Source organism: Kitasatospora sp. NPDC034023 (assembly GCF_055575795.1).
Genome location: NZ_JBVIRY010000042.1, coordinates 1 through 55,400, shown reverse-complemented (window position 1 = coordinate 55,400; position 55,400 = coordinate 1). Strand labels below are relative to the sequence as shown.

At 72.3% G+C, this 55,400-nt stretch carries 57 protein-coding genes (1 of these 57 running past the window's edge); 37 read left to right on the top strand and 20 right to left on the bottom strand.

What is annotated here, in order from left to right; genetic code table 11:
* Positions 1 to 895, bottom strand: partial view of an inorganic phosphate transporter gene (locus ACZ52R_RS37320; RefSeq protein ID WP_465665082.1) — the 5' portion only. 101 nt of this gene lie to the left of the window's left edge; the window shows 895 of its 996 coding nt (coding positions 1–895); it begins with the start codon at positions 893 to 895; its stop codon lies off the left edge, out of view.
* Positions 896 to 900: 5 nt separating this feature from the next.
* Positions 901 to 1,521 (bottom strand): DUF47 domain-containing protein, encoded by a 621-nt coding sequence (locus ACZ52R_RS37315; RefSeq protein ID WP_360506902.1) that lies wholly within the window; start codon positions 1,519 to 1,521, stop codon positions 901 to 903.
* Positions 1,522 to 1,882: 361 nt separating this feature from the next.
* Here ACZ52R_RS37315 and ACZ52R_RS37310 point away from each other — a divergent pair, with 361 nt between their 5' ends.
* The gene (locus ACZ52R_RS37310) at positions 1,883 to 2,272 is read left to right on the top strand and encodes a metal-sensitive transcriptional regulator (protein WP_360506899.1); all 390 of its coding nucleotides are present in this window, start codon (positions 1,883 to 1,885) and stop codon (positions 2,270 to 2,272) included.
* A gap of 34 nt (positions 2,273 to 2,306) precedes the next feature.
* Here ACZ52R_RS37310 and ACZ52R_RS37305 read toward each other — a convergent pair whose 3' ends face one another.
* Positions 2,307 to 2,507 carry a hypothetical protein gene (locus ACZ52R_RS37305; RefSeq protein WP_360506897.1) on the bottom strand — a complete coding sequence of 67 codons (201 nt, stop codon included), beginning with the start codon at positions 2,505 to 2,507 and terminating at the stop codon, positions 2,307 to 2,309.
* Positions 2,508 to 2,716: 209 nt separating this feature from the next.
* On the bottom strand, positions 2,717 to 3,616 hold the full coding sequence (locus ACZ52R_RS37300) for an SCO4651 family lipoprotein (protein ID WP_360506895.1): 900 nt from the start codon (positions 3,614 to 3,616) through the stop codon (positions 2,717 to 2,719).
* A gap of 161 nt (positions 3,617 to 3,777) precedes the next feature.
* Here ACZ52R_RS37300 and ACZ52R_RS37295 point away from each other — a divergent pair, with 161 nt between their 5' ends.
* Entirely contained in the window at positions 3,778 to 3,966 is a 189-nt protein-coding gene (locus tag ACZ52R_RS37295) for a hypothetical protein (protein WP_360506892.1), read from the top strand.
* 92 nt (positions 3,967 to 4,058) lie between these two features.
* On the opposite strand, the gene ACZ52R_RS37290 is transcribed toward ACZ52R_RS37295, so the two are convergent.
* Positions 4,059 to 4,781 (bottom strand): phosphatase PAP2 family protein, encoded by a 723-nt coding sequence (locus ACZ52R_RS37290; protein WP_465625504.1) that lies wholly within the window; start codon positions 4,779 to 4,781, stop codon positions 4,059 to 4,061.
* A gap of 186 nt (positions 4,782 to 4,967) precedes the next feature.
* The gene (locus tag ACZ52R_RS37285) at positions 4,968 to 6,056 is read right to left on the bottom strand and encodes a C40 family peptidase (RefSeq protein ID WP_360506887.1); all 1,089 of its coding nucleotides are present in this window, start codon (positions 6,054 to 6,056) and stop codon (positions 4,968 to 4,970) included.
* A gap of 248 nt (positions 6,057 to 6,304) precedes the next feature.
* On the opposite strand from ACZ52R_RS37285, the gene ACZ52R_RS37280 reads away from it, so the two are divergent.
* The 6 genes from ACZ52R_RS37280 to ACZ52R_RS37255 all read left to right on the top strand — a co-directional run bounded on the left by ACZ52R_RS37280 (position 6,305) and on the right by ACZ52R_RS37255 (position 13,947).
* Complete coding sequence (locus tag ACZ52R_RS37280) at positions 6,305 to 6,655, top strand: hypothetical protein (protein ID WP_360506884.1); 351 nt, start codon at positions 6,305 to 6,307, stop codon at positions 6,653 to 6,655.
* 168 nt (positions 6,656 to 6,823) lie between these two features.
* Positions 6,824 to 7,639 carry a DUF8175 domain-containg protein gene (locus ACZ52R_RS37275; RefSeq protein WP_360506881.1) on the top strand — a complete coding sequence of 272 codons (816 nt, stop codon included), beginning with the start codon at positions 6,824 to 6,826 and terminating at the stop codon, positions 7,637 to 7,639.
* Between the two features lie 70 nt (positions 7,640 to 7,709).
* The gene (locus ACZ52R_RS37270) at positions 7,710 to 8,927 is read left to right on the top strand and encodes a hypothetical protein (RefSeq protein ID WP_465755008.1); all 1,218 of its coding nucleotides are present in this window, start codon (positions 7,710 to 7,712) and stop codon (positions 8,925 to 8,927) included.
* Positions 8,928 to 8,934: 7 nt separating this feature from the next.
* On the top strand, positions 8,935 to 10,509 hold the full coding sequence (locus tag ACZ52R_RS37265) for an SCO6880 family protein (RefSeq protein ID WP_360506876.1): 1,575 nt from the start codon (positions 8,935 to 8,937) through the stop codon (positions 10,507 to 10,509).
* Positions 10,510 to 10,613: 104 nt separating this feature from the next.
* Positions 10,614 to 11,963 carry an ATP-binding protein gene (locus tag ACZ52R_RS37260; RefSeq protein ID WP_360506873.1) on the top strand — a complete coding sequence of 450 codons (1,350 nt, stop codon included), beginning with the start codon at positions 10,614 to 10,616 and terminating at the stop codon, positions 11,961 to 11,963.
* A 184-nt stretch (positions 11,964 to 12,147) separates the two neighbouring features.
* A complete protein-coding gene (locus tag ACZ52R_RS37255; protein WP_465625512.1) occupies positions 12,148 to 13,947 on the top strand; it encodes a bifunctional metallophosphatase/5'-nucleotidase in 1,800 nt (599 codons plus the stop codon).
* A gap of 94 nt (positions 13,948 to 14,041) precedes the next feature.
* On the opposite strand, the gene ACZ52R_RS37250 is transcribed toward ACZ52R_RS37255, so the two are convergent.
* From ACZ52R_RS37250 to ACZ52R_RS37230, 5 genes are all read right to left on the bottom strand, one after another.
* Positions 14,042 to 15,526, bottom strand: a complete 1,485-nt coding sequence (locus ACZ52R_RS37250) for a HAMP domain-containing sensor histidine kinase (RefSeq protein WP_465625513.1) — start codon at positions 15,524 to 15,526, stop codon at positions 14,042 to 14,044.
* Positions 15,523 to 16,293 (bottom strand): response regulator transcription factor, encoded by a 771-nt coding sequence (locus ACZ52R_RS37245; RefSeq protein WP_360506865.1) that lies wholly within the window; start codon positions 16,291 to 16,293, stop codon positions 15,523 to 15,525. Before ACZ52R_RS37245 ends, ACZ52R_RS37250 begins: the two co-directional genes overlap by 4 nt.
* A gap of 68 nt (positions 16,294 to 16,361) precedes the next feature.
* Complete coding sequence (locus ACZ52R_RS37240; protein WP_465755007.1) at positions 16,362 to 17,498, bottom strand: S1C family serine protease; 1,137 nt, start codon at positions 17,496 to 17,498, stop codon at positions 16,362 to 16,364.
* A gap of 162 nt (positions 17,499 to 17,660) precedes the next feature.
* Positions 17,661 to 18,719, bottom strand: a complete 1,059-nt coding sequence (locus ACZ52R_RS37235; protein WP_360506859.1) for a LacI family DNA-binding transcriptional regulator — start codon at positions 18,717 to 18,719, stop codon at positions 17,661 to 17,663.
* A 125-nt stretch (positions 18,720 to 18,844) separates the two neighbouring features.
* Entirely contained in the window at positions 18,845 to 19,576 is a 732-nt protein-coding gene (locus tag ACZ52R_RS37230) for a response regulator transcription factor (protein ID WP_360506856.1), read from the bottom strand.
* A 683-nt stretch (positions 19,577 to 20,259) separates the two neighbouring features.
* Here ACZ52R_RS37230 and ACZ52R_RS37225 point away from each other — a divergent pair.
* From ACZ52R_RS37225 to ACZ52R_RS37195, 7 genes are all read left to right on the top strand, one after another.
* Complete coding sequence (locus ACZ52R_RS37225) at positions 20,260 to 20,553, top strand: MoaD/ThiS family protein (protein WP_360506853.1); 294 nt, start codon at positions 20,260 to 20,262, stop codon at positions 20,551 to 20,553.
* Positions 20,554 to 20,558: 5 nt separating this feature from the next.
* Complete coding sequence (locus ACZ52R_RS37220; protein ID WP_465625517.1) at positions 20,559 to 21,980, top strand: hypothetical protein; 1,422 nt, start codon at positions 20,559 to 20,561, stop codon at positions 21,978 to 21,980.
* A gap of 196 nt (positions 21,981 to 22,176) precedes the next feature.
* Positions 22,177 to 22,911 carry an LmeA family phospholipid-binding protein gene (locus ACZ52R_RS37215; protein WP_360506847.1) on the top strand — a complete coding sequence of 245 codons (735 nt, stop codon included), beginning with the start codon at positions 22,177 to 22,179 and terminating at the stop codon, positions 22,909 to 22,911.
* A 253-nt stretch (positions 22,912 to 23,164) separates the two neighbouring features.
* Positions 23,165 to 23,245, top strand: a complete 81-nt coding sequence (locus ACZ52R_RS37210) for an Ms5788A family Cys-rich leader peptide (protein ID WP_350517234.1) — start codon at positions 23,165 to 23,167, stop codon at positions 23,243 to 23,245.
* Between the two features lie 243 nt (positions 23,246 to 23,488).
* Positions 23,489 to 24,325, top strand: coding sequence for a sulfurtransferase (locus ACZ52R_RS37205; RefSeq protein ID WP_360506844.1), 837 nt, complete (start codon positions 23,489 to 23,491; stop codon positions 24,323 to 24,325).
* Between the two features lie 40 nt (positions 24,326 to 24,365).
* A complete protein-coding gene (locus ACZ52R_RS37200) occupies positions 24,366 to 24,656 on the top strand; it encodes a DUF1416 domain-containing protein (RefSeq protein WP_360506841.1) in 291 nt (96 codons plus the stop codon).
* A gap of 126 nt (positions 24,657 to 24,782) precedes the next feature.
* On the top strand, positions 24,783 to 25,055 hold the full coding sequence (locus ACZ52R_RS37195; protein ID WP_360506838.1) for a DUF3099 domain-containing protein: 273 nt from the start codon (positions 24,783 to 24,785) through the stop codon (positions 25,053 to 25,055).
* Positions 25,056 to 25,059: 4 nt separating this feature from the next.
* Here ACZ52R_RS37195 and ACZ52R_RS37190 read toward each other — a convergent pair whose 3' ends face one another.
* On the bottom strand, positions 25,060 to 25,422 hold the full coding sequence (locus tag ACZ52R_RS37190; protein WP_360506835.1) for a DsrE family protein: 363 nt from the start codon (positions 25,420 to 25,422) through the stop codon (positions 25,060 to 25,062).
* 349 nt (positions 25,423 to 25,771) lie between these two features.
* Between ACZ52R_RS37190 and ACZ52R_RS37185 the strand changes: the two genes are divergently transcribed.
* The 3 genes from ACZ52R_RS37185 to ygfZ all read left to right on the top strand — a co-directional run bounded on the left by ACZ52R_RS37185 (position 25,772) and on the right by ygfZ (position 27,954).
* On the top strand, positions 25,772 to 26,356 hold the full coding sequence (locus ACZ52R_RS37185; protein WP_360506832.1) for a heme-binding beta-barrel domain-containing protein: 585 nt from the start codon (positions 25,772 to 25,774) through the stop codon (positions 26,354 to 26,356).
* 133 nt (positions 26,357 to 26,489) lie between these two features.
* Positions 26,490 to 26,972: a Fur family transcriptional regulator gene (locus ACZ52R_RS37180; RefSeq protein ID WP_360506932.1), complete on the top strand. Its 483-nt coding sequence runs from the start codon at positions 26,490 to 26,492 to the stop codon at positions 26,970 to 26,972.
* Between the two features lie 19 nt (positions 26,973 to 26,991).
* Positions 26,992 to 27,954, top strand: coding sequence for a CAF17-like 4Fe-4S cluster assembly/insertion protein YgfZ (gene ygfZ, locus ACZ52R_RS37175; RefSeq protein WP_465625539.1), 963 nt, complete (start codon positions 26,992 to 26,994; stop codon positions 27,952 to 27,954).
* A gap of 39 nt (positions 27,955 to 27,993) precedes the next feature.
* On the opposite strand, the gene dtd is transcribed toward ygfZ, so the two are convergent.
* On the bottom strand, positions 27,994 to 28,434 hold the full coding sequence (gene dtd / locus ACZ52R_RS37170) for a D-aminoacyl-tRNA deacylase (RefSeq protein WP_360506830.1): 441 nt from the start codon (positions 28,432 to 28,434) through the stop codon (positions 27,994 to 27,996).
* A 660-nt stretch (positions 28,435 to 29,094) separates the two neighbouring features.
* On the opposite strand from dtd, the gene ACZ52R_RS37165 reads away from it, so the two are divergent.
* The 3 genes from ACZ52R_RS37165 (at position 29,095) to ACZ52R_RS37155 (ending at position 31,060) form a co-directional block, all read left to right on the top strand.
* Positions 29,095 to 29,715, top strand: coding sequence for an RsiG family protein (locus tag ACZ52R_RS37165; RefSeq protein WP_465755006.1), 621 nt, complete (start codon positions 29,095 to 29,097; stop codon positions 29,713 to 29,715).
* Positions 29,716 to 29,791: 76 nt separating this feature from the next.
* Positions 29,792 to 30,751, top strand: coding sequence for an asparaginase (locus ACZ52R_RS37160; RefSeq protein WP_465625521.1), 960 nt, complete (start codon positions 29,792 to 29,794; stop codon positions 30,749 to 30,751).
* 99 nt (positions 30,752 to 30,850) lie between these two features.
* Positions 30,851 to 31,060: a dodecin gene (locus ACZ52R_RS37155; RefSeq protein WP_360506821.1), complete on the top strand. Its 210-nt coding sequence runs from the start codon at positions 30,851 to 30,853 to the stop codon at positions 31,058 to 31,060.
* A 142-nt stretch (positions 31,061 to 31,202) separates the two neighbouring features.
* Here the strand turns inward: ACZ52R_RS37155 and ACZ52R_RS37150 are convergent, their stop codons facing one another.
* Positions 31,203 to 31,694, bottom strand: a complete 492-nt coding sequence (locus tag ACZ52R_RS37150) for an inorganic diphosphatase (RefSeq protein ID WP_188300447.1) — start codon at positions 31,692 to 31,694, stop codon at positions 31,203 to 31,205.
* 76 nt (positions 31,695 to 31,770) lie between these two features.
* Here ACZ52R_RS37150 and dacB point away from each other — a divergent pair, with 76 nt between their 5' ends.
* From dacB to folE, 6 genes are all read left to right on the top strand, one after another.
* On the top strand, positions 31,771 to 33,387 hold the full coding sequence (gene dacB, locus ACZ52R_RS37145) for a D-alanyl-D-alanine carboxypeptidase/D-alanyl-D-alanine endopeptidase (RefSeq protein ID WP_465625522.1): 1,617 nt from the start codon (positions 31,771 to 31,773) through the stop codon (positions 33,385 to 33,387).
* A gap of 243 nt (positions 33,388 to 33,630) precedes the next feature.
* Positions 33,631 to 34,803, top strand: coding sequence for a zinc-dependent metalloprotease (locus ACZ52R_RS37140; RefSeq protein ID WP_465755005.1), 1,173 nt, complete (start codon positions 33,631 to 33,633; stop codon positions 34,801 to 34,803).
* Between the two features lie 283 nt (positions 34,804 to 35,086).
* Positions 35,087 to 36,214, top strand: a complete 1,128-nt coding sequence (tilS, locus tag ACZ52R_RS37135) for a tRNA lysidine(34) synthetase TilS (RefSeq protein ID WP_360506815.1) — start codon at positions 35,087 to 35,089, stop codon at positions 36,212 to 36,214.
* Between the two features lie 71 nt (positions 36,215 to 36,285).
* A complete protein-coding gene (hpt, locus tag ACZ52R_RS37130; protein WP_030059589.1) occupies positions 36,286 to 36,840 on the top strand; it encodes a hypoxanthine phosphoribosyltransferase in 555 nt (184 codons plus the stop codon).
* A gap of 228 nt (positions 36,841 to 37,068) precedes the next feature.
* On the top strand, positions 37,069 to 39,129 hold the full coding sequence (gene ftsH / locus ACZ52R_RS37125; protein ID WP_465625525.1) for an ATP-dependent zinc metalloprotease FtsH: 2,061 nt from the start codon (positions 37,069 to 37,071) through the stop codon (positions 39,127 to 39,129).
* A 111-nt stretch (positions 39,130 to 39,240) separates the two neighbouring features.
* Positions 39,241 to 39,846 (top strand): GTP cyclohydrolase I FolE, encoded by a 606-nt coding sequence (gene folE / locus ACZ52R_RS37120; protein WP_360506809.1) that lies wholly within the window; start codon positions 39,241 to 39,243, stop codon positions 39,844 to 39,846.
* 57 nt (positions 39,847 to 39,903) lie between these two features.
* Here the strand turns inward: folE and ACZ52R_RS37115 are convergent, their stop codons facing one another.
* Together ACZ52R_RS37115 and ACZ52R_RS37110 are read right to left on the bottom strand one after the other, a co-directional pair.
* Positions 39,904 to 40,692, bottom strand: a complete 789-nt coding sequence (locus ACZ52R_RS37115) for a ferritin-like domain-containing protein (protein WP_465755004.1) — start codon at positions 40,690 to 40,692, stop codon at positions 39,904 to 39,906.
* 118 nt (positions 40,693 to 40,810) lie between these two features.
* A complete protein-coding gene (locus ACZ52R_RS37110; RefSeq protein ID WP_465755003.1) occupies positions 40,811 to 41,965 on the bottom strand; it encodes an alpha/beta hydrolase in 1,155 nt (384 codons plus the stop codon).
* Between the two features lie 378 nt (positions 41,966 to 42,343).
* Here ACZ52R_RS37110 and ACZ52R_RS37105 point away from each other — a divergent pair, with 378 nt between their 5' ends.
* The 7 genes from ACZ52R_RS37105 to ACZ52R_RS37075 all read left to right on the top strand — a co-directional run bounded on the left by ACZ52R_RS37105 (position 42,344) and on the right by ACZ52R_RS37075 (position 49,096).
* Positions 42,344 to 44,185, top strand: a complete 1,842-nt coding sequence (locus ACZ52R_RS37105; protein WP_465755002.1) for a phosphatidylglycerol lysyltransferase domain-containing protein — start codon at positions 42,344 to 42,346, stop codon at positions 44,183 to 44,185.
* A 99-nt stretch (positions 44,186 to 44,284) separates the two neighbouring features.
* Positions 44,285 to 45,166, top strand: coding sequence for a dihydropteroate synthase (gene folP, locus ACZ52R_RS37100; RefSeq protein ID WP_465625529.1), 882 nt, complete (start codon positions 44,285 to 44,287; stop codon positions 45,164 to 45,166).
* A gap of 28 nt (positions 45,167 to 45,194) precedes the next feature.
* Positions 45,195 to 45,674 carry a nuclear transport factor 2 family protein gene (locus tag ACZ52R_RS37095; protein WP_360506794.1) on the top strand — a complete coding sequence of 160 codons (480 nt, stop codon included), beginning with the start codon at positions 45,195 to 45,197 and terminating at the stop codon, positions 45,672 to 45,674.
* A 247-nt stretch (positions 45,675 to 45,921) separates the two neighbouring features.
* Positions 45,922 to 46,281, top strand: a complete 360-nt coding sequence (folB, locus tag ACZ52R_RS37090; protein WP_030059580.1) for a dihydroneopterin aldolase — start codon at positions 45,922 to 45,924, stop codon at positions 46,279 to 46,281.
* A gap of 40 nt (positions 46,282 to 46,321) precedes the next feature.
* A complete protein-coding gene (gene folK / locus ACZ52R_RS37085; RefSeq protein ID WP_360506791.1) occupies positions 46,322 to 46,921 on the top strand; it encodes a 2-amino-4-hydroxy-6-hydroxymethyldihydropteridine diphosphokinase in 600 nt (199 codons plus the stop codon).
* Positions 46,922 to 47,279: 358 nt separating this feature from the next.
* Complete coding sequence (locus ACZ52R_RS37080) at positions 47,280 to 47,768, top strand: DUF3180 domain-containing protein (protein WP_360506788.1); 489 nt, start codon at positions 47,280 to 47,282, stop codon at positions 47,766 to 47,768.
* Positions 47,769 to 47,890: 122 nt separating this feature from the next.
* Positions 47,891 to 49,096 (top strand): hypothetical protein, encoded by a 1,206-nt coding sequence (locus ACZ52R_RS37075; RefSeq protein WP_465665072.1) that lies wholly within the window; start codon positions 47,891 to 47,893, stop codon positions 49,094 to 49,096.
* 116 nt (positions 49,097 to 49,212) lie between these two features.
* On the opposite strand, the gene ACZ52R_RS37070 is transcribed toward ACZ52R_RS37075, so the two are convergent.
* Positions 49,213 to 49,788 carry a TerD family protein gene (locus tag ACZ52R_RS37070; RefSeq protein ID WP_465625532.1) on the bottom strand — a complete coding sequence of 192 codons (576 nt, stop codon included), beginning with the start codon at positions 49,786 to 49,788 and terminating at the stop codon, positions 49,213 to 49,215.
* Between the two features lie 145 nt (positions 49,789 to 49,933).
* Entirely contained in the window at positions 49,934 to 50,431 is a 498-nt protein-coding gene (locus ACZ52R_RS37065) for a hypothetical protein (protein ID WP_396290297.1), read from the bottom strand.
* 139 nt (positions 50,432 to 50,570) lie between these two features.
* On the opposite strand from ACZ52R_RS37065, the gene arfB reads away from it, so the two are divergent.
* On the top strand, positions 50,571 to 51,005 hold the full coding sequence (gene arfB / locus ACZ52R_RS37060; protein WP_465665659.1) for an alternative ribosome rescue aminoacyl-tRNA hydrolase ArfB: 435 nt from the start codon (positions 50,571 to 50,573) through the stop codon (positions 51,003 to 51,005).
* Positions 51,006 to 51,058: 53 nt separating this feature from the next.
* On the opposite strand, the gene ACZ52R_RS37055 is transcribed toward arfB, so the two are convergent.
* Positions 51,059 to 51,586 carry a flavin reductase family protein gene (locus tag ACZ52R_RS37055; RefSeq protein ID WP_360506774.1) on the bottom strand — a complete coding sequence of 176 codons (528 nt, stop codon included), beginning with the start codon at positions 51,584 to 51,586 and terminating at the stop codon, positions 51,059 to 51,061.
* Between the two features lie 371 nt (positions 51,587 to 51,957).
* On the opposite strand from ACZ52R_RS37055, the gene ACZ52R_RS37050 reads away from it, so the two are divergent.
* On the top strand, positions 51,958 to 53,748 hold the full coding sequence (locus ACZ52R_RS37050; protein WP_360506772.1) for a GGDEF domain-containing protein: 1,791 nt from the start codon (positions 51,958 to 51,960) through the stop codon (positions 53,746 to 53,748).
* Positions 53,749 to 53,920: 172 nt separating this feature from the next.
* Positions 53,921 to 54,928, top strand: a complete 1,008-nt coding sequence (locus tag ACZ52R_RS37045) for a carbohydrate-binding protein (protein WP_465755001.1) — start codon at positions 53,921 to 53,923, stop codon at positions 54,926 to 54,928.
* Positions 54,929 to 54,995: 67 nt separating this feature from the next.
* Here the strand turns inward: ACZ52R_RS37045 and ACZ52R_RS37040 are convergent.
* On the bottom strand, positions 54,996 to 55,400 hold a 405-nt coding region (locus tag ACZ52R_RS37040), incomplete at its 5' end, for an amidohydrolase family protein (protein WP_465755000.1).

Below are 55,400 nucleotides of genomic sequence, written 5' to 3'. Positions count from 1 at the left end.
CCCAGCGCACCGCGCGGATCCGCTTGGTGGCCCCCACACCCATGATCGCCGAGGTGATCACGTGGGTGGTGGAGATCGGCGCCTTGTAGACGAACGAGCTGATGTACATGACGATCGAGGCGGTGGTCTCGGCCGCGAAGCCCTGCGGCGGGTCCAGCTCGATGATCTTGCGGCCGAGCGTCCGCATGATCCGCCAGCCGCCCGCGTAGGTGCCCAGCGAGAGCATGGCGGCGCAGGAGATCTTCACCCAGACCGGGATGGCATAGGTGTCCTGCCGGCCGGAGATGACCAGGGCCATCACCACGATGCCCATGGTCTTCTGGGCGTCCTGCAGACCGTGCGCCAGGGCCATCGCGGCGGCCGAGGCGGTCTGGGCGATCCGGAAGTTGCGCTTGGCCTTGTGCGGGTTCGCCCGGCGGAAGATCCACAGGATCGCCAGCATCACCAGGAAGCCGCCGACCAGGCCGACCACCGGCGAGACGACCATCGGGATGACGATCTTGTCGATCACCCCGCTCCAGATCACGCCGATCCCGCCGGCCAGCGCCGCGCCCACCATGCCGCCGAACAGTGCGTGCGAGGAGGAGGACGGCAGGCCGAAGTACCAGGTGACCAGGTTCCAGGCGATCGCGCCGACCAGGGCGGCGAACAGGATCGCCATCCCCTGGTTGCCGCTGGGGGTCTCGATGATCCCCTTGGAGACGGTGTGCGCCACGCCGCTGCCGAGGAACGCGCCCGCCAGGTTCATCACGGCGGCCATCGCGAGCGCGGCCCGGGGGGTGAGCGCCCGGGTGGAGACCGAGGTGGCGATCGCGTTCGCCGAGTCGTGGAAGCCGTTGGTGTAGGTGAAGAAGAACGCGACACCGATGACGACGATGAGTGCAGCCATGTCCACGAGGGTCAGGACTCCTTGACGGCGATGGTCTCCACCGTGTTGGCGACGTGCTCGAACGCGTCCGCCGCCTCCTCAAGGACGTCCACGACCTGCTTGAGCTTGAGCACCTCGATGGCGTCGTACTGACCGGAGAACAGGTGGGCGAGCAGCTTGCGGTGGATCTGGTCGGCCTGGTTCTCGAGCCGGTTGACCTCGATCCAGTACTCGGTGAGGTTCGACATGCTCCGCAGGTTCGGCATCGCCTCTGCGGTGAGCTCGGCGGCCCGTGCCAGCACCTCGATCTGCTGCTCGATCCCCTTCGGCAGGGTCTGGATGTCGTAGAGGACGACCAGGTCGACGGCCTCCTCCATGAAGTCCATGATGTCGTCCAGCGACGAGGCGAGGCTGTAGATGTCCTCGCGGTCGAAGGGCGTGATGAAGGACGAGTTCAGCTGGTGGAAGACGGCATGGGTGGTGTCGTCCCCGGCGTGCTCGGCGGCGCGCATGCGCTCGACGATCTCCGCACGGGCCGACACGTCTGATCCCAGCAGCTCCAGCAGGAGCTTCGATCCGACGACGAGGTTCTCCGCCGCGACGGTGAACATGTCGTAGAAGCTCGTCTCCTTCGGGGTCAGGCTAAAACGCACGGAAATCTCCGATGTGCGGGGTAGGGACTGAACGATGCTAGGTGCAACCAAGCGCAATCACGCAAACGGGGTGTCGAGGGTGGAGCCGGATCCTCCCCTTCCGTTCGGCTGCCGCACCGGCTGACCCGGACCGCACCACCACCTGCGGACGCGGGCCCCCAGTCTGACGGAACCTCGCCCGGATTGTCCCCGTCGTGCATGCCGAGGACCCGGGGCGCCGCTCAGACGGGTGAAGCACCGGACGGCCCCGCCCGGACGCTCCGGCACATGCCGCCTCGGCCGCCGGAACACCACGACAGGCCCCGGTGTTGGACACTGGTGGCCGACGCAGCCACCAGGCACTCAGACGAAGGCGGGGCCGATGACCACGACGCAAGCGCGTACCGAGCCGGATCACGCGGACGGGACCGACCCGGACGCCGGCCACGCCGCACCCGCGGCCGCCGCAGGACACCAGGGCGGACACGGACCGCACGGCTACAGCGCCCAGAAGGACGCCCACCTCAAGCGGCTCCGCCGGATCGAGGGCCAGGTCCGCGGCCTCCAGCGCATGGTCGGCGAGGACGTCTACTGCATCGACGTGCTCACCCAGGTCTCCGCCAGCACCAAGGCGCTGCAGTCCTTCGCACTCTCCCTGCTGGAGGAACACCTGCGGCACTGCGTCGCCGCGGCCGCCGAGGAGGGCGGCGCCGAGCTGGACGCCAAGGTGGCGGAGGCCACCGCCGCGATCAGCCGTCTGCTGCGCAGCTGAGCCCCCGGCGCCCCGGACGGCGCGGACCGTCCCGCTAGCCGTCGGTCTCCCGGTCGGCCTCGCGGTCGGCCGGCCCCGGATCGGTCCGGTCGAGCAGCACCTCGTCGATCCGCTCGGTCGGCAACCGGTCGCCGGAGCTGGCCGTCGCGGCGATCATCAGCTCGCCGGCCAGGTCGATCTCGTCGAGGGCCGCGTCGTCGTGGCCGCCACTGCGGCCGCCCGTGGACGACACCACCTGCACCACCCCTTCAGTGCCTCGCCAGCCCGGGCGGCAGCCACCCGACGTCCAGCCTAGGCACTCCGCGGCCCGTCCACATGGCACGGACGGGCCATCTCGGCGCCGCCGAAACGGGTGGCCGCCGCTCCCCGGACGGCCACACGCCCCGGCGGCACCCCATTTCGGCGGCACCCCGTCTCGCCCCGGCGCCGGAGCGCCGCCGCGGCCTACTTGGGGCTCTCCGTGGGCTTCATCTGGTAGATGTCCGAGGCCGACGGCTCGGCCGCCTCGACCGCCTTGCCGAAGTCCGACAGCGCGGTCGTCGAGGTCACCTTCACCTGGTCCTTGGGCTCCTTCGAGCCCGCCACCCCGGCGAAGGTGAACACCTCGACCACCTTGTGCAGCCGGCCCTGGTCGTCCAGCCAGGCGTCGAACGGGACCTCCTTGACGGTGAAGGTCTGCGCGCCCATCCGCAGGCCGTCCCCGCCCCGGCCACCGGTCGCGTCGGCCGCCTTGGACAGGTCCAGGGCGCCGCGGTAGTGGTGCAGCGCGACCCCGCCGACGGTCTCGGTGCCGACCGCCTCCGCCTTCTGCGCCCCGCGCAGCGCCCCCGCGGCCGAGGCCGGGTCGGTCGCGCCGCTGCTGACCAGGTTGCCGTCCGGCAGCTGACGCACGTCCAGCTTGACCCACTTGCCCTCGGGCACCTTGGCGCCGCTGTTCTGCAGGTACACGGTCCCGGGCAGGACCACCTCGACGATCTTCCCGGTGGTCGCGGCGCCCGGCGGCACCTGGACCTCCAGCCGGCCGATCCGCTTCACGTAGTCGTAGCCGCCCGTGCCGCTGAACGAGGCCTTCTTCTCGGCGGACTCGGTGACCAGCTCGGTGGCGGTGTGCGCGGAGCCGGTGCGGCCGGTGATGTCGGCGGCGTTGCGCACCGCCGTCAGCGGGTCCGCGGCGAGCTGGTCGGGGGCGTTCGACTGCTGGTCGGAGGAGCCGCCGCCGGAGCCGCCCGAGCAGCCGGCGGCGCCCGCCGCCAGTGCGGCGGCGAGCAGGGCGGCCCCGGCCGCCGAGCGCAGGTGCGGACCCGGACGGCGCGCTGGCCGCCCGGTGCGCTGCTGGTCGGTCATCTTCATCCTCGCGACAACCCCCTCGGGCCCGACTGCCCCGCCGGTACCACCGGGTGGGCAGAGCTCTTTCCGGGCAAACGAGTTGGGAGCCGAAGGGTTACGGGTGCCCGCCGTCCGGAGGGCGTCGCGCATCGGGCGTCCGGCGCGTTACGGTGAACCACGTGCACAGTGAGCTGCCGGCCGCGCCCGGCACCCGGATGCCCGAGCACCGCCTCGCGATCAGCGAGCGCGGCTCCTTCGCCTTCGCGACCTGCAGCTGCGGCTGGTACTCCTCGGCCCGCCGCTCCCGCGACCTGGCCCGCCGCGAGGGGGCCGACCACCTCGCCGAGAGCGGCGTCGCACCGGACTGACCGCGCGGCCGGGCTGCTCCTGTGGCGACTCGGGCGTCTGCGACCGCTCGGGCCGCTCCGACCCGTCAGGCCGCCCAGGCCGCTCAGCCCGCTCAGGCCGCGAGGTCGGACTCCGGGGGCTGCTCCTCGGCCCGCACCGCCCCGCGCCCGCGCCGACGGCTGCGCGGACCGGCCCCGCCACGGGCCGCTCCGGCACGCTCCGGCGCCCGGATCAGCGGGGCGACGGCCGTCCGGCTCAGCGCGTGGCAGAACGGGACCAGCACCGCCATCGCGATCGGCGCCAGCAGCAGCACCACGGCGACGGCGAGCGCGAAGCCGCCGATCACGTCGGTCGGGTAGTGGACGCCCATGAACATCCGGCAGAAGCCCTGCAACAGGGCCAGCCCGCCGGCGATCCAGCCGAGCCTCCGGTTCACCAGGAACAGCGCCACCGCGACGCCCATCGTCATGGTCGAGTGGTCGCTGACGAAGGAGTGCGTGCCGGCCTTGCCGTCCACCAGCACCAGCAGCCCGGGATGGTCGACGAACGGGCGCGGACGGTTCACGATCGCGGCGATCGGCAGGTTCGCCAGCTCGGCGATCGCGACCGACAGCGGCACCCAGAGCAGCCCGGCGATCGCCACCGGCGCGTCCGGGCGGCGCCTGGCCTGCAACCAGGCCACCAGACCGAGCATGCCCAGGCCGATCAGGATGCCGTACTCGCCGATCCACGAGACCAGGTGGTCCAGCCACTGCGGGGAGCGTTTGGCCAGGCCGTTGACGGCGTAGAGCAGGCCGAGGTCGGGGTTGGTCGTGTCGGCAAGCGGCGTCGACACGCCGTACCTCCTTCTGGTCCGCTACACCTGTACGTTCCCGCCGGAGCCCGCCCGGCGCGGAATGCTGACGAGGGGCCACCGGAACAAACGTCATTTCGGGGCCACAGCGTTCCACGGAAACGCGCAGTTATGGAAACTTGACTCAGCGTCCACACGGCGCACACACGCCCCGGGTGCCCCGGCCCGCTACCGGCCCGCCCCCGCTGGGGTCGGCCCGGCCGGCGCGGGCGGGGCCGCCGCCGCGGGCCGGCTCGGGGCGTTGACCGAGCCGTCGTTGTTCCGGCTCGGCAGCGCCTGGGCGCCGTCCGAGGTCACCCGGGTCGCGCCGATGTACTCCTTGGTGTCGATCTTGTCGTAGCGGATCACCGCACCGGTGTGCGGCGCGTTGATCATGTACCCGCCGCCGACGTAGATCCCCACGTGGTGGATGCTCCGCGGATCGCCCAGGTCCGTCGCGAAGAACACCAGGTCGCCCGGCCGCAACTGATCCCGCGACGGGTGCGGGCCGGCGTACCACTGGTCGTTGGCCACCCGGGGCAGGGTGATGCCCACACTGGCGTACGCGGCCTGGGTCAGGCCCGAGCAGTCGAAGCGCCCGTTCTGCGAGGGCAGGCCCTCACCGCCCCACAGGTACGGGGTGCCGAGCTTGGTCTGCGCGAAGTAGATCGCCGCCGCCGACTGCGCGGACACCTCCAACGGCGCGGTCGGCGCGGTGAAGCTGCGGGCCATCGCCTGGATGCTCCGCACGTAGCCCTGGGTCTCCTTGTACGGCGGGATGCCCCTGTTGCTCGTCACCGCGTACGGACCGGCGTTGTAGGCGGCCAGCATGTTGGCCTGCGCGTCGCCCGGGACGCCCGAGACGTCCTTGGCGAGCGCGCAGTCGTAGACCGCCGCCGACGCGATCGCGTCGTACGGATCCCAGACGTCCTTCCGGCCGTCACCGTTCGCGTCCGTTCCGTACGTCGCCCAGGTGCCCGGCATGAACTGCGCCATTCCCTGCGCCCCGACACCGGAACGGGCCCTGGGGTCGAATCCGCTTTCCTGGTACAGCTGCGCCGCGAGCATCGGCGGAGAGATCTCCGCGCACAGCGCGCCCCACTTCTGGATCGCCTCCTGGTAGGCCGCGGGGACCGTTCCGGGCGAGAGGGCGGAGCGATTCACCGACTGCTGCGGCGTCCCACTCGCCGCATAAGTCCCCATCGTCACCAGCCCGATGAACCCGAACGCAACAACTCCCGCAGTGACGGCGGCCGTCCCGGCCTTCCGGAGTACCATCAGCACCATCCCGACGATTCGTCAGTCGAAGTGTCCCGGAAGGCATTGCTCACCGCAATCATCAGAGATACAGGGAGTGAGCGCTATCCTTCGTACGGTGGACATCCTCGCGTACGTGTCCGATGCCTCACGACCAATCCGCGAGAAGTAGCCAAGTCGACATCAGATCTGGCCAAGAATAGGCACCGACCCTTCGCGCGGGCGGGGTCCGGGCCCTTGAATTTGCCTGATCGGGCGGTGAGATGGAAATGAACCTGAGCAGCGTGCACACCTATGCGGTCGGCCACCTGGCCGATGACCCTCCCAAGAAGCCGAATATCGACACCATCATCGGCGGGATCGCCCCGGACTGGGGCCCGTTCGCGACCCTCGGGTCGGAGGCCCGGGTGATGGTCGAGGTCATCATGGCCGTCGCCATCCTCCTCTGCCTCGGCCTCGCCGTCTGGGGCGCCGCCAAACAGCGGATCGGCGCGACCGCGATGCGGGACAGCTTCGGAGCCGAACAGGGCAAGGGACTGATCGTCGCCGGACTGACCGGCGTGTTCATCATCGGATCACTCGGAACTCTGTTCACCATTGTCTACGGCATGGCGATCTGACGATCGGACAGCAGTAGTCCGGCCCGTCCGAGGTCGGGTCCCCGTCCGGACCCACTCCAGCGGTCGGCCTGCCAGGAGTTCACCCCCGTTCCCACCCTCCGTCCGCGCCCGCCCCCGGGTGGAGGGCCCCCGGAGCCGCCCCCGGCTCCCAGCACCAGGAGGGCCGCCGTGCCGTTGTCCGACGACCAGCCGCACACCCGTACGCGGCTACCGGTCGGCGAACAGCCCTCCCCGCAGCCGAGCCTGCGTCAGTCACGGCCGCTACGCACCCTGCTGACCGTCCTCGTCGTGGTCACCCTGCTCGTCGTCGCCATCGCCATCGCCAACCGCGGCAAACCCACCCCCGGCGGCAGCGGCGGCTCCGCCGACCACGCCGCCCCCAGCGCCCCCGCCGGCGCCGGCCCCGCCCCCAGCGGCGACCAGCCCGTCGGCACCACCGTCAACGGCATCGCCTCCGGCTTCCCGCACAGCGACCAAGGCGCCCAGTCCGCCGCCGCCAACTACGCGGTGGCGATCGGCTCCGCGGACATGTTCCGCACCGACAGCCGCCACACCATCATCACCACCATCGCCGACCCGGCCGCGGCGGCGACACTGCAGAGCCGGCTGGACCAGGGGTTCGGCGGCGACACCGTCGCACGCTACGGCCTCGACTCCCAAGGCCGCGCCCCCAAGGGCCTCACCTTCGTCAGCCGCACCGTCCCGGTCGGCACCAAGTCGACGGGCTACACCGACAGCGACGCCAAGGTCGAGGTGTGGTCGACCGGCCTCACCGGCCTCGCCGGCGAGCGCTCCGTCCAGCCGGTGACCACGAACTGGTTCACCCTCACACTCTCGCTGCACTGGACGGGCGGCGACTGGAAGCTCACCGACTTCACCAGCCGGCAGGGCCCCGCGCCGATGCCCGGAGACCAGCAGGCCGCAACCGCCGAGGAGATCACCGGCGCCGTCCAGCAGTTCGGGGGGTTCCGCTATGCCCGTTGACCACACCTCGCACCGATCCACCGCACGCCGCGCAGGCACGCTGGCAGGTGCGCTGGCCACCCTGCAGCTGATGGCGCTGCTGGCCGCCCAGAGGGTGTTCGCCGACCCGTCGCCGACACCGGTGCCGAGTGGGACCCCCAACGCCAACTGCCCTGACCTGCCGATCTCCGGAAACGGCATCCTCTGCGTTGACAAGGGCGGCGGCTCGATTCCCGGCGGTGCCACCGTCGGGAGTGTGACCGATCCGCTGGGGTCGTTGGCGAAGAGTTGTGCGCAGGCGGCGGCGTGGGTGGTGCGGAACCTGTCGGGGGCGATTGACGGGACGACGCAGGTGGACTTCACGAATGCGTCGTTCCTGCAGCAGTACGCCGTGGTGTTCGCGGTGTCGACGGTGATCACGTTGGTGCTGTGGTTGCTGGCGGTGACGAAGCGGGCGGTGCGGGGGGCGCCGCTGACGACGGCGTTCTCGGAGGCGATCGGCTTCCTGTGGCTGACCGTGGTGGCGTCCGCGTTCACGCCGTTGATCCTGTACACCGTGGTGAGCGTGACGGACGGGCTGACCAAGGCGGTCGCGGTCGGGACGAAGACGGATACCGGGTCGTACCTGGGCGGGTTCGCGGACACCTTGGAGAAGGGGAACGTCGGCGGTGGTCCGCTGATCCTGGTCCTCGTGTCGCTGGTCGCGGTGCTGGCGGCGGCGATGCTCTGGATCGAGCTGCTGATCCGGGCGGCGATGCTGTACGTGGGTGCGCTGCTGGGGACGGCGGTGTACGCGGGTCTGGTGGACAAGCAGCTGTGGAAGCACGTGCGCCGGTGGGCCGGGGTGATGTTGGCGGTGGACCTGGCGAAGCCGATCATCGTGATCATCCTGGGGCTGGCGGGCGCGGTGGCGACCGGAGCCGGGGCCAGTGACGACTTCGCCCGGGTGTTGTCGGGGCTGGCGATCCTGTTCCTGTCGATCTTCGCCAGCGCCGCGATCTACCGTTTCGTGCCGGGCTTCGGTGACGAGATCCTGAACATGCGTCAGGCCAGGGCCAACGCGGTGCAGGCGGGTTCGGCGATGATCAACGGTACGGCGAACCTGATGAAGCAGGGCATCAGCACTCACGGCGACCGCGGTGGGCAGGCGGGCGGCGGGAGTGGTGGCGGTGGTGGTGCGGGCGGCGGCTCGGTCGCGCCGGGCATCGCCGCCCACGCCGGCCGGACGCCGGCCCCGCCGCCGCAGGCCGGGCCGCCGCAGGCCACCCCGGTTCCGATCCGCGACAGCAATCCAGCGAAGGGAGGGTGACGGGTAAGTGAGCAGCGAACCGCTCGGCCAGTACGGCGCCCAGTACGCCCAGCCGTACGTGCACCAGCGCCGCACCTACCTGATCGGCAAGGCCCGCCCGAACGCGCCGATCGGCCGGAACCGGGAGTCCGGCGAGATCATACTGATCATCTTCGGGGCCTTCCTCGGGATGCTCTGGGGCCTGCTGATGCCGATTCTGCCGTTGCGGATCGGCGGTCTGATCGGTCTGCCGCTGCTCGCCATCGCGGCGGTGTACGTGCCGTACCGCAGGCGGACGTTCTACAAGTGGGTGGAGATCAACCGCACCTACCGCCGGACGGTCCGCAGCGGGCGGGCGGTGTGGCGCTCGGACGTGATGGACGCGGGTACCCGGCTGGACGGCCGGGAGGTGGAGGTCGGCCCGCCGCCCGGAGTGGGGCGGTTGCGCTGGCTGACCGCGCCGTTCGGGCCGGACGAGGTCGGGGTGCTGATGCACCTGGAGCGGCGGACGGTGACGGCCGCGATCGAGATCGAGGGCCCGGGTGTCGGGCTGCGCGACTCGGAGGACCAGGAGGCCCTGGTCGACCGGTTCGGGACGCTGCTGAAGCACGTCGCCAACGGGGACGGCTTCGTGACCCGGCTGCAGATCCTGGCCCGGACCCTGCCGGCCGACCCGGACGCGCACGCCAAGGACGTCGAGCGGCGCGGCGACCACGACGCGCCGCGCTGGCTGCAGGAGTCGTACGACCAGCTGCAGTCGATGGTGTCGACGTCGTCCGAGCAGCACCGGGCGTACCTGGTGGCCTGCATGCACTACACCCGTGACCTGGCCGCCGAGGCGCACGCGATGGGCCGTACGGCGACCGGTCGGCGGGCCCGGGACGACGAGGGGCTGGCGGCCGTGATGGCGCGCGAGCTGACCGACATCTGCGCCCGGCTGGCCGAGGCGGACATCCGGGTGCGCCAGCCGTTGGGCCAGGCCCGGCTCTCCTCGCTGCTGCACTCGATGTACGACCCGGACCACCCGATCGACCACATCCAGGCGATGTCCCGGCGCAACGCCTGGCCGGCCGAGCTGGACGCGACCCACCCGCAGTACCTGCAGGCGAAGACCCGCGAGTCGGCGACCCGGGAGCCGTGGTGCCACGCCACCGCGTGGATCAAGGAGTGGCCGCTCACCCCGGTGGGCGTCAACTTCCTGGCGCCGTTGCTGGTGCACACCCCGGACGTGATCCGGACGGTCGCGGTGACGATGGACCTGGAGCCCACGGACGTCGCGATCGAGCGGATGCTGACCGAGAAGACCAACGACGAGGCGGAGGCCAGCCGCGCCGCCAAGATGAACCGGACGGTCGACCCGCGCGACCTGGCCCACACCGGCCGGGTGGACCAGCGCGGCGACGACCTGGCCTCCGGTGCGGCCGGGGTGAACCTGGTCGGCTACATCACGGTCTCCTCGCGCAACCCCGACGCGCTGGCCCGTGACAAGCGGACCATCCGGGCCTCGGCCGGCAAGAGCTACCTCAAGCTGGAGTGGTGCGACCGCGAGCACCACCGGGCCTTCGTCAACACCCTTCCGTTCGCCACCGGCATCCGCCGCTGAGCATGCCGCACGCCGCACACCCGCACGCCGCACACCCGCACGCCGCACAGCCGCTCGCCCGTACGTCCGCACCCGTCCACCGCTGACCCATCAGGAGGCCGCCCATGGCGCTCGGCAACCTCACCGACGCCTTCACCAGCCTGATGTTCGGCAAGGTGGAGACCACCCGCCTGCCGGTGCGCACCTCCACCGGCCAGGCGCAGGCGGTCTACCTGCCCACCGCCGCGCCCGGGCTGGGCGACTCGGGCGTGATCATCGGCCGCGAGGTGTACAGCGGCAAGGGGTACGTGTACGACCCCTTCCAGCTGTACGGGCAGCAGCTGCCGGCCCCGCACTGGCTGGTGCTCGGCGAGTCCGGCAACGGCAAGTCGGCGCTGGAGAAGACCTACGTGCTGCGGCAGTTGAGGTTCCGTGACCGCCAGGTCGTGGTGCTGGACGCGCAGGGCGAGGACGGCGTCGGCGAGTGGAACCTGATCGCGAACGCCCTGGGCATAAAGCCGGTCCGGCTGGACCCGATGGCCGCCCGGGACGGCGGGGTGAAGCTCAACCCGCTGGACCCGGCGATCACCCAGACCGGTCAGCTGTCGCTGTTGCGCACCATCGTCGAGGTGGCGATGGGGCGCGGGCTGGAGGAGCGGGCGGGCTTCGCGCTGAAGGCCGCGCACGCCCACGTGGTGGCGTCGGTGACGGGTCGACAGCCGGTGCTGGACGACATCATCGACACCCTGCGCAACCCCGACCTGTCCTCGGTGGAGTCGCTGGGCGTGGGGGTGGACGAGGTGCAGTCCTGGGGCCTGGACGTGGCGCTGGTGCTGGACCGGCTGGTCGACGGCGACCTGCGCGGCATGTTCGACGGGTCGACCACCGAGGGCATCGACCTGGACGCGCCGCTGATCGTCTTCGACCTCTCGCACATCGACCGCAACTCGATCGCGATGCCGATCCTGATGGCGATCGTCGGGGTGTGGCTGGAGCACACCTGGATCCGGCCGGACCGGAAGAAGCGCATCTTCCTGGTCGAGGAGGCCTGGCACATCATCAACAGCCCGTTCGTGGCCCAGCTGTTCCAGCGGCTGCTGAAGTTCGGCCGTCGGCTCGGGCTGTCCTTCGTCGCGGTGGTGCACCACCTGTCGGACGTGGTGGACGGCGCGGCGGCCAAGGAGGCGTCGGCGATCCTGAAGATGGCCTCGACCCGGACGATCTACATGCAGAAGGCCGAGGAGGCGCGGGCCACCGGCCGGGTGCTGGGCCTGCCGCGGTGGGCGGTGGAGATCATCCCCACACTTTCGCCGGGCATCGCGGTCTGGGACGTCAACGGCAACGTCCAGGTGGTCAAACACATCATCACCGAGGCCGAGCGGCCGCTGGTGTACACCGACCGCGCGATGACCGAGGACGCGGTGGCCGAACGGGTCCGCGCAGAGCGCCAGTTGGCCTCCGAGCCGGGGGTCTGACGGCGGCATCTCCGCGGCCTCCGCGCGCGGCGGACGGCGATGGTTCGTCAGGAGGTAATCCTCTCGTTACGTTCGATGTCCTGACAGCTACGCGCGTTGACCCTAGGCTTCACAGGCGCAACACATGCCCGTACGCCGATGCTGTCCACAGCCGGTGCTCCTCCGAGGTGCAGGGGAACCCCTCATGCTCACCGTCAGATCCCGACGGACGGCGCTCGCCGTCGTCGCCGCCGCAGGTCTGCTCGGCACAGTGGTCGTGCCGACGGCCGCCCAGGCCGCCGACGCCAACGCCAAGCGTCACAAGACCGTCAACCTCCAGCTGCTGGCGATCAACGACTTCCACGGCAACCTGGAGCCCCCGGCCGGCTCGTCCGGCACGATCAAGGAGATCGACCCGGCCACCGGCAAGGAGGTCGCCACCCCGGCCGGCGGCATCGAGTACCTGGCCACCGAGCTGCGCAAGGCCCGGATCCCGGCCGATGACTCGATCACCGTCGCGGCCGGCGACATCGTCGGCGCCAGCCCGCTCACCTCGGCGCTCTTCCACGACGAGCCGACCATCGAGGCGATGGACAAGCTCGGCCTGGACGTCACCTCCGTGGGCAACCACGAGTTCGACGAGGGCGCGCAGGAACTGCTGCGGATGCAGGAGGGCGGCTGCCACCCGACCGACGGCTGCTACGAGCCCGGCCGCACCTTCAAGGGCGCCAACTTCAACTACCTGTCGGCGAACGTCACCGACGAGAAGACCGGCAAGCCGCTGCTGGCCCCGTACTGGATCACCAAGTCCCAGGGCGTGAAGGTCGGCTTCATCGGCGTCACCCTGGAGGGCACGCCGAACATCGTGACCGCCGAGGGCGTCAAGGGCCTGAAGTTCGCCAACGAGGTCACCACGATCAACAAGTACGCCGCCGAGCTCAAGGCCAAGGGCGTCAACTCGATCGTCGCGCTGATCCACGAGGGCGGCTACCCGGCCAGCAGCGTCTACAACTACGACTGCGGCGCGGCCGGGCAGGGCATCTCCGGCCCGATCGTCGACATCGCGAAGAAGATCGACCCCGCGGTCGGCGCCATCGTCACCGGCCACACCCACAACGCGTACGCCTGCAGCATCCCCGACCCCAACGGCGTTCCGCGCTCGGTGACCAGTGCCGCCTCCTTCGGCCGGCTCTTCACCGAGATCGACATGAAGCTGGACAAGACCACCGGCGAGATCGTGCGGCCCTCGGTCAAGGCCGAGAACCACGTGGTGCGCCGCACGGTCGAGAAGGCGCCCGACATGACGGCGCTGGTCGACCACTACCAGAAGCTGGCCGCCCCGATCGCCAACCGCCCGGTCGGCTACATCTCCGCGGACGTCAACGGCCGCGGCAGCAGCGACCTGGAGAAGCCGCTCGGTGACGTGATCGCCGACGCGCAGCTGGCCGGACTGGCCCCGGCCGACAAGGGCGGCGCGCAGGTCGCCTTCATGAACCCGGGCGGTATCCGCTCCGACCTGGTCTACAAGGCCTCGGGCGGCGAGGGCGACGGCGTGGTGACCTACGGCGAGGCGTTCACCGTCCAGCCGTTCACCAACATGATGCAGGTCAAGACCCTGACCGGCGCCCAGCTGATCCAGCTGCTCCAGCAGCAGGTCAGCGGCCTCAACGTCGCCGCGCCCAAGATCCTCCAGGGGTCGAAGAACCTCAACTACACCCTGGACATGCGCAAGACCGGCGCGGACCGGGTGCTCGTGGACTCGATCCGGCTGAACGGCGCGCCGGTCGACCCGGCCGCCAAGTACCGCGTCGCGGCCAACGAGTTCCTGGCCGGCGGCGGCGACGGCTTCCCGGCCTTCGCGGCCGGCACCGACAAGCTCGTCGGCGCCTCCGACCTGGACGTCTTCACCGCCTACCTGGGCGCCCACAGCTCGGCGAGCGCGCCGCTGCAGGCCCCGGCGCAGGACCGGATCAAGGTCATCGGCCCGGGCAGCGACATCGACTGACCGTGAGCCGGCTGGGGCCCTGTGCCCCGGGGACGGGCGGGGCGCTGTCGGGGCGCCCCGCCCGTCCTGTTTTCCGCCCCGTCACTCCGGGGCGCTATTCCGGGACGGGCCCGCCCGGCAGACGGACCGTGGCCAGCGCGCCCGGACCGCCGTCCGTGGCCGGACCGAGCGTGACCTCGCCGCCCGCCTCCCGGACGCTCTGCGCGACGATCGACAACCCGAGGCCCGAGCCCGGCAGCTGACGCGAGGACGGCGAGCGCCAGAACCGGTCGAAGACGTACTGGAGCTCATCGGCCGGGATGCCCGGGCCGTGGTCGCGGACGGTCAGCACGCCCCGCTGGAGCCGGACGTCGATGGTCCCGCCCGGCGGGCTGTACTTGACCGCGTTGTCCAGCAGGTTGATCACCGCCCGCTCCAGCCCGGCCGCGTCGGCGTGCACGTACCAGGGCTCGGCACTCGTCTCGAAGACCAGCCCCGGGCCGCGCAGCTTCGCCCGCTCGATGGCCCGCCCGGCGATCTCGTGCACGGCGACGACGGTGAGGTTCGGGCCCGCCTTCGGGGAGTCGGGGCGGGAGAGCTGCAGCAGATCGCCGATCAGGACGGTCAGCTCCTGCATCTGCGCCTTCATGTTGCCGAGCAGTTTGGTCTTGGTGGCGGGGGGCAGCGGCCGGCCGGTGTCGTTGCTGCGGATCAGCAGGTCGACATTGGTGCGCAGGGACGTGAGCGGCGTACGGAGCTCGTGTCCGGCGTCGGCGATCAGCCGGGTCTGCCGCTCGCGGGAGTTGGCGAGGGCGGTGCTCATGGAGTTGAACGAGGTGGAGAGGCGGGCGATCTCGTCGTCCCCGTGCACCGGGATGGTGGTGCCGACCTCCTCGGTCCGGGCGATGTGCTCGACGGCGTCGGTGAGTTGGTCGACCGGCTTGAGGGCGGAACGGGCGACCAGACGGCCGGCGAGGGCGGCGAGGAGGATGCCGCCGACGGAGACGGAGCCGAGGAGGATGCCGAGGCCCTGAAGGGAGTCCTCGACGGGCTGGGTGGGCGCGGCGACCATGACCAGGACCGGCCCGAAGTTGGCACTGCGTGCGGTCGAAAGCCGGACGAGTGCCGGGTCACCGTTGGTGTACTGCCCCTCTCTGATGATCGACTGGCCGGGCTTGAGGTGGAGCGCCGAAGCGTCACCGGGCTTGAGGTCGATGGCCCGGGTGGCATTGGCTGGTAGGCAGACCTGGGGCGGGTTGCTCAGCACGTACTGGGTGTCCCTGGAAATGGGGCCGTTTGCTTCCGGACTGCTGGAAGCTGCGGCAAGAGCGTCTTCCGGGGTAGCCGGGCACGGGATGTTGAGCGTCACTCTAGGGGGCAGGGGCGCGTTCACCAGGTCCGTCCGGACCTGGTTGTACAGCTGCTTCTCCACGATGAACCAGCACGCCAGGGCCGACAGCGCGATGGCCACCGCGACCGCCGCCGCGCTCAGGAAGGTGAGGCGGCTGCGGAGGGAGCGGGAGCGGAGCCAGTGGACGAGGCGGCGCCGGCGGCCGGGGGTGCGGGGCGGCGCCAGGGGCGGGGGCGGAACGGTTGTCACGCGCCGGCGCCGGTTGCCGGGCGCAGGGCGTAGCCGACGCCGCGCACGGTCTGGATCAGGCGGGGCATGCCGCCTTGCTCGGTCTTGCGGCGCAGGTACATCACGTAGACGTCCAGGGAGTTGGAGGAGGGCTCGAAGTCGAAGCCCCAGACCGCTTTGAGGATCTGTTCGCGGGTGAGGACCTGTCGGGGGTGGGAGAGGAACATCTCCAGCAGCATGAACTCGGTGCGGGTGAGTTCGATCGGCTTGCCGGCCCGGGTGACCTCGCGGGTGGCGGTGTTCATGCGCAGGTCGGCGAAGGTGAGCACCTCGCTGTCGTCCTCGGCGGCGGCGCGGGCGGCGGCCTCGGCGGCGAGGGCGTTGCGGCGCAGCAGGGCGCGGACGCGGGCGAGCAGTTCGTCGAGTTCGAAGGGCTTGGCGAGGTAGTCGTCGGCCCCGACGTCGAGGCCGGTGACGCGGTCGCCGACGGCGTCGCGGGCGGTGAGCATGAGCACCGGGACGGTGTCGCCGCGTGAGCGCATCCGGCGGACGGCGGTGAGGCCGTCCATTCGGGGCATCATGATGTCCAGCAGGACGAGGTCGGGCCGGTCGCGTTCGACGGATTCCAGGGCTTCGTAGCCGTCGGTGGCGGTGGCGACCTCGTAGCCCTCGAAGGCGAGGCTGCTCTCCAGGGCGTCCCGGAGGGCGGGTTCGTCGTCGACCACGAGGAGCCGGGCGGCGGGGTGGCCGGGCTCGGCGGGGGTGCGGTCGTCGGCGGACGGGGTCATGGGCGGGTGCCCTTTCTCGTCGGGTGGAGGGCCTGCTGGGGCCAATTGTCCGTCGTAGGGATTGTGGCTTACAGGTTCTGGCCGGCTTCGATCTTCGGCAGGACCTGCTTGATGTTGTCGATCGGGATGGCGAAGCCGAGGCCGACGCTGCCGGCCGTGCCGCCGCCGGCGGTGGAGCTGGTGCCGTTCGGGGCGTACATCGCCGAGTTGATGCCGATGACCTGGCCGTTGGCGTTGATCAGCGGGCCGCCGGAGTTGCCGGGGTTGAGGGCGGCGTCGGTCTGGAAGGCCTTGTAGGTGGTGGTGCTGCCGTTGTTCGACTGGGGCTGGGTGCCGCGCAGGCCGGGCAGGCTGGGGAAGCCGAAGCCGCCGTTGCCGCTGGTGCTGCCCTCGTCGAGCTGGACGGTGACGTCGCGGTTCTCGGCGCTGATGATGCCGGAGGTGACGGTGCCGGTGAGGCCGTCGGGGTTGCCGATGGCGACGACCGGGTCGCCGACGGCCATGGTGGAGGAGTCGCCGAGGACGGCGGGGGCGAGGTTCTTGGCGCCGGTCGCGGTGATCACGGCGACGTCGAGGGACTTGTCGGTGCCGGTGACGGTGGCCTGGGTGGTGGAGCCGTCCTTGAAGGTGACGGTGATCCGGCCGCCGCCGGCCGCGGTGTCGATCACGTGGTAGTTGGTGAGGATCCGGCCGTCCTTGTCCAGGACGACGCCGGTGCCGGTGGCGGTGCCGTTGCCGTTCTTGACGGTGATCTGGACGACGCTGGGCGAGACGGCGGCGGCGATGGCCGGCACGTTGGCGCTGCCGTCGCTGCGGGCGGAGACCGGGCTGGCGATGGTGCCGACGTGGGTGTCGGAGGACTGCCGGTCGGCGGCGACCACTCCGCCGGTGACCCCGCCGATGACGGCGGCGGCCGCGGCGACGGCGGTCACCAGGGCGAGTCGGCCGCGCAGCAGGCCGCGCCGGGCCCGGCTGCCGCGGCCGCCGTGGCCCTCGGGGGAGTCGGGGCCGAGGACGGTGGGCGGCTCGGGCGGCATGGGCGGGGGAGGAGGCGGTCCGTCGAAGCCGCTGCCGGAGTGGTCCTCGCGGTAGGCGTACCCGGCCGGGCCGGTGCTGCCCGCGGTGCCGCCGCCGAGCACGGTGCCCTCGACCCGGGGCTCGTACGGGCTGTGGGGGTCGCTGGGGTGCTGCTGCTGTTCGCTCATGCCGACCAAGCTCCGCCTGGTGGATGAGGACTGGATGAGAACCGGCTCAGAGGGCGGAAAGAAGCCCGTTGGGTTCTCATAAAGCCAGGTCAGGCGGCCTTCGGAGTGGAGTCGGCGATTCCGGTTCGGCCGGTTGCCCGGTCCGGCTCGCCGTTCCGTCCGCTACTCCGCCGCGGGGCGGCCGGGTGCGGCCCCGTCGCAGCCGCAGGAGCGGCGGATGACCAGGCGGGACGGGAACTTGCGGACCCGCTCGGTGTCCGAGCCGGGCACCATCAGCGAGTCGTCCAGCACCAGGTCCACGGCGGCCCGGGCCATCGCGTCGCGGTCGGAGGCGACGGTGGTCAGCGGCGGGTCGGCGAGCGCGGCTTCCGGCACGTCGTCGAAGCCGGCCACCGCGAGGTCCTCCGGGACGCGCAGGCCGACCTCGCGGGCGGCCCGCAGCACGCCGATGGCCTGGTCGTCGGTGGAGCAGAAGATCGCCCGCGGCCGGTCCGGTGAGCGCAGCACGCCGAGGGCGACCTCGTACGCGCCGTAGCGGTGGAAGGGCGCGTCGATCAGGTGCGGTTCGGCGGGGATGCCGTGCGCGTCCATGGCGCGCTGCCAGCCCTCGACGTGGTCGATGACCGGGTCGCCGGGGGCGGGGGACTCGACCGGGCCGCCGAAGCAGGCGACGTACGGGTGTCCGTGCACCTCCAGCAGGTGGCGGACGACGGCCTCGGCGCCGCCCACGTCGTCGGTGACCACCGCGACGTCGTCGATCGCCTCGGGCCGGCGGTGCAGCAGCACGACCTTGGCGCCCTCCATCGCGGCGAACTCCTCCGCGGCGCGCTGCGAGGGGCCCTGGCTGACCAGGATCAGGCCGGAGACGCGCATGCCGAGGAAGGCGCGGACGTAGTGGACCTCGCGGTCGTCCACGTAGTCGGAGTTGCCGATCAGCACGAGCTTGCCGCGCTCGGAGGCGGCCCGTTCGACGGCGTGGGCCATCTCGGCGAAGAAGGGCTGGCGGGCGTCCGGGACGACCATGCCGATCAGGTTGGTCCGGCGGGAGGCCATCGCCTGGGCGACGCTGTTCGGCCGGTAGCCGAGCTGCTCGATCGCCGCGAGCACCTTCTCCCGGGTCGCGGGCGCGACCGGGCGCGGCCCGTTGTTGATGACGTAGCTGACGACCGCGGTCGAGGTACCAGCCAGTCGGGCTACATCGTCGCGCGTCACTTTGGCCACGAGGGGAGTCTACGCGTGTGGTCTCCGGGGCGGCAGTGGGACCTGGGGCCGCTGCCGGGTGGACGGCGGGCGGCTCCGGGATGAACCGGACAAGCCGGGCGGGGGACGGCCCGCCCGGCCGCGTCTCACGCCTCCAGGGGGGCGGCGGGGCGCTGGGCGAGCTCCGGCCGCTCGCCCTTCTCGGGCTTCTCCGGGACGACGAAGCGGTAGCCGACGTTGCGCACGGTGCCGATCAGCTGCTCGTTCTCCACGCCGAGCTTGGCGCGCAGTCGCCGGACGTGGACGTCCACCGTCCGGGTGCCGCCGAAGTAGTCGTAGCCCCAGACCTCCTGCAGCAGCTGGGCCCGGGTGAAGACCCGGCCGGGGTGCTGGGCGAGGTACTTGAGCAGCTCGAACTCCTTGAAGGTGAGGTCGAGCGCCCGGCCCTTGAGCTTCGCGGAGTAGGTGGCCTCGTCGACCGAGAGGTCGCCGTTGCGGATCTCCATCGGGCTGTCGTCGGTGACGACCTGGAGGCGGCCCAGCGCGAGCCGCAGCCGGGCCTCGACCTCGGCCGGGCCGGCGGTGTCCAGCAGGACGTCGTCGATGCCCCACTCGGCGGTGACGGCGGCCAGGCCGCCCTCGGTGACCACCAGGATCAGCGGGCAGCCGATGCCGGTGGAGCGCAGCAGCTGGCACAGGCTGCGGATCTGCGGCAGGTCGCGTCGGCCGTCGACCAGGATGACGTCCGCGCTGGGGGTGTCCACCAGGGCCGAGCCCTCGGCGGGGGCCACCCGGACGTTGTGCAGCAGCAGGCCGAGGGCAGGCAGTACCTCGGCGGAAGGTTGCAGTGCGTTGGTGAGAAGGAGGAGAGAACTCATACCCGGTGGTCCCCTTTCCGGGTCGTCGCGGTCGCGTTACGGCTGCCGCCACAGCCGGATGGCGCACGTGCTGAGGGGGAGGAGGGGCGGACGGGCGCCTGGGGCGTACCGGGGGAGCGGACGGCGCGCAGGGCGTAGTGGCGGACCCGCCGGGGGTCCCGCAACCCCTGGCGCACCGTTTCTGCCCTGTTCATCACCGTGAACCTCCGGTCTGGTCCGGTCCCGGGCGGCGGCCCGGTGCCCGGTGGCGACGTCCCGGCCGGCCGCGGCACGTCGTTGTGCCGCGACGGACGGGGCGGTTCCCGCGGTCCGCCGGGGGTGGGCCGACGAATCGCAAGAACGTCCGTACTGGCGTCCTGAAAGCACAAAAGGACCCGGGGGCGACTCTGCCCGGATCCCTCTTGGTGGTCGAGAATAGCCGACCTCCCCCCGCATCGGGAGTGCCCGAATCCGGCGGTACCCCCATTTCGGGCGTACGCCGGGTGAGCCTGGACACAGCTTCGAGCGCCGCTCCGCACCCGCGGGCCAGGGCGATTGCCCGTCGTGGCGGCGGACACGCCATCATGGGACGCACATCGGCGGCGCCGCGCGGGTCCATCGTTCGGGTGGTCGGGCGGCCGCCCCGGTGGCGAGCCGGACCGGGGCACCGGGGCCGGGCGAGGACGACGAGAAGGGGTGGCCCGATGGGCGCGACCACCGAGCCCGCGAGCGGCGCCCGGGTGCGCGGGACGATCCGCTACTGGGCGGCGGCGAAGTCCGAGGCCGGGCTGGCCGAGGAGCCGTACGAGGCGGCGACCCTGGCGGAGGCGCTGACGGCGGCCAAGGAGCGGCACGCCGACAAGCCGAAGCTCGTCCGGCTGCTCGGGCACTGCTCGTACCTGGTCGACGGCGCCCAGGTGGGCGGCCGGGACCACACGACCGTCGCCCTGACCGAGGGCGGGACGGTCGAGGTCCTCCCGCCGTTCGCGGGAGGCTGAGCGGCGTGACGGACATGAACAACCCGAACCCCGGTGGCTACGGCGCATGGCAACAGCAGCCGCAGCAGCCCCAGCAACCGCAACAGCCCCAGCAACCGCAACAGCCCCAGCAACCGCAACAGCCCCAGCAACCGCAACAGCCCCAGCAACCGCAACAGCCCCAGCCGCCCCAGGCTCCGCAGGGGTACCCGCAGCACGCGCAGCAGCCGGGGCAGCAGCCGCCGTACGGCTATCCGGTGGACGACGCGGCGGCGACCGCGGTGCTGCCGGCGGTGCCGGCCTTCGACGACGGTGCGGCGACGACGCTGCTGCCGCCCGTGCCGCCGATGAACGACGCCGCGGCCACCACGCTGCTGCCGCCGGTGGTGGTCTCCGGTGCGATGCCGGTCGCGCCGCCGCAGCACCTCGGACAGGCTCCGGCGCAGCACCAACGCCGGCACCAGCGGCAGCAGTCGGCCCAGCCCCCGCAGCCGGGGCAGCAGCCGCCGCCCGCCCGGGCTCGGGCCCGGCACGCGGCCCCGGCGCCGCAGCCCGCCGCCGTGCAGCAGCAGGCGGCGGAGGCCTTCGACCCGCCGACCATGACGCTCAAGCGCCCGGACGCCCCCGGCCAGGCAGGCCCGGTGGGTCCGACGGGCCAGGCCGGCCTGGTGGGCGCCCCCGTCCTGCCGCCGTTCGCGGCCGTCCCGGCGCAGCCCGCACCGCCTACCGGCCCACACGGCCGGACCGGTTCGCCGATCATCGACCCGGGCCTCCAGCCGGCCCTGATCACGGCCGGCGTGGCCGCGCTGCTGGCCGGCGGTGCCGCGCTCGGGCAGGTGGCACTGGCCCTGGTGGTGGCGCTGCTGCAGCTGCTGACGGCGGCCGGCTGGTTCCGGCTGAACGGTATGTGGCCGGCCCGCCAGGGCATCCTGCTCGCCGCGCTGTCCGGGTTCACCGCGGACGTGGCGCTGCTGCTGGCGGACTCCGACGGCGGTGTGGCGGCCGTGGTGGGCACCCTGGGCGGGTTCTTCCTGCTGGTCCTGGTGCTGCAGACGTTCCGTCCGTCGGACCCGAAGGAGCGGTTCTACGCGCTGACCGTGCTGGGTTCGGCCACCGTGGTGACGGCCCTGTGCACCACGCTGCTGCTGGCCGACTGGGTGCCCGCCGGGGTGGGCGCGGTCGCGCTGGCCACCCTGCTGGCCGCGGCGCCACTGCCCGGCCCGAAGCAGCTCGGCCCGGTCCTGGGTCTGGCGGCGGCCGTGGCGCTGGGGCTGCTGGTGGGTGCGCCGGTGGCGCTCGGTGCGCTCGCCGGGCTGGGGGCGCTGGTCGGCCGCCGGGTCGCGGCGTACGACTTCCCGTCCCGCTTCGTGCACATGACGGCGGGCGTGGCGCTGCCGCTGGCGGTGGCCGCGCCGCTGATCTGGATGGCCACCGACCTGTTGGTCTGATCCGCCGCGCGCCGACGCCTCCCTTCGCCGACGCCCCCCTTCCCACCGACGTCCCGTCCCGGAACCATGCTCCGGGGCGGGACGTCGTACGGTCGTGCGGGAGCGGCCGCGTCCGGCGGCCCTCACAGGACAGCGAACGACAGCGAACGACCACAGCGAACGACCACAACGGCGACCGGCGACGACGGGGGACACGATGCGCGGATGGCTGAAGGCCACGATCGGCCTGGTGGTGCTCTCGGGCCTCCTGGTGGGCGCCGACCGGATCGCGGTCGGCGTGGCCGAGGACGAGGCGGCCGACCGGATCGTGAAGAGCGGCCGGATGAGCCAGCGGCCGGACGTCTCGATCGAGGGCTTCCCGTTCCTCACCCAGGTGCTGTCGATGAAGCTGGACGACGTCCGGATCTCCGCCGACGGCTTGACCGTCGGCGACGGCAGCCACCAGGTGGCGCTGCACTCGTTCAAGGCCAAGCTCTCCGGCGTCAAGGTGAGCGACAGCATGAACAACGCCACGGTGGACAGCGGCACCGGCAGCGGGGTGATCTCGTACCCGGACCTCGCGCAGCTGCTGCCGCCGGCCTCCCAGCTGCTGCACGGCACCAAGCTGCCGGTGGGCAGCAACTCCCGGCTGAGCCTGTCGTACGGCGGGCCGGGCAAGGTCAAGGCCTCGCTGGGGCCGATCGCGGTCGGTGAGGGCACCGTGCACAACGACGGGAACACCGTCACGGTGGACGGCTTCCGGCTGAGCTCCCTGGCGGGGATGCTGGCCGGGGTCACCAACCAGCAGATCGAGCCGATGAGCTTCACCCTGGACACGCTGCCGGCCGGGCTGAAGCTCGCCGCCAAGGACGGCGACAAGGACGGTGTGACGCCGCTGCCGGAGGGCCTCCAGCTGACCTTCGACGGCAAGGGCGTCAAGCTCCTCGGCTGAGTCCCGCGCCGTCGGCCCGCACCCGGCGTGCCGGGCCTGTTCTTCGTACCGCCGAAACGTTCCGCTCCGCGAGACGCGCTGTCCAGCGCGGACCGCGGAGCGGTGGCGTTTCCGCCCGTTGTGCGCTGCCGAGGGGCGGCCCGATCGGGCCCGGCGGCCCGACCGGAGGCCAAATCTCGTAATGCGGCTGTTTTGGTCTCAATATTCGATACGCTGGTGACAGCGGGCCGTCGGTGTCCCTAGCATCGTCGGCATGAAGCGACAGACGGACCTCACGAAGCGGCGGGCGGTAGACCTGTGCCGCGTGGCCGCCTGTCTGTGTCGAATGCGCTGACTCGGCATCCCGGCAGGGCAGTTGAAGCCCGCCGTCGATCTCCCCGGTGACTTTTCCGGCCGTCCTCGCGGGCCGGCGCCGACGTACTCCGCAGTTTCCTGCCCGGCCGCACCGGTCCACCCGTCCTGTCCCAGTATTCGGACAGGAATTCGGACAAGGATTCGGATCGCATCCGCCCGGGTGCCTCTGCAGCACTCCTGAGCAGCACCTTCCGCCAACCGCCCTCGGATGGAGAACATCACCATGAGCCGCAGTGACGTCCTGGTCGACGCCGACTGGGTCCAGGCCCACCTGGACGACCCGAAGGTCGTCATCGTCGAGGTCGACGAGGACACTTCCGCGTACGACAAGAACCACATCCGCAACGCCGTCCGGATCGACTGGAAGAAGGACCTCCAGGACCCGGTCCGCCGCGACTTCATCGACCAGGCCGGCTTCGAGGCGCTGCTCAGCGCCAAGGGCATCGCCAACGACGACACCGTCGTCCTGTACGGCGGCAACAACAACTGGTTCGCCTCGTACGCCTACTGGTACTTCAAGCTGTACGGCCACGGCGATGTCCGCCTGCTGGACGGCGGCCGCAAGAAGTGGGAGCTGGACTCCCGCGACCTCGTCTCCGAGGTGCCGGCCCGCCCCGCCACCGCGTACACGGCGCAGGCCGCCGACTCGTCGATCCGCGCCTTCCGCGACGACGTGATCGCCGCCATCGGCACCCTGAACCTGGTCGACGTCCGCTCGCCCGACGAGTTCTCCGGCAAGCTGCTCGCCCCGGCCCACCTCCCGCAGGAGCAGTCGCAGCGCCCCGGCCACGTGCCGAGCGCCCGCAACATCCCGTGGGCCAAGAACGCCAACGACGACGGCACCTTCAAGAGCGACGACGAGCTCACGGCGCTGTACCAGGCCGAGGGCATCGACCTGGCGAAGGACACCATCGCCTACTGCCGCATCGGCGAGCGCTCCGCGCTCACCTGGTTCGTGCTGCACGAGCTGCTCGGCCAGGAGAACGTCAAGAACTACGACGGCTCGTGGACCGAGTACGGCAGCCTGGTCGGCGTGCCGATCGAGCTCGGCAGCAACTGAGCCTCCGGCTCCACCCGTAAGTCAGAAGGGAAGTACAGACATGTGCGGTGCGAAGGCCGGCGGCCCGGACCTGGCAGGAGTTGACGTGGCGAACGAGACGATCATCCAGGGTTCGGTGACCCGCGACGGTGAGCCGGTCAACGGCTACGTGCGGCTGTTGGACGAGGGCGGTGAGTTCACGGCCGAGGTGCCCACCTCGGCGACCGGCCAGTTCCGGTTCTTCGCCCGCCCGGGCAAGTGGACCCTGCGCGCGCTGGTGCCGGGCCAGACCGTGGACCGCCAGGTGGTGGCCTCGCAGGGCATCGCCGTCGAGGTCGCGATCGCGGTCTGACCGCGTCGGAACCGGCGTAGGTGAACCGGCGCACGTGAAGCGGTACGCGAACCGGCGCACGTGAACCGGAGTGCGACACCCCGAGGGCCCCTGCCGAGCAGGGGCCCTCGGTCGTACCGTGGAGGGGTGCAGACGAGGCGGCGGCGTCGCTACTACTTCGCCATGATGGGCGTGTGCCTGGGCCTGTTCGTCCTGGCCTGGGGCGTGGTGCGGTTCTTCTCGGTCGGCGCGGCGATCGGCATGTGCGTGGTCGCGATGGTGATCCCGCCGGCCGCCGCGGTGTTCGCCAACAAGCGGGACCCGGACGACGACTGGTGGAACGACCCGCGCTGGGACGACCCGAAGTGGGACGACCCCGGCCACGACCGGGACCACCCCGACCACGAGCAGCGCCCGTGAGCCGTCAGTAGACGAGCGCCTGGACGCCGTCCGCCATGATCTCGCTGACGAAGACCTGCGCGCCCGCGATCCGGACGCCCTTGACGGTGTCCTTCTGCTCGATCCCGCGCCGGGCCGCGCACTGGGTGCAGAGCGTCACAGAGCCGGCCGCCAGGATCGACTCCAGCAGGTCCGGCAGCGGCGCGGCGTGCGGCAGTTCGAACTCCGCCGCCCGGTCGGGCAGGGCGAACCAGGAGGACTCCCCGGTCAGCCAGAGCGAGACGTCGATCCCGCTGGCGACGGCCACCGCCGCCACCGTGAACGCCTGCGAGCACCGCTCCGGCGCGTCCGCCCCTGCGGTGACCTTGATGACGAGTTTCTTCGACATGGCGCCACCTTAGAGGTCGCGCCGCCCCCGCCGTCCGTCATCCCCGGAAACCCTTGGGCAAAGCTTGAGCGGCGTGGTAGCAGCGGCGCGAACGGCGACGTGGTGGGGCTCACCGCGACCGGCCGTGGCCCGACGGATAGAGTGAGCGGAGCAAAATCCACCACACTGTCGCCGCCTGGGAGCCCCCCGTGTCCGGTCTGGAAATGTTCTTCGACGGTCTGCTGGCCCTCATGGCCGTGCTGATCACCTGGTTCGCCATCTTCTCGGTGATGAAGCTGTACCAGGGCCAGCGCTGAGGCTGCCGTACGGTTGAGGCAGCCCCACACCGACGACGACAGCGACCAGGAACATGATCGAGATCCCCTCAGACCTCCACAAGGACGTCGTGCCGCTCGCCTTCCTCCTCGGAACCTGGGAGGGCGCGGGCGTCTACGACTTCCCCGGCGCGGAGAAGTGCAACTTCGGCCAGGAGATCGTGATCCGTCACGACGGCCGACCCTTCCTGGAGTTCCGCTCCCGCACCTGGGTGCTGGACGGCGAGGGCGAGAAGGTTCGCCCGCTGGAGAACGAGCACGCGTTCTGGCGCATCACGAGCAACACCGACGGCACCAGCGGCGCCCGCGGGATCGAGATCTCCTCCGTCCGTGACGACGGCACGGTCGAGATCTGGTACGGCGAGCTGGCCGACGGCAAGCCCCAGATCGATGTCTCCACCGACGCGGTGGCCCGGATCGAGGGCTCGCCGGAGTACTCGGGCGGCAAGCGGCTGTACGGCTTCGTCAACGGCGAGCTGCTCTGGGTCGGCGAGAAGGCCGCCCCGAACGTGCCGCTGCGCCCGTACATGTCCGCGCAGCTGAAGAAGGTGCTCAGCCCGGCGCAGCTGATCAAGGACATCAACGACCTGCCGGACGACGGCATCGCCTTCTTCAAGTAGGCACAGCTCGAGCAGGCACAGCTCGAGCAGGCACGGTTCAGGTAACAGCACAGTCCTGCACGAGGTAGGGACCGGCCCGAGGCCGGTCCCTACACTTGCATCAGGACCCCCGACCTTGGCAGGGACAGCAACCGTGGCGGACACCGGCACCACCGACTGGCAGCTCTCCGGCGACTGGCACCTCTCCGACGACTGGAAGACCGACCTGCGCGAACGCGGCTACCGCCTCACCCCGCAGCGGCAGCTCGTGCTGGAGGCCGTCGACGAGCTCGACCACGCCACCCCCGACGACATCCTCTGCCACGTCCGGCGGACCGCCAGCGGCATCAACATCTCCACCGTCTACCGGACGCTGGAGCTGCTGGAGGAGCTGGGCCTGGTCTCGCACGCCCATCTCGGCCACGGCGCCCCGACCTACCACCTGGCCGGCCGCCACCACCACCTGCACCTGGTCTGCCGGGACTGCGAGAAGGTCACCGAGACCGACACCGAGATCGCCCAGCCGCTGATCGACAGCCTGCGCGCGCAGCACGGCTTCGACACCGACCTCAAGCATTTCGCCATCTTCGGCCGCTGCGCCGACTGCACCGCCAAGCTCGCCGGGGACCGGTCGTAAGCTGGCCGGTATGACCGGTGTGAAGAGCCCGCTGCTTGCCCTGCCCGGAGCCGTCCCCGCCGAGGGGGCCGACGAAGGCGTCGCCGCCCACTACGGCGACATCTTCCGAGAGCAACGCCACCTCTCGCAGGGCACCGGCTTCGTCGACCTCTCGCACCGGGGGGTGGTCACCGTCACCGGCGCGGACCGCCTCACCTGGCTGCACCTACTGCTCACCCAGCACGTCAGCGAGCTGCCGCCGCAGCAGGCCGCCGAGGCGCTGGTGCTCTCCCCGAACGGGCACGTCGAGCACGCGCTCTACCTGGTGGACGACGGCACCACCACCTGGGCGCACGTCGAGCCGGGCACCCAGGGCGCGCTGGTCGCCTACCTGGAGAGCATGAAGTTCTTCTACCGGGTGGAGGTCGCCGACGCGACCGCCGAGTACGCCGTGGTCCACCTGCCGGCCGGCTCCACCGCCTCCGTCGAGGATGCCGCCGCCGTCCGCGAACTCCCGTACGGGCGCGACCTGTTCGTGCCGCGCGCCGACCTGGAGAAGCTCACCGCCGGATACGGCCCGGCGGCCGGGATCTGGGCTTACGAGGCGCTGCGGATCGAGGGCCACCGGCCCCGGCTCGGATTCGAGACCGACCACCGGACCATCCCGCACGAGGTGGACTGGCTGCGCACCGCCGTCCACCTGCAGAAGGGCTGCTACCGCGGCCAGGAGACCGTCGCCCGGGTGCACAACCTGGGCCGCCCGCCGCGCCGGCTGGTCTTCCTGCACCTGGACGGCACCGAGGAGTCGCTGCCCCCGCACGGCACCGAGGTGCGGCTGGCCACGGACCCGGACGGGCGGTCGCTGGGCTTCGTGACCTCCTCGGCCCGGCACCACGAGTTGGGGCCGATCGCGCTGGCGATCGTCAAGCGGAACGTCCCGGTGGACGCGGTGTTGCTGGCCGGGACGGTGCCGGGCACCCAGGACGTGATCGTCCCTCAGTAGGCCGGACCGGGAGCCGGACCCGGCTCGGACCTCGACGCCTCAGACCTCGACGAGGACGGTGAACGGGCCGTCGTTCACCAGCGCCACCTGCATGTCGGCGCCGAACCGGCCCGTCTCCACCTTGGCGCCCAGCTCGCGCAGTCGGGCGACCACCTCGTCCACCAGCGGCTCGGCGACCGGGCCGGGGGCGGCGGCGTTCCAGGTGGGGCGGCGGCCCTTGCGGGCGTCGCCGTAGAGGGTGAACTGACTGATCACCAGCAGTGGGGCGCCGAGGTCCGAGCAGCTCTGCTCGACGCCCTCCTCGTTCGCCGGGAGCAGCCGCAACGTCCAGAGCTTGCGGGCCAGTTGGGCGGCCTTGGCGGGGGTGTCGTCGTGGGTGACGCCGACCAGGACGCAGAGCCCGGGCCCCTCGATCGCGCCGACGGTCTCACCGGCCACGGTCACCCGGGCCTCGGTCACTCGCTGCACCACTGCTCGCATGCCGCCATTGTGCCGGAGGACCGTACGGCCGCCGGAGGGCCCCCGGCGCGGCCCGATACGGCCTGCGCCGGGCACCCCGCGCTCCGCTCGTTGCTGAGCGCCCCCGCGCGCGCTGCCGGGGCCGCCTCGCTCGGCGCTCGCCCCCGCCCCCGCTTCCGCTCGCGTCCGCCCGCATGCCCGCCGCCCGCCGTGGCCGCATCCCCCACATGCGTCACAGGGGTCGTCCCAGGGCGCACACGAGGGGCGTGTACGGGGATGGCGCACGCCGTGAGGTGAGCGCCTGCGCGGGGCCGGGCGCCACTCTTCCTGCGGAAAGGGTTGGTCATATCAGCCACCCCCGTTCGCCAGGGGGCCGTTCGGGTGCACGGGCGGTGCGCGCGCGCCGGGCGGGGTGGCACGCTGGTGGACCGTACGAAGGGTCCGGGGCGCCATGAGGTCCGCCGCGCCGGGCCCGGGTTCGGCCGGACGGTCGAGCCGGTAGGTCAGGCGTTCTGGCGGTGTCGCCCCGACGGGTGGTTGCGGCCGGGGAGCGGAACCTCCGGGGGTCTCCCGGGCGTGCCGACGAACGGAACGCCGAGCCCGTCGGGGGACGGGTCGGACCGGCGGCAGGGACGGGGTGCCGCGAGCGGGCGGGATCGGACGACGTCAGGTGGTTGGGTGATGGACGCGAGCAGCGCGGCGCGGGACCGGTCCGGTCCGGTGGTGCGGGCCCCCGAGGGCCCGCACGGTCCGGTGGCGGGCGCGGAGGGCGAGCCCGATCTGGAGCGGCTGGGCCTGGATCAGCTGCGGGTGCTGCGCCGGGAGACCCTGGAGCAGGAGGCCGACCTGTCCTACCTGCGGCGGCTGCTGCACGGGCGGATGGACATCCTGCGCGCCGAGCTCGACCGGCGCCCCGGCGTGGGCCCGGTCCGGGCGGTCGGTGTGTCCGGCCCCGACCTGGTCTCCGGCGACCTGCTGGACCGGCTCCCGGCCATCCTGACCGACGCGCCCTCCACGGTGCGGCGCTCGGCCCGGCACGTCACCCTCGGCCCGCCGAGCACCCGGGAGTCCGGCCTGGAGGCGGACGCGCTGATGGGAGACGTCCAGCTGGCCGACCTGGCCGCGCACCCGGCCGAGGAGTTGCTGGCCGCCCTGGAGCGGCTGCGGGCGCACGAGCGGGAGGTGTCCGGGCGGCGCCAGCGGCTGCTGCGCACGGCCGACGGTTGCAATGCCGAGATCACCCGCAGGTACCGTGATGGGGAAGCACGGGTCGACGACCTGCTCGCAGGGGGGCCGCTCTGACCGGGTGAGTCGCTGCGGGCGGGTGTGGGCCCGGGTTCGTTCCCGGCTCACCCTCGCCCCGGAAGGCTCAACCCCGATGTCCCAGCTCGCCACCGTGCCCGTGCTCGCCGAGGTCATACGATCCGGCTTCGTCGAGGGCCACCACCACGGTTCCCTGGTGCTGCTCGCCGCCGACGGCTCGGTCGAGTTCGCGCTGGGCGATCCGGACGCGCCGGTCTTCCCGCGGTCGACCGCCAAGCCGTTCCAGGCGGTGGCCACGCTGCGGGCCGGGCTGGCGTTGGAGGGCGAGCTGCTGGCGCTGGCGGCCTCCAGTCACTCCGCAGAATCGTTTCACCTCGCCGGTGTGCGGGCCATCCTCGGCTCCGCCGGGCTCGACGAGGCGGCCCTGCGCACCCCGGCCGACCTGCCGCTGGACGAGACCGAGGCCGAGCTGCTGCTCGGCTCCGGCGGCCACCGCGCCCCGATCCTGATGGACTGCTCCGGCAAGCACGCCGGCTGGCTCGCCGCCTGCGTGGCCAACGGCTGGGACACCGCGAGCTACCTCGACCCCGCCCACCCGATCCAGCGGCTGGCCCGCGAGGCCCTGGAGGAGGGCACCGGCGAGACCCCCGCGCACGCCGGCGTCGACGGCTGCGGAGCCCCGCTGCTTGCCGTCACCCTGACCGGCCTGGCCCGCGGCTACCGCGGCCTGGTGCTGGCCGCCACGGCGACCGCGCCGCGCCGGGTGGCCGACGCGATGCGCGCCCACCCCGAGTACGTGGCCGGCACCCGCCGGGCCGACACCTGGCTGATGCGGGCGATCCCGGGCGCACTGTCCAAGATGGGCGCCGAGGCCGTCCAGGTCGTGGCGCTGCCGGACGGGCGGGCGCTGGCCTTCAAGATCGACGACGGCGGCGAGCGCGCCCGCGGCCCGGTCCTGGCGGCCGCCCTGCGCCGGCTCGGGGTGACCGGAGCGGACGAGACCGTCGAGCGGATCGGCACGGTCCCCCTGCTCGGCGGTGGCGCACCGGTCGGGCAGGTGCGGGCGGTGTTCTAGGCCCTCGTCGGGCGGCCGCCGGCCGTTGCTCGGGGTGCGGTCGGCGCGGGGGCGGTGCACGGTGGACCGGGGGCCGTCGCACAGCTGAGGGAGTCCGCCATGACCGACCATGTGTACCGGGTGACCGAGATCGTCGGGTCCTCGACCGAGAGCGTCGACGCCGCGATCCGCAACGGGGTGGAGCGGGCGGCCCGGACGCTGCGCAACCTCGACTGGTTCGAGGTGTCGCAGGTCCGGGGGCATCTGGAGGACGGCCGGATCAAGCACTACCAGGTCTGCATCAAGCTCGGCTTCCGGCTGGAGGACTGACCGGCTGCACGACAGAGGTCGCTGCACGAAGGGACCGCCGCACGACAGAGGCCGGGGCCCGCGGACGAATCCGCGAACCCCGGCCCCAGGCTGTCCCGACCTACCTCGAACCACCCTGATCGAACGAGATCGGAACGACGGCTCAGTGGCCGCCCTGCTCCGCCAGGCGCTTGATCGAAGCGGTGACCTCGGCCTCGGCCTCGGCGCGGCCGACCCAGTCGGCGCCCTCGACGGACTTGCCGGGCTCCAGGTCCTTGTAGACCTCGAAGAAGTGCTGGATCTCCAGGCGGTCGAACTCCGACACGTGGTGGATGTCGCGCAGGTGCTCCCAGCGCGGGTCGGTCGCCGGGACGCAGAGCAGCTTGTCGTCGCCGCCGGCCTCGTCGGTCATGTGGAACATGCCGATGGCGCGGCACTTGATGAGGCAGCCCGGGAAGGTCGGCTCGTCCAGGATGACCAGGGCGTCCAGCGGGTCGCCGTCCTCGCCGAGCGTGCCCTCGACGTAGCCGTAGTCGGCCGGGTAGCGGGTCGAGGTGAAGAGCATCCGGTCGAGCCGCAGACGACCGGTCTCGTGGTCGACCTCGTACTTGTTACGAGAGCCCTTAGGGATTTCGATAAGGACGTCGAACTCCAACGGTTCCTCCAAGGTAGGGACTGACAGAATCCAAGTGTCTCCTACGGGAGTGAGTGCTTCGGAAAGGGGCCGGTCGGTGGGAGCTGGGGGAGGGGCGGCTCGCCGCCGCAGGGGGACGGCCGCGGGGCTGCTCGGCGTGGCGCTGCTGGTCGCCGGAACGGTGCTGACCCCGGATGGTGCGTATGCGCAGCCATCCCCGACCCCGGGCGGGCACAGCACCGGGCACGGCGAGGGCGACGACCGCGACGGCGGCCGGGACGGCCACGACGCCAAGAAGGACGACCACGGGAAGGGCGTCGCCACGCCCAAGCCGGGTGACAGCCCGAACGCCACGCCCACCCGCCGGTCCGGGCCGCCCGCCGCCGCCCCGACCGCCACCGGCGGCAGCGACTCGCCCGCCGCACGCCCGGTCCCCGCGCCGGGCGCCGTCCTGGCCGCCGCCGAGGACGGCCCGGAAGCCGCCGTCCCCACCACCCAGGGCCTCCAGCAGGCCCTCGTCGCCGCTCTCGCCGACCGCAACCTCGGCGATGTCACCTTCGCCGTCGCGGACGCTGCCGCCGGCCGACTCCTGTACGGCTCCGGGGAGAACACCCCGGCCACCCCCGCCTCCACCACCAAACTGGCCACCTCGATCGCGGCCCTGTCCCTGATCCCCGGCGACACCCGGCTGAGCACCAGGGTGGTCCGCGGCGCCGACCCGGGCACGATCACCCTGGTCGGCGGCGGCGACCCGACGCTCACCGCGCTGCCCGCCGACCAGGTGCAGATCGGCGGACAGCCCGCCGACGCCGACACCGCCCCCGCCTCCCTGGACGCCCTGGCCCGGCAGACCGCCGCCGCCCTCGCGGCCGCCGGCACCACCACGGTCAAGCTGGACTACGACCTGTCGATGTACGCGGGCGACCCGCGGCACAGGAACCACGACGGGCAGAACATCGCCCTGGTCGTCCCGCTGATGCTGGACGAGGCCAAGGTGGACCCGAAGAGCCGGGACGACGCGCCGAACCGCGTCGCCGACCCGGCCGGCGCGGCCGCCGAGGCCTTCGCCGCCCTGCTCAAGGCCCAGGGCGTCACCGTGGAGGGCAAGGCCACGCCCGCCGCCGCCCCGGCCGCCGCCGACGCGCCCGTCCTCGGCCGGGTCGACTCGCCCACGATCGACCGGCTGGTCGAGCGCCTGCTGACCACCTCCGACAACCAGCTCGCCGAGGCGGTCGCCCGCCAGGCCGCCCTCGCCGCCCACCAGTCGGCCAGCTTCGAGGGGGCGGCCGCCGCCGTCACCCAGGAGCTCACCCGGCTCGGCGTGCCGACGGGTGACGTGGTCCTCAACGACGGCAGCGGCCTGCACCTGGGCAATGCGATCCCGCCCGCCGTCCTGGTCCGCCTCCTCTGCCTGGCCGCCTCCGAGCAGCACCCCGCCCTGCGCCCGGTCCTCACCGGCCTCCCGGTCGCCGGCTTCACCGGCACCCTCGGCAAGCGCTACGGCGCCGGCTCCGGCGCCGCCGACGCGGCCGGCCTGATCCGCGCCAAGACCGGCACCCTCAGCGGCGTCAACACCCTCGCCGGCACCGTCGTCGACGCCGACGGCCGCCTCCTCGTCTTCGCCGTCATGACCCGCACCCCCGCCCCCGCCGACACGGCCCGCGCCGCCATGGACCGCATCGCCGCCCGCCTCGCCGGCTGCGGCTGCCACTGACCCGGCCGTCCCCGGCGCCGCCGTGGCCGGTCCGGCATCCGCGGCTGCCGCTGGAGCGCCACGGGTCCCCGGCCGCAGCGGAGTTGGGGTGCCGGTGTGGACGGCGACGATGCGGGGAAGCCGTGTCGCGGGGTGCCGGTGGGGTCGGGGCCGGTGCGGGGAGGTCGTTTCGCGGGATGCCGGGGGAGAGGTGTTCCGTGCGGGTGGCTGCCGTTGGTGGGGGGCAGCACGTACGGTGAGGGCATGACGAGCGCGAGTGGCGGTGCTGACATGGTCGACTGGAACCTCGCGGTCGCAACTGCGACCAGGCTGGTCCGGCCGGGGCCGGAGGTGAGCCGGGCGGAGGCGGCGGCGGTGGTCGCCGAGCTGCGCCGGCACGCCTTGGCGGCGGAGGAGCACGTACGGGCGTTCACCGGTATGCGGTCGTCGAGCCTGGCCCAGGCCGCGGCGACGCCGGTGCTGGTGGTGGACCGCCCCGGGTGGGTGCGGGCCAATGTGGCGGGCTTCCGTACGGTGGTCCAGCCGCTGGTGGAGAAGTTGCAGGCGCGCCGGGCGAACAGCGCGGCGGCCGGGATGCTCGGCACGGTGGGGGAGAAGGCGACCGGCATCGAGGTCGGGGCGCTGCTGGCGTTCCTGGCGACCAAGGTGCTGGGCCAGTACGAGACCTTCGCCCCGGCGGAGCCTTCGCTGGAGGCGCCGGACAGTCCGGCGGCGTTGTTCGACAAGCCGCGGCTGGGGCCGGAGGGCCCCGGGCCGGGCCGGCTGCTACTGGTGGCGCCGAACATCGTGCACGTCGAGCGGGAGCTGGACGTCGATCCGTCCGACTTCCGGCTCTGGGTCTGTCTGCACGAGGAGACGCACCGGACGCAGTTCACGGCGGTGCCGTGGCTGCGTGACCACATCCAGTCCGAGGTGCAGGCCTTCCTCGCGGAGACGGACGTCGACCCGGGCGCGCTGCTGGACCGGTTGCGGGAGGCGGCGGGTTCGCTCGGCGGGCTGCCGGGTGTCGGCGGCCGGGAGGGTTCGTCCTCGTCGAATCTGCTGGAGATCGTCCAGTCGCCCGCGCAGCGCGAGATCCTCGGCCGGTTGACGGCCGTGATGTCGCTGCTGGAGGGCCACGCGGACGTGGTGATGGACGGCGTGGGCCCGGCCGTGGTGCCGACGGTCGCGGAGATCCGGGAGAAGTTCCAGCAGCGCCGGGACCGCGGTGCGAACCGCCTGGACCTGCTGCTGCGCCGGCTGCTGGGCATGGACGCCAAGCTGCGCCAGTACCAGGACGGCGCGGTGTTCGTGCGCGGGGTGGTGGAGCAGGTCGGCATGGAGGGGTTCAACCGGGTGTGGACCTCCCCGAACACCCTGCCGACCAAGGATGAGATCCACGACCCGGCCGCGTGGGTGGCCCGGGTGGCCCGCTGAGCGGCCGCAGCGTGACGCGGACGCGCCGCGAGCCGGGCGGCAAGCGGCGCGCGGCGGTCAAACCCGCTCGTACGAGTGGTCCAATCGGGCAAATGGCGAGTGAAGAAGCGTTTCTTCATTCACCCGAACGTGGGACGGTGGTCGTACCGGTGGCGCGGGTGGCGTAGCGGGTCGCTCCTTTCTGCCACCATCTGTGAGCGCCCGGTAACAGGGCGATCACAGATGGTGTGCGGTTCCCGCCGCCCGCCGCAGTCCTGTCCCCCCTGTCGAGGAGTCGTCCGCCGTGGGCCCTCACCCCGCCGTCGCCGCGATACGCCTGGCCGTTCGCCGCACGCTCTCCGACCTCGCCGCCGAGGCCGGTTCCACCTTCACCGCGCCGGTGCGCCAGCCCCGCGAGCGCCCCGCCGGTGCGCCGCTGGTGGGTGCCGCCGTCGGCACCACCCTGATCGGCAACGCCGCGCGCCACCCGTCCGGACTGCCCCGCACCCCGGCCGCGCCCGGTTCGCCGCTGGTCCTGGTCGCCGTCAGCGGCGGCGCGGACTCGATGGCGCTGGCCATCGCCGCCGCCTTCGAGGCCCCCAAGATCGGCCTGCGGGTCGGCGCCGTCACCGTCGACCACGGCCTGCAGCCCGGCTCCGCCGAGCGCGCCGACCAGGTGGCCGACCGGCTGCGCTCGCTCGGCCTCGACCCGGTCGAGGCGGTCCCGGTGCGCGTCGGCCGCGCCGGCGGCCCGGAGGCGGCCGCCCGGGACGCCCGCTACGCGGCCCTGGACGAGGCCGCCGAGCGCCACGGCGCCATCGCCGTGCTGCTCGGCCACACCCGGGACGACCAGGCCGAGACCGTGCTGCTGGGCCTGGCCCGCGGTTCGGGCGCCCGTTCGCTGGCCGGGATGCCGGCCCAGAAGGGCCGCTACCGCCGTCCGCTGCTGGAACTGGACCGGGCTGCCACCCGGCAGGCCTGTTCCGCCCAGTCGATCCCGGTCTGGGACGACCCGCACAACTGTGATCCCGCCTACACCCGCTCCCGGGTCCGCCACGAGGTGCTGCCGGTGCTGGAGAAGCACCTGGGCGGCGGCGTGGTCGAGGCGCTGGCCCGTACCGCCCGGCTGTTCCGCGACGATGCCGACGCCCTCGACCAGTGGGCCTCTTTGGCGGAACGCGACCTCCGTACGGGCGAGGGCGCCCTGGACGCCGTGAAACTGGCCGAACTGCCGTCGGCCGTGCGCCGTCGGGTGCTGCGCCGGGCCGCGCTGCGCGCGGGCTGTCCGGCCGGGGACCTGTTCGCCCGGCACCTGGAGACGATCGACCTGCTGGTCACCGGATGGCGCGGCCAGGGGCCGCTGCACCTACCCGGGGGCGTCGAGGCCACCCGCAGGTGTGGCACGCTGGTCTTTCGGCGGCAGGGCGACTGACGGGCTGGGCATGCCTCGGGGCAGCCGGCCGCCGGCCACACAGACCCCGAACGTTTGAGGACGTATCCCCGGTGGACCAGAACGACATGGGCGCTGACCTCGCGAAGGTGCTCATCAGCAAGGACGAGATCGATGCCAAGCTCCTCGAGCTGGCAGAGCGTATCGACCGGGACTACGCAGGCAAGGATCTGCTGATCGTCGGCGTCCTCAAGGGTGCCGTGATGGTCATGGCCGACCTGGCCCGGGCCCTGCACTCGCAGGTCACCATGGACTGGATGGCCGTCTCGTCCTACGGGATGGGCACCAAGTCCTCCGGCGTGGTGCGGATCCTGAAGGACCTGGACACCGACATCGCCGGCCGTGACGTCCTGATCGTCGAGGACATCATCGACTCCGGCCTGACGCTGTCCTGGCTGCTGGGCAACCTGGGTTCGCGCGGCCCGGCCTCGCTCGAGGTCTGCACCCTGCTGCGCAAGCCGGACGCGGCCAAGGTCGAGATCGACGTGAAGTACGTCGGCTTCGACATTCCGAACGAGTTCGTGGTCGGCTACGGCCTGGACTACGCGGAGAAGCTGCGTAACCTCCCCTTCATCGGCACCCTCGCTCCGCACGTCTACGGCGGCTGAGAGCGCCGTTCGGGCTATGGGCGGGAACAGTAGGCCGTTCCCGCCCGTTGGACCGGGGGGACAAAGAACAACAGCCGTGTCGCCGTGCTCCCGCCATGGGTGGGTCCGACTGCGGTACGGTCCATTAAACCGCTCTTCACATGAGCACCAATTCGGATGCGCCGGCGGCCCACAGCCACGCGGCGCCGTTGAGTGGCAGGAGGGACGGGGCGGCAACGCCCCGCATGGATGGACGTCAAGCGATACTTCCGTGCGCCGATCATGTGGATCGTGCTGGCCGTCCTCGCCGTCATCGTGTTGATGCAGGTCGTTTCGGACTCGAACGGCTACAAGACGGTGGACACCGGTCAGGTCGTCGCAGCGATCGACGCGCACAACGTCAAGTCGGCGCAGATCACCACCGGTGACTCGAACACGATCAAGATCCAGCTGAAGGACGGCGCAACGCTGCCCAACGCCGGTACGGGCAAGACCCCGTCCGGTGCCAAGTTCCAGGCCTCGTACATCGGCGACCAGGGTGTCGCGATCGCCGACAAGCTTCAGGCCCAGATCAACGACAAGGACTCGAGCACGCTCGCCGAGGGCTACACCGTCAGCCCGGAGAAGCAGAGCACCTTCGTCAGCCTGCTGCTGTCGATGCTGCCGATCGTGATCATCGTCCTGGTCTTCCTGTTCCTGATGAACCAGATGCAGGGCGGCGGCTCCCGCGTCATGCAGTTCGGCAAGTCCAAGGCCAAGCTGCTCACCAAGGACACCCCGAAGACCACCTTCTCCGACGTCGCGGGCGCCGACGAGGCGGTCGAGGAGCTCCACGAGATCAAGGAGTTCCTGCAGGAGCCGGCCAAGTTCCAGGCCGTCGGCGCCAAGATCCCCAAGGGTGTGCTGCTCTACGGCCCGCCCGGTACCGGCAAGACCCTGCTGGCGCGTGCCGTCGCGGGCGAGGCCGGGGTGCCGTTCTACTCCATCTCCGGCTCGGACTTCGTCGAGATGTTCGTGGGTGTCGGCGCCAGCCGCGTCCGCGACCTCTTCGAGCAGGCCAAGGCGAACGCCCCGGCGATCGTCTTCGTCGACGAGATCGACGCCGTGGGCCGGCACCGCGGTGCGGGCCTCGGCGGCGGCCACGACGAGCGCGAGCAGACCCTCAACCAGCTGCTGGTCGAGATGGACGGCTTCGACGTCAAGGGCGGCGTGATCCTGATCGCCGCGACCAACCGCCCCGACATCCTGGACCCGGCGCTGCTGCGCCCGGGCCGCTTCGACCGCCAGATCGCGGTGGAGCGTCCCGACCTCCAGGGCCGGCTGGACATCCTCAAGGTGCACCAGAAGGGCAAGCCGATCGCGCCCGACGTCGACCTGTCGGCCGTCGCCAAGCGCACCCCCGGCTTCACCGGCGCCGACCTGTCGAACGTCCTCAACGAGGCGGCGCTGCTGACCGCCCGTTCGGACAAGAAGCTGATCGACAACAACATCCTGGACGAGGCGATCGACCGCGTCGTGGCGGGTCCGCAGAAGCGCACGCGGATCATGTCCGACAAGGAGAAGAAGATCACCGCGTACCACGAGGGCGGTCACGCCCTGGTCGCGGCGGCCTGCCAGTACAGCGACCCGGTGCACAAGATCACCATCCTGTCCCGCGGCCGGGCCCTCGGCTACACCATGGTGCTGCCGGAGGAGGACAAGTACTCCACCACCCGCAACGAGATGCTCGACCAGCTGGCCTACATGCTGGGCGGGCGTGCGGCGGAGGAGCTGGTCTTCCACGACCCGACCACCGGCGCCTCGAACGACATCGAGAAGGCCACCGCCACGGCGCGGGCCATGGTCACCCAGTACGGCATGACCGAGCGTCTGGGCGCGATCAAGTTCGGCTCCGACAACGCGGAGCCGTTCCTGGGCCGTGAGATGGGCCACCAGCGCGACTACTCGGAAGAGGTCGCCGCGCTGGTCGACGAAGAGGTCAAGAAGCTCATCGAGAGCGCGCACAACGAGGCCTGGGAGATCCTGGTCGAGAACCGCGACGTGCTCGACAACCTGGTGCTGGAGCTCCTCGAGAAGGAGACCCTGAACAAGGAGCAGATCGCCGAGATCTTCGCGCCGATCGTCAAGCGCCCGGCCCGGCCGGCCTGGACGGGTTCCACCCGCCGCACGCCGTCCACCCGGCCGCCGGTGCAGTCCCCGAAGGAGCTGGCGCTCACCAACGGTGCCGCCGCCGCCGTGGGGGACACCGCTCCGGTGGACGTCGTGAAGCTTCCGCCGCTGCCGGCCGCCGAGCCGTCGGCCGAGAGCTGATCCCGGTCCCGTAGGGAAGGGAATGGATGCCGCGTCACCAGGGTTTGTACCCTGGAGGCGCGGCATCCGTGCTGTTCAGCCAGAGTCTTCCCATATGTAAGCGAGGCCCGCATGATCGACCCGGTGACGCTCGACGGTCCGCCCGCCGTCGGGACCTTCGACCAGAAGCGGGCCGAGAACGCCATCCGCGAGCTGCTGCTGGCCGTGGGGGAGGACCCGGACCGCGAAGGCCTGCTGGAGACCCCGGCCCGGGTGGCGCGTGCCTACAAGGAGATATTCGCGGGCCTCTGGCAGGAGCCCGAGGACGTCCTCACCACCACCTTCGACCTCGGCCACGACGAGATGGTGCTGGTCAAGGACATCGAGCTGACCTCGGTCTGCGAGCACCACCTGGTGCCGTTCCGCGGTGTGGCGCACGTCGGGTACATCCCGTCCCCGAGCGGCAAGATCACCGGGCTGTCCAAGCTCGCTCGGCTGGTCGACGTCTACGCCCGCCGGCCGCAGGTGCAGGAACGGTTGACCAGCCAGGTGGCCGACGCGCTGATGCGGATCCTGGAGCCGCGCGGGGCGATCGTGGTGATCGAGTGCGAGCACATGTGCATGTCGATGCGCGGCATCCGCAAGCCCGGCGCCAAGACGATCACTTCATGCGTGCGCGGCCAGCTGCGCGACCCGGCCACCCGGGCCGAGGCGATGAGCCTCATCATCGGTCGATAGGGGCATCTGTCGATAGGGCCATCGGCCGGCAGGGGCATCGGTCGGTAGCGAAACGACTCAGGGCACCTCGTGCTCCGCGTGCTGCGGAGCCGGGGTGCCCAGTGCGTTGCGGCGCTGGGGCATCCGTAGCGTGACCATCCGGCGCCAGCCGTAGGCGCGGTCGTACAGGTAGAGCGCGTGCACCCCGAGGGTGACCAGGGCCAGCTGCCAGCGCGGCCAGCGCAGGATCCGGGCCATCCGGGCGGTGACCGCGAGGCCGACGTCCCGGTGGGTGCGGATCTCGCCCCGGGCGCTGGTCTCCAGGGTGTGCCGGATGTACGGGCCGTGGCCCTCGGCCCGCAGCCGCAGCAGCTCCTCGTGGCAGTACGCGAGGTGGTTGTCCTCGTCGGCGGAGATCATCCGCATCGCCCGGCCGAGCTCGGGGTTGTCCCCGTACACCTTGACCAGCTGGCGCATCTGCTCGGCGGCGCGCTGCTCGGTGACCCGGCTGTGCGCGAGGTAGGTGATGATCTCGCGGTCGGTCAGCGGGACGTCGCTGTTCAGCCGTTCGTGGGAGAGGCCGATGCCCTGGCGCTCCAGCAGCATGCAGTAGTCGGCCTCCTCCGGGACCGCCACCTTGGGCAGGCCGCGCTTGGTCAGCAGCCGGGTGAAGATCCGGCCGTGCTTGCGCTCGTCGGCGCCGTGCCGGGCGACCTTCGGGGCGAGGACCGGATCCCGGGTGAGCGCGGTGATCCGCTCGTTCTCCCAGCCGCCCTGGTCCTCGCCGCCGGCCGCGATGCTGCAGAACAGCTGGTACGCCTGGTCGTTCCGGTAGATCTCGTTGAAGAGCGAGCGGGTGCTCAGCACGGCGCCTCCTGTGCGGATCCGGGGCGGCGCCCGCCGGGAGCGGCGGGCGGACGGCCGCGATACGTTCCCCCGAGCCGCGGGCCGACCGGGCCGACCGGCGGGTAATCACTCCCACGCGTTAGCCGAGGTGCGTGCCCAGCCATTCGAGCGAGGCCGGCAGCTCCTTGATCCAGCTGTCGACGTTGTGCCCGCCGTCGTCCAGGTAGAGCGACTCGACCTTGAACTGCGGGTTGGCCGCCGCGACCCGGGTGGCCTGGTCGACGAACTGGACGGTCTGCGGATAGTCCGACTCCTTGCGGGTGGAGACCACCAGCAGGTTGAGCGTCGGCACCGGCAGGTTCTGCAGCCGCCAGCCGAGGTCGTGCTGCTGGGTCAGCGCCTTGTCGCCGTTGAAGAGGTCGCCGCCGGTGTAGCCGTCCTGGCGCACGGTGAAGTCGCCGTGCAGGCTGGTCGCGCTGCCGAAGACGTTCGGGAAGCGCATCGCCAGGCGCAGCGCGCAGCTGCCCCCGGTGGAGTAGCCGAAGGTGGCCCAGGAGCCGGCCGTGCGGCCGACCCGGTAGGTGCCGAGGACGGCCTCGGGCACGTCCTTGGCGAACCAGGACTCGGTGCGCGGCCCGCCGGGGACGTCCACGCACTCGGTGTCCCGGGACGGGACCACCCCCGGGCGGACCATCACCAGGACGGTCGGCGGCATCTTGCCGGAGCGCTGCAGCTCGTACGCGGTCTGGGGGAGGGACAGGTCCTTGACCAGGTTCAGCGCCGTGCCCGGGTAGCCGGCGATGGCCAGCAGGACGGGGAAGCGGACCAGGGCGAACTTCGGGTCGAAGTACTCGGGCGGCAGGTAGACGAACATCTGGTCGGAGAAACCCGTCTCCTTGCCGCTGACCTGGACCGACTCGATCTTGCCGACCTCCTCGGGCGTGCCCTTCGGCAGGTTGGTGACGGTCTCCAGGCCGCCCTCGTTGGTGGGCTGGATCAGCGCGTCGGCGACCGGGGTGCCGCCCTCGTGGTTCTCGTTACTGGTCAGCGCGAGCTTGGCGCCGCTGTGGCCGAGCAGGTCGTTCCAGGACGTGTAGAACCCGAAGGAGTTGTTCACCGACAGCGCGAGCACGGCCACGATCGAGGCTTGAACGACTGTCAGCAGGCCGAGCCGGCCGAGCACCGGAAGCGGGCGCTGCCGTGCCAGCCGGGGCCAGATCCACAGGGTGGTGACCAGGGCCGCTGCGCCGAGTGCGAGCAGCGAGTTCACCAGCGCGTCGCTGGTCAGTTCCATGTGGTCGGCCTTCCGGTGGGACACTGTCGGGCAGGCTTCATCGTCTGGCGGTCCGTCAGGTCGGGCCACCGCAGCTAGGCTGTCCGGACGCCCGGGCCGGAGCCGGAAGGGCGGGGGGAGTCGCAGGCAACCGGCGCCCTAGAATGCGGCGTCCACCGTACGTATCGCGTCCCGGAGGGTCCTGCCGTGCCACGCTGCGGCGGCCCCCCGGCTCCCACCGCCGGCTCAACCCGCAGCGCGTCCACGGCCCCGGTTTACCGACCGTTTCCGGGTCCTTGGTATGCGCATTGCCTGATGAAGGAATAGGCATGAAGGTCCATCACGCGTCCTCCCCCGGAGGGACCGGACACCGCCCCGCAGCCTCTACGCTGAGCTTCCATGAGCGTTCCCGTGTCCGTTGAGCCGAGCCCCGAGCAGCCGCCGCGCCGTCGCCGTGGCCTGCAGACGCTGCGTTCCCAGGCGGCCGCTGTTCCGAGGGCCTGGCTCCCGGGGGCGGTCGGCTACGCCTGTCTGCTGATCGGGCTGGTCAACATCGCCAGCGCGGTGTTCCCCAAGCTCAGGCACACCAAGATGCACTCCTTCGCCGGGCAGCTGCCGGGCGGCACCACCAGCCTGGCCGCGGTCGGCACGCTGATGGTCGGCATCCTGCTGGTGCCGCTCGCCCACGCGCTGCGCCGGCGCAAGCGGCGGGCCTGGCGGGTGGTCTGCGTGCTGCTGCCGCTCAGCGCCGCGCTGCACATCGTGCGCTGGCACCAGATCGGCCCGGCGGTCGTCTCGCTGGTCGTCCTCGCCGTGATGCTGGTCCACCAGCGCGAGTTCTACGCCAAGGCCGACCCGCGCACCCGCTGGCGGGCGGTGGTCAACCTGGTCGTCATGGGCGTCCTCAGCGTGCTGCTCGGCCTGCTGATCGTGAGCACCCGGACCAAGTACGAGATCGGCCACCCGGGCCTGATCGAGCGCCTTCAGCACGTCGGGTACGGGCTGTTCGGCTTCGAGGGCCCGATCCGCTACACCAACATCCGGATGTCCGACCTGGTCGCCTACCTGCTCGGCGGGCTCGGGCTGCTGACCGCCTTCACCACGGCCTACCTGGCGCTGCGCCCGGGCAAGCCGAAGCCCGAGCTCACCGCCGAGGACGAGGAGAAGGTCCGCGAGCTGCTGGCGCGGCACGGCGAGCGCGACTCGCTCGGCTACTTCGCGCTGCGCCGCGACAAGAGCGTGCTGTTCTCCCCCACCGGCAAGGCCGCGATCTCCTACCGGGTGGTCTCCGGCGTGATGCTCGCCTCCGGCGACCCGGTCGGCGACGTCGAGGCCTGGCCGGGCGCGATCAAGGTGTTCATGGCCGAGGCCCGCGAGCACGCCTGGGTGCCCGCCGTGATGGGCTGCAGCGAGGTCGGCGGCGAGGTCTGGACCCGCGAGGCGGGCCTGGACGCGCTGGAGCTGGGCGACGAGGCGATCGTCGACACCGGCACCTTCTCGCTCGCCGGCCGGGCCATGCGCAACGTCCGCCAGATGGTCAAGCGCATCGAGCGCAACGGCTACTCCTGCAAGGTGCGCCGGGTCTCCGACCTCACCGCGGAGGAGAAGTACCGGATCGCCGACGCCGCCGCCCGCTGGCGCGGCACGGACACCGAGCGCGGCTTCTCGATGGCGCTGGGCCGCTTCGGCGACCCGCTGGACGACGACTGCGTGGTGGTCACCGCCCACAAGGACCCCGAGGAGGGCGAGAGCGGCGACGACCTGAAGGCCGTGCTGCACTTCGTGCCCTGGGGGCCGGACGGCATCTCGCTGGAGCTGATGCGCCGCGACCGCGCCGCCGACCCGGGCCTGAACGAGCTGCTGATCGTCGCCGCGCTGCAGGCGGTGCCCGCGATGGGCGTCCGCCGCGTGTCGCTCAACTTCGCGATGTTCCGCTCGGCGCTGGCCCGCGGCGAGCGGATCGGCGCCGGCCCGGTGCTGCGCGCCTGGCGCGGACTGCTGGTGTTCCTGTCGCGCTGGTTCCAGATCGAGTCGCTGTACAAGTTCAACGCCAAGTTCCAGCCCGAGTGGGAGCCGCGCTTCCTGGTCTTCCCGAACACCCGGGACCTGCCGCGGATCGGCTTCGCAGCGATGCAGGCGGAGGCCTTCATCACCCTCGGCATGCCGCGCTTCGGCCGCAAGCGCCAGCGCGAGGGCCTGATGCCGGTCCCGTCGACCCGCGGGGTCACCGAGGCCGCCTGAGGTACCACGCAGGCCGCCTGAGGGCGCCGAGGCCGCCGCACGAGGCCCCCGCCGGGAATCCCCGGCGGGGGCCTCGTGCGACAACGGCCCTGTTCGATAATGGGGGGCATGAGCAATTCGCCGTCCTTCTCGCTTCCGGCCGGTCTGCCGCGACTCGAGCGCTGCGCCGTGATGGGCGTGGTCAACGTCACGCCCGACTCCTTCTCGGACGGCGGGCTCTGGCACGACCCCGCCAAGGCGATCGCCCACGGGCTCGCCCTGCGGGCCCGCGGCGCGGACCTGGTGGACGTCGGCGGAGAGTCCACCCGGCCGGGCTCGCAGCGGGTGCCCGAGGAGGAGGAGCTGCGCCGGGTGATCCCGGTGGTGCGCGAGCTCGCCGACGCCGGGGTGATGGTCTCCGTCGACACCATGCGCGCCTCGGTCGCCGAGCGGGCCGTCGAGGCCGGTGCCGCGATCGTCAACGACGTCTCCGGCGGGCTGGCCGACCCGGCGATGGCCCGGGTGGTCGCCGAGACCGGCGCGCCCTTCGTGGTGATGCACTGGCGCGGGCAGTCCGCCGACATGGACCGGCTGGCCGTCTACGGCGACGTGGTGCGGGACGTGGTCGCCGAGCTGGCCGGCCGGGTGGACGCGCTGCTGGCGGCCGGGGTCAAGGAGGACCAGCTGATCCTCGACCCGGGGCTCGGCTTCGCCAAGACCGCCGAGCACAACTGGGCGCTGCTCGGCCGGCTCGACGCGCTCACCGCGCTCGGCCGTCCCGTCCTCGTGGCCGCTTCGCGCAAGCGGTTCCTGGGTACGCTGCTCGCCGACCCGGCAACCGGGGAACTGCGCCCGGCCCGGGAGCGCGACGACGCGACGGCCGCGGTGTCGGTGCTGTCGGCCCAGGCCGGAGCCTGGGCGGTGCGGGTGCACGACGTGTCCGGCACGGCGGACGCCGTCCGGGTGGTCGCGGCCTGGCAGCGCGCGGCGCGGCTGGGGTGAGGGAGGGTCTGTGACAGGTGACGGCAGGTTGAGCGGCGGAACGGCCGGGCGGGCCCGCGAGGCGGACCTGGAGGCCGTGCTGGCGGCGAACCGAAGGCTCTACGAGGCGCTGGAACGGGGGGACCTGGAGGCGGTCGAGGAGGCCTGGCTGGGCGCCGCGGACGCCGACGACAAGGGCGGGGTGGTCTGTGTGCACCCCGGCTGGCCGGTGCTGCGCGGCCGGGCGCAGGTGACCCGTTCGTACATGTTGATCATGATGAACACGGAGTACATCCAGTTCTTCCTGACCGATGTCGAGGCCGAGGTCCACGGTGATGTGGCCCTTGTCACGTGCACCGAGAACATTCTGTCCGGCGGCGAGGCGGAGGAGGAGGGCGAGCTCGGACCGCTGGTCGGCGGAAAGGTCGTGTCGACGAATCTGTTCCGCCGTACCCCGGCCGGGTGGAAGCTCTGGTCGCACCACGGTTCACCCGTTCTGACCAGCGGTGACGAGGACGACGAGGACTGATTCCGACGGCTGCGGAAATGTCGTGGCGGGACACCGCCCGGGAATTCCCGAGCGGTCACCGAACGTTCACGTCAATCGCCATTCCGGCGCGCGTGGCGTCGTTTCGCGCCGGGTAGGACGGTCAGGCGTTGTCCGTGCTCGCGGGTAGATTCGAAACGGAGTGGCGGGCGTGCTGCCTGCCTTCGCCCTGCCCGTCCATGCCTTTCTCCGGGCGGGGCCCGTCCGACTGGGAGCAGTGATTCGTTTGCTGGACCGCGTCACCCTGCGGGGGCTGCGTGCCCGGGGCCACCACGGCGTCTTCGAGCGCGAGCGCGTCGAGGGCCAGACCTTCGTGGTCGACCTCGTGCTGTACCTGGACACCCGCCCCGCCGCGTCCGGAGACGACCTCACCCGCACGGCGCACTACGGCATCGTGGCCGAGGAGGTCACCGCGATCATCGCCGGGGAACCGGTCGACCTGATCGAGACCCTGGCCCAGCGCATCGCCGACCAGTGCCTCAAGCACGAAGCGGTCGAGGAGGTCGAGGTCACCGTGCACAAGCCGGACGCCCCGATCACCGTGCCGTTCGACGACGTGACCGTGACCATCCACCGGGGCCGCGCATGACTGCCGCTGCGCGCCCGGCACTCGATGTAGAGGACTATCGATGAGCACCAGCGACCCGACCGCCACGCCGAACGCGTTCGACCTGGAGAGCCGGGTGGACTCCGCCGACACCACCCTGCACAGCCAGCGCTGCGCGGTGATCGCGCTCGGCAGCAACCTGGGCAACCGGCTGGACACCCTGCAGGGCGCCGTCGACGCGCTCGCCGACACCCCGGGGCTGCGGATCAAGGCCGTCTCGGCGGTCTACGAGACCGAGGCCGTCGGCGGCCCCGAGGAGCAGCCCAACTACTACAACGCGGTCGTCGTGCTGCGCACCTCGCTTCCCCCGCGGGACCTGCTGGAGCGCGGCAACGCGATCGAGGACGCCTTCGGGCGGGTGCGGACCGTCCACTGGGGCCCGCGCACCCTGGACGTCGACATCCTGGCCTACGAGGGCGAGCTCAGCGACGACCCCCAGCTGCTGCTGCCGCACCCGCGCTCGCACGAGCGGGCCTTCGTGCTCGCCCCCTGGCTGGACGCGCAGCCGGAGGCCGAGCTGCCCGGGCACGGGCGGGTCGACGCGCTGCTGGCGGGCCTCGGCGGCCCGGACGCGCAGGGCGTCAAGCGCCGCGAGGACATCCGGCTGACGCTGCCGGAGTAGGCCTCGGGGCGCCACCCAGCCCGGAGCGTCTCGGAGGCGAGTTCCCCGCCCCGAGCCGAAGGGGCGCGCCGGTGTCGAAAGGGAGAAGCGAGGGGGCCCGAGGGACGAGGGGCTTGGAGCGACGACCGTCGGCGCCGGGTCGGAGCGTCTCGGAGGCGAGCGGGCGAGTTGGCGAGCGGGCGAGTTGGCGACTGGGCGAGCAACAGCGGAACTCGATCGGGGGCCCGGCCGTACCAGTAGGTGTCCGCTGTTCGCGCGGGTGTCCGCCCGGCTGGGCCCGGTACGGTGGCCTGGCGCCGCCGCGTCGGGTCACCGGGCGGGCGGCCGGCTCTGGTACCCCGGGAAGGACCTCCTCCGAGTGAAGCTGCTTCGCCTCCGCCTGCTGATCGGCATCACCGCCGCCACGACGGCGCTGTCCTGGGCCGGCTCCAAGCTGTGGGCCTCCCTGGGCACGCTGCCGGCGGTGCCGGGTGCGGCGCCGGTGGTGCTGGCGGCGGTGGCGGTGATCCTGCTGGCGACCGCGCTGTCGTTGCGGTCCCGGCTGAAGGCGGTGCGCGAGCGGCAGCACGGCGCGAAGGGCGTCGACCCGCTGCTCGCGGCCCGGGCGCTCGTGCTGGGGCAGGCCAGTGCGCTGGTCTCCGCGGTGGTCACCGGCATCTACGCGGGCGCCGGGATCTACCTGCTAGGGGAACTGGACGTGTCGGCCCGCAAGGATCAGGCCGTCACGGCCGGGTTCGCGGTGCTGGCGGGGGCCGCGGTGATCGCCGCGGCGCTCTGGGTCCAGCACGTCTGCAAGTTGCCGGAGAACCACGACGGTCCGAGCGGCCCGGCGGCGTCCCACCGTTGAGCAGGGCCTTCCTCGTGATCTTGAGTGAGAATCCGGGCACGTGCGGTAAAAACCGCCCCCTGTCAAGGGCAGAAGGGGACCCTGGGCTGACAGGGCCCCAATTCGCACGCTAGTTTCTTGGCATGTCTCGCGGACGCCACCGTCATTCCTCGGTCCTCGGCCGGGTCTTTCCCCCCACCGCCGCCGGCGTACTGCTGGTAGCCGCTCTGGCCGCTCTGCTCTTCAGTCAGGACACCATCCTGGTGCGCTCGGTGGGCATCGCGGCGCTGATCGCGACGCTCGGCTTCGCGCTGCTGCTGCGCCAGCGGGACAAGGCGGCCCGGGCGGCCGCCGAGATGTCCGCGGCGCAGCGGATGCGGGCCGAGGAGCGGTTCGAGGAGCAGCTGGCAGAGGCCGAGTACGCGGCGGAGGTCGCCGAGGAGCGGGCCACCCGGTTCGGGCGGCGGCTGACAGCGGAGAAGTCGCGGCTGGCGAAGGCCGAGACTGAGATCGCCCGGCTGCTGCGGGAGCGGGCCGTCACGGTGGCCGAGCAGGCGCTCAAGGAGGCCGAGGCGGCCCAGCGGGCCCTCGCCGCGAGCCGTCCCAAGTATCCGGCCAGTCCGGCCGCGTACGTGCGGGCGGCGGCCGTGCTGCGGCTGCTGGAGCGCCGTGCGGCGGAGCAGGAGGCACGGCGGGCGCGTACGGCGGGCGCGGCGGTCGCGCTGCGGGCGCGTACCGCCCCGGCTGCCCAGGCCGCGCCGGCGCCCGTGCCGGTGGCCGTGCCCGCCCCGGTGGCGCCCGCGGTGCCCGCCCCGGTGGCGCCCGCGGTGCCCGCGCCGGCCCCGGCGCCGGAGGCCCGGTCCGCGGAGGCCCAGCCGCCGGTGCGGCCCGCCCCGGTGCGCCCGGCGCTGACGGCGACGGTCGGTCAGCTCGGCGGGACGCCGGCCGTCCGGGCCGCTGCGCCCGCACCGGCGGAGCGGCAGCGGCCGCGGCCGGCGCAGTCCGGGCAGGCGCGCGGGCAGGGGTTCAGCTTCTTCGGGCGCGGCGCGGGTGCGTCGGCCCGCCCGGCGGCCCCGACGGCCCCGGCGCCGGCGGTGGGCAGCGTCGCCGAGCTGGGGGAGCGGACCGACCTGGCGGACGTGGTGGGTGACGAGGCGGTGGCCGCGAAGGCCCGGGCCGAGGCCCTGGCGGCGGAGCCGGCCGTGGCGCGGGACGACGCGCGGGCGCCGCAGCAGGCCGAGCGGCCGCAGCAGAACGTGTCGCAGCAGGGCGCGCCGACCGTGGTGGACCTGACGCCGGAGGACGAGACCGAGCTGATCCAGCTGCCGGAGCTGCGCGCCTCGCGCTGAGACGGGTGGACGAAAGCCGCGGCGCGGGAAGTCGGACGGACCGACTTCCCGCGCCGCGGCGTTGTCAGGGTGCGGCAGATCTGTCAGGGGGGTGCGTCAGATCTGTGCGGGGTGCGTCAGATCTGGACGCCGAAGTCCTGGGCGATGCCCGCCAGGCCGGAGGCGTAGCCCTGGCCGACGGCGCGGAACTTCCACTCGGCGCCGTTGCGGTAGAGCTCGCCGAAGATCATCGCGGTCTCGGTGGCGGCGTCCTCGGAGAGGTCGTAGCGGGCGATCTCGGCGCCGCCGGCGGCGTTCACCACGCGGATGTAGGCGTTGCGGACCTGGCCGAAGCTCTGGCCGCGGGCGGTGCCGTCGTAGATGGTGACCGGGAAGGTGATCTTGACGGCCTCGGCGGGCAGGCCGGCCAGGTTGACGTTGATCGACTCGTCGTCGCCGGCGCCCTCGCCGGTGCGGTTGTCACCGGTGTGCACGACGGTGTTGTCCGGCGTGCTGGTGTTGTTGAAGAAGACGAAGTGGGCGTTGGACAGCACCTTGCCGTCCGCGTTCAGGACGATCGCGCTGGCGTCCAGGTCGAATTCGGCGCCGGTCGTGGTGCGGACGTCCCAGCCCAGGCCGACGGTGACCGCGGACAGGCCGGGGGCCTCCTTGGTCAGCGAGACGTTGCCACCCTTGGAGAGGCTCACTGGCATGGCGATTGCTGTCCCTTCGTTCGCTTGCGCTTTCGCTTTGCGCATTTCCCCGGGACAACGCAATACCGGGGCGGCTTGGTTCCGTAGGGTCAGTGAATTCTTCGTGGGCGCGAATGCCGGGGCAAAGACCGGGCAAAGAGAGGCATCAGATCCGGCGGAACCGGCCCTGCAGCGACCAGACGTTCGGGTTGTCGGCCAGGTCGGGGTGCATGTCGAACAGGTCCGCGAGGGTGTCCTGGAGGAAGTCCCGGGCCTCGCGCCGCAGGTCGCTGTGGCGGATCACGGCCGGCGGCTCGTCCGGCAGCCAGGTCGCGGTGACCTCGACCCAGTTGAAACGGCGGGCGAAGCGCAGCAGCTCGGTGTTCTGGGTGAAGTCGAGGTCGGCGGTCTGCACCCGGGCGGCCCGGCTGCCGTCCGGGTCGCGGTCCAGCTCCTCGGCGATGTCGCACAGCGCCCAGGCGAAGTCGAGCACCGGCACCCAGCCCCAGGCGGTGGACAGCTCGGCGCCCTCGGCGTCCAGGTAGACGTCGCCGCAGAACAGGTCGTACCGCAGGGCGTGCACGGACGCGGTGCGGTAGTCCGTCTGCGGGGGGTCGGGGAAGCGGTTGGAGAGGGAGTAGCCGAGCTCGATCACGTACGCCATTGTCGGGGGTCCGGGCGCGTGGCGGTAACCGGCACACCCCGCCCCGAGCGGCCCCCGCCCACGTCGGGTCCGAGCGCCCCGGAGGCGAGGGGGCGAATAACTGCGTGACCGGGCGGGCCGGGCGCGGGATGATGGGCGCATGCCCGAGCCCATCCGCGTACGGGGGTCGGTGGTCGTCCCCGACGCCGAACTCGTCTGGCGCTTCTCGCGTTCCTCCGGCCCCGGTGGCCAGCACGTCAACACCACCGACTCCAAGGTCGAGCTGCGCTTCGACCTGGCCTCCACCCGGGCGCTGCCCGAGGTGTGGCGCGAGCGTGCCCTGGAGCGGCTGGCCGGGCGGCTGGTGGACGGGCGGGTGCTGGTGGTCCAGGCCTCGGAGTTCCGCTCGCAGTGGCGCAACCGGGAGGCGGCCGCGGCCCGGCTGTCGGCGCTGCTGACCGAGGCGTGTGCGCCGCCGCCGAAGTCCCGGCGGGCGACGAAGCCGAGCCGGGGGATGGTCGAGCGCCGGCTGTCCAACAAGCGTCAGCGCTCCGAGGTGAAGCAAGGCCGCCGGGCGCCGCGGGGCGGCGAGTAGCTCCGCTCCAGGGTGGCGAGTGGCTCCGCCCGGGGTGGCGAGGAGCCGGCAGCTCAGCCCAGGGTGCGGTAGCCGCCGTGGAAGTAGAGCAGCGGACGGCCGCCGGGGTCGGGCACCACGGCCTCCAGGACGCGGCCGAGCAGCAGGGTGTGGTCGCCCGCGGGTATCCGCTGTTCGGTGCGGCACTCGACGGTGGCCAGCGCGCCCTCGACCAGCGGGGCGCCGGTGCGCGGGCCGCGGTGGTGCGCGGTGTCCGCGAACAGCAGCCGGTCGCTGAGCCGGCCCTTCATGGCGAAGCGCGAGCCGATCGTCCTCTGTCCCTCGGTCAGTACCGAGACCGCCCAGGTGTCGATCCGGGAGAGCACCTCGTCCATCCGGGAGTCCTCGCGGACCGAGATCAGCACCAGCGGCGGCTCCAGCGACACGGAGAGGAAGGACGTGGCGGTCATGCCGATGTCCTCGCCGTCCTCCGGGTCGTGGACGGTCACCAGGCTCACGCCGGCGGCGAGCTGGGAGAGTGCTGCCCGGAACTCGTCGGGCGTGGCGTGGGGGGCAGCTTCGGGCTGCGGGGACGGGTGCACGTACCGCACGGTAGTCGTCACCCGCGGGAAACGGCATCGGGCCTTGGTCGTAGGACCGGCGACGCACCGGCGGAGTTGCGGTCGCGATCCGGACTCACCCTCAGGAGTGAAGCGGGCGGACCGCCGGATGCAGTCGGCTTCAGTCGGCGGCCGATGCGGTCGACCAGGGGAAATGTTCCGATAGCGCTTGATGTCCAGCTATGGGGCGGATGAACTGATTAAGGGCGCATTAGTGTCGTGTGATTTAAGTCACAAGTGGCGGCCTATTGCTGACCGAGCGTGCCGAACGCTGTGCTCCCTGTGATTCAGTTCTTCTGGCAATCGGACGATAACCAATCAAGAACTATCCGAAGCAGCCGGGGAGCCCCCGCATGGAAGCCGAGTCGGAGCCGTACGTCCGTCTCGCGACCCTCCGCACCTTGCACCGGGTCGTGGCGGACCTCAACGCTGCCCGCAGCCTCGCGGGCACGCTGCAGGCCGTCGTCGAGGGCGCGGTGCACGGGCTCGGCTTCGACGCCGCCGCGGTCAGTCTGGTCCGCCCGGACGGCGACCTCGTGGTGGCGGCCGTCTGGGAGCTGGAGGAGAGCCCGATGGGCGGCCCCTCCGTGCTGCTCGGCCAGGTCGGCTCCCGGGAGTCCTGGGACCGGCTGCTCGGCGTCAGCGACCACTGGGGCACCCTGCGCTTCCTGCCGTACGACCGCGGCTGGGCCGTCGCCAGCGACATCCCGCGCTGGATCGGGGACAGTCCGCTGCCCGTGTACGCCAACGACTGGCACCCCGCCGACGGGCTGCTCGCCCCGATGTACAGCGCCGGCGGCGACCTGCTCGGCGTCCTCTCGGTGGACCGCCCGCGCAGCGGCAAGCGGCCCGGGGCCTGGACCCGCGAGGCCCTGGAGATGTTCTCGCTGCAGGCCTCGATCGCGATCGGCAACGCCCGGCTGCGGGCCGAGATGCAGCGCGCCCTGGCCCGCCTGGAGAAGGAGCAGCAGGCGCTGCGGGCCAGCGAGGAGAGCTTCCGCCAGGCCTTCGAGTACGCGCCCAGCGGGATGGCCATCACCGAACTGCACGGCGCCGGGCGCGGCCAGCTGACCCGGGTCAACGACGCGCTCTGCCGGCTGCTCGGCCGCCCCCGCGCGGTGCTGCGCCAGCAGAGCTTCGCCGACCTCGTCCACCCCGACGACCGCGCCCTGCTGGAGCGCACCAGCGCCGAGAGCGGCCGGGCGGAACTGCGGCTGTCCCGGCGCGACGGCGGCTACCAGTGGGTCTGCCTGCGCAACTCGATCGTGGCGGACGCGGCCGAGGGGCCCAGCTTCCTGCTCACCCACGTCGAGGACATCGAGGACCGCAAGCGGCACGAGTTCCAGCTCGCCCACCGGGCCAGCCACGACGCGCTCACCGGCCTGCCCAACGGCGCCGAGCTCAAGGCCCGGCTGGCCCGCCGGCTCTGCTCCCAGCCGCAGCCGGTCGGCGCCGCCGCCGGCCCGGCCGAGGCGGCCTACCCGCCGCCGTACGGCTACCCGGCCGACTCCTACAGCGCGCACGCGGCCCACGACGGGCTGGAGGGCGCGGACCCGTACGCTGCGGCGGTGCACGGCTACGGGCTGCCCGAGGGCGGCCTGCCGCCCGGCCTCGGCCCGGGCTACGGGGAGCACGTGCACGCGGTGGTCCCGGCCGACCACGGGCCGGGCGGCGACGTCTGGTCCGCCCCGTTCCGCTCCGGCGGCGCGGCCGCGTCCGACAAGGGCCTCGCGGTGCTCTTCTGCGACCTGGACGGCTTCAAGTCGATCAACGATCGGTTCGGCCACAACGCGGGCGACGCGGTGCTGGTCGAGGTCGCCCGGCGGCTGAGCCAGGCCGTCCGGGACGGCGACACGGTGGCCCGGCTCGGCGGCGACGAGTTCGTGGTGCTGGCCGACGGCATCGGCCGGGAGGAGGGCAAGGACCTCGCCCACCGGCTGCGCAACGCGATCATCCCGCCGATGCGGATCGACGGGCGGGCGATGCGGGTCGGGGTGAGTCTCGGGATCGGCTGGGCCGGCTGCGGGATGAGCATCGAGGAGGTGCTGCACACCGCCGACGAGCGGATGTACGACGAGAAGCGCGCCCGCGGCGGGGCGGTGCGCGGGGCGCGCGGCGAGCGTTCGCACCGGCGCGCGGGCTGAGACCGCACGCGGTTGGCGCCGGTCGCGCGCGGCCCGGGTGCCGGGTTACCCGCGAGTTGTCAAGGGTTCTTTTCCCGCTGTCAGGTACGGCAGGTAGGGTGCCCGGTACGACAGCGTCCATGATCTGCGCCGCAGCCCGGCGGCGCGCACCCGGATGGGGGAACAGACCACCGTGACGACCGCCGGCAGCAACGGAGTGCCCGAGGGCCAGGGGGGCGGTGCCCCGCAGGACGACGACCCGTTCGGCTACCTCTACCGCCCGGCCGACGGCTCCACCGGGCAGCCGGCCGAGCCGCAGCAGGGGGTTCCCCGGACGTCGTACAACCGCCCGATGGAGGTCGGGCGCGCACAGTACGGCTACGGCTACCCGCCCCGAGCACAGCAGCAGCAACAGCAGCAGCCGTACGGCCAGCCGGGTATGCCGCAGCAGGGGTACCCGGGCGGTCAGCCGCAGGCCCCGTACGGTCAGCCCGGCGTGCCGCAGCAGCCCGAGTACGGCGCCGCGCCCACCCAGCAGACCCGCTACGCCGAGCACTCCCGGCCGCAGCCGGGGGACGAGCGGCCGAGCAGTGGCCGGAGCAAGGGCGCGGTGATCGGCGCGGTCGCGGTGGTCGCGGCCATCGCGATCGGCGCCGGGATAGCGCTCTCCACGGGCGACCCGGACGGCGACAAGACCGCCAAGGGCGGCACCGCCACCACCGCCCCGCCGGGCCCCACCACCCCGGGGCCGACCGCCTCGACCGCGAGCGGCTCCCCCTCGGCGAGCGCCACCGTCGTCTCCGGCCCGTCGACCGTGGACGCGAGCCAGCTGCAGGGGCAGAACGCGCCGTCCGGCAACAGCGTCAAGGGCGCCAAGTCGGCGGACGGCAACTACCTGACGCTCCAGCAGGGCGGCTCGGTGACCTGGAACGGCGAGGTCGCCACGGCCGGGACGTACAAGCTGACCGTGCGCTACAACAACACCGGTGCGCTCGTGCAGGGCGCGGCCTCGGTGAACGGCAAGGACTGGCCGAGCGGGCTGGGGTACAAGAACTGGGCGCCCGGCAGCAAGGACCCGTCGTCGAACTGGTTCACCACCTGGATACTCCCGCAGTTCCAGGCCGGGGCGAACTCGGTCACCTTCACGGCGCCCTCCGGGCCCATCCTGATCGACCAGATCACCATCGAGCCCAACGGCTGATCCGGCCTTCCGCAGGACACACCACGGCCGCCCGTCCCCGTCGGGGGAGGGCGGCCGTCGGCGTCGCTCAGGCGGGCTTGACGGTGGAGAACCTCTCGCCGCCGAGGACCCAGCGGCCGCGGCGCATCACGGCGACCAGGTCGAGGCTCTCGGAGTCGACCACGACGAGGTCGGCGAGCTTGCCGGTCTCCAGCGTGCCGATGGAGTCGCTCAAGCCGAGCAGCCGGGCCGGGGTGGCGGACAGCGACTCGACGGCCTGGCGGAGGGTCAGGCCGTTGACCGTCACCGAGCGCTTGAACGCCACGTCCAGGGTGAGGGTCGAGCCGGCGATCGAGCCGCCCTCGACCAGCCGGGCGACGCCGTCCTTGACTTCGACCTGGAGGGGGCCGAGGGGGTAGAGGCCGTCGCCCATGCCGGCGGCGCCCATGGCGTCGGTGATCAGGGCGACGCGGGCGGGGCCGGCGGTGCCGTA

Excerpts from the sequence above, each read along its gene's own strand:
- ACZ52R_RS37310 (WP_360506899.1), top strand. The coding sequence starts at position 1,883 with ATGACCACGACGCAAGCGCGTACCGAGCCGGATCACGCGGACGGGACC.
- ACZ52R_RS37300 (WP_360506895.1), bottom strand. The coding sequence starts at position 3,616 with ATGACCGACCAGCAGCGCACCGGGCGGCCAGCGCGCCGTCCGGGTCCG.
- ACZ52R_RS37285 (WP_360506887.1), bottom strand. The coding sequence starts at position 6,056 with ATGGTACTCCGGAAGGCCGGGACGGCCGCCGTCACTGCGGGAGTTGTT.
- ACZ52R_RS37280 (WP_360506884.1), top strand. The coding sequence starts at position 6,305 with ATGAACCTGAGCAGCGTGCACACCTATGCGGTCGGCCACCTGGCCGAT.
- ACZ52R_RS37270 (WP_465755008.1), top strand. The coding sequence starts at position 7,710 with ATGGCGCTGCTGGCCGCCCAGAGGGTGTTCGCCGACCCGTCGCCGACA.
- ACZ52R_RS37260 (WP_360506873.1), top strand. The coding sequence starts at position 10,614 with ATGGCGCTCGGCAACCTCACCGACGCCTTCACCAGCCTGATGTTCGGC.
- ACZ52R_RS37255 (WP_465625512.1), top strand. The coding sequence starts at position 12,148 with ATGCTCACCGTCAGATCCCGACGGACGGCGCTCGCCGTCGTCGCCGCC.
- ACZ52R_RS37245 (WP_360506865.1), bottom strand. The coding sequence starts at position 16,293 with ATGACCCCGTCCGCCGACGACCGCACCCCCGCCGAGCCCGGCCACCCC.
- ACZ52R_RS37240 (WP_465755007.1), bottom strand. The coding sequence starts at position 17,498 with ATGAGCGAACAGCAGCAGCACCCCAGCGACCCCCACAGCCCGTACGAG.
- ACZ52R_RS37230 (WP_360506856.1), bottom strand. The coding sequence starts at position 19,576 with ATGAGTTCTCTCCTCCTTCTCACCAACGCACTGCAACCTTCCGCCGAG.
- ACZ52R_RS37225 (WP_360506853.1), top strand. The coding sequence starts at position 20,260 with ATGGGCGCGACCACCGAGCCCGCGAGCGGCGCCCGGGTGCGCGGGACG.
- ACZ52R_RS37215 (WP_360506847.1), top strand. The coding sequence starts at position 22,177 with ATGCGCGGATGGCTGAAGGCCACGATCGGCCTGGTGGTGCTCTCGGGC.
- ACZ52R_RS37210 (WP_350517234.1), top strand. The coding sequence starts at position 23,165 with ATGAAGCGACAGACGGACCTCACGAAGCGGCGGGCGGTAGACCTGTGC.
- ACZ52R_RS37205 (WP_360506844.1), top strand. The coding sequence starts at position 23,489 with ATGAGCCGCAGTGACGTCCTGGTCGACGCCGACTGGGTCCAGGCCCAC.
- ACZ52R_RS37200 (WP_360506841.1), top strand. The coding sequence starts at position 24,366 with ATGTGCGGTGCGAAGGCCGGCGGCCCGGACCTGGCAGGAGTTGACGTG.
- ACZ52R_RS37190 (WP_360506835.1), bottom strand. The coding sequence starts at position 25,422 with ATGTCGAAGAAACTCGTCATCAAGGTCACCGCAGGGGCGGACGCGCCG.
- ACZ52R_RS37185 (WP_360506832.1), top strand. The coding sequence starts at position 25,772 with ATGATCGAGATCCCCTCAGACCTCCACAAGGACGTCGTGCCGCTCGCC.
- dtd (WP_360506830.1), bottom strand. The coding sequence starts at position 28,434 with ATGCGAGCAGTGGTGCAGCGAGTGACCGAGGCCCGGGTGACCGTGGCC.
- ACZ52R_RS37165 (WP_465755006.1), top strand. The coding sequence starts at position 29,095 with ATGGACGCGAGCAGCGCGGCGCGGGACCGGTCCGGTCCGGTGGTGCGG.
- ACZ52R_RS37160 (WP_465625521.1), top strand. The coding sequence starts at position 29,792 with ATGTCCCAGCTCGCCACCGTGCCCGTGCTCGCCGAGGTCATACGATCC.
- ACZ52R_RS37155 (WP_360506821.1), top strand. The coding sequence starts at position 30,851 with ATGACCGACCATGTGTACCGGGTGACCGAGATCGTCGGGTCCTCGACC.
- ACZ52R_RS37140 (WP_465755005.1), top strand. The coding sequence starts at position 33,631 with ATGACGAGCGCGAGTGGCGGTGCTGACATGGTCGACTGGAACCTCGCG.
- ftsH (WP_465625525.1), top strand. The coding sequence starts at position 37,069 with ATGGACGTCAAGCGATACTTCCGTGCGCCGATCATGTGGATCGTGCTG.
- folE (WP_360506809.1), top strand. The coding sequence starts at position 39,241 with ATGATCGACCCGGTGACGCTCGACGGTCCGCCCGCCGTCGGGACCTTC.
- ACZ52R_RS37110 (WP_465755003.1), bottom strand. The coding sequence starts at position 41,965 with ATGGAACTGACCAGCGACGCGCTGGTGAACTCGCTGCTCGCACTCGGC.
- ACZ52R_RS37105 (WP_465755002.1), top strand. The coding sequence starts at position 42,344 with ATGAGCGTTCCCGTGTCCGTTGAGCCGAGCCCCGAGCAGCCGCCGCGC.
- folP (WP_465625529.1), top strand. The coding sequence starts at position 44,285 with ATGGGGGGCATGAGCAATTCGCCGTCCTTCTCGCTTCCGGCCGGTCTG.
- folK (WP_360506791.1), top strand. The coding sequence starts at position 46,322 with ATGAGCACCAGCGACCCGACCGCCACGCCGAACGCGTTCGACCTGGAG.
- ACZ52R_RS37075 (WP_465665072.1), top strand. The coding sequence starts at position 47,891 with ATGTCTCGCGGACGCCACCGTCATTCCTCGGTCCTCGGCCGGGTCTTT.
- ACZ52R_RS37070 (WP_465625532.1), bottom strand. The coding sequence starts at position 49,788 with ATGCCAGTGAGCCTCTCCAAGGGTGGCAACGTCTCGCTGACCAAGGAG.
- ACZ52R_RS37065 (WP_396290297.1), bottom strand. The coding sequence starts at position 50,431 with ATGGCGTACGTGATCGAGCTCGGCTACTCCCTCTCCAACCGCTTCCCC.
- arfB (WP_465665659.1), top strand. The coding sequence starts at position 50,571 with ATGCCCGAGCCCATCCGCGTACGGGGGTCGGTGGTCGTCCCCGACGCC.
- ACZ52R_RS37050 (WP_360506772.1), top strand. The coding sequence starts at position 51,958 with ATGGAAGCCGAGTCGGAGCCGTACGTCCGTCTCGCGACCCTCCGCACC.